Consider the following 57,671-nt stretch of genomic DNA (forward strand, 5'->3'; position numbering starts at 1 on the left):
GCTAACGTAGGAAACGCAACACGAAATACTGCTTTTATGAAAAAATGGATAGATACAGCGGATTCTAAAAATATAAAGATAACTACAAATGGGAAAAATAAATTAAGGTTTTGGAATAATGAATAGCGAAACACTCGAAATCTTTGTTGCTAAGGTTCCTAACTTTGCCAGTTTGTCTTCGGCTGTTAAAATGGATTTCTTTGTTTATTATCTAACAGTTGTTAAAGACGTGTCTGGCACCACAAATGCAGCAATTAAAGATTGCTTTTCTCAACTCAGATACGATCCTTATTCGAACATACCTGCATACCTGAAGAAACATGCAATTAAATCAAAGGGTGTTAAAAGAAAATTTATACTAAATAAGTCTGAGTACCATTTAGAACGCCAGTACCAAGACGAACTAGAAAAGCAGATAGGCATTCTTCCTTCTTCGCCTGCCACAAATGATTATTTTCCGCTTGCCATTTTTGACCAGACACGCGGTCATCTGGTTAAGATAGCCACACAGGCTTGTAAATGCTATGATAATGCTTTATATGATGCTTGTGCTGTAATGACTAGAAAACTGCTGGAGGTGCTGGTCATCGAGACCTTTGAACGTTATAAAATAGAGATGAAGATAAAAGATGGGAGAGGAAATTTCTTCTATTTAAGTGATCTGATAGATAAATTGCTTTCAGAAGACACCTGGACGATTGGACGAAATGCAAGGTCTGCAATTCCATCACTTAAAAAAATGGGAGATCAGAGTGCCCATAATAGACGCTATTTTATACAAAAAGCAGATATAGAAAAAATAAAAGACGATTTACGCATCGTACTTGATGAGCTGGTTCACCTGATTGATTACCCCACTTGGAATAAAGAGTTTTCGGCATGATTCTGAAGAGGTTACGGAGATAGTATCTCAGATATTAAATGTTGGTCTTCAGTTCGTATTCCTTAACCAAGGCTTCTGCCGGGATATGCAATAGTTTACTAAATTTTCGGATCATTGTCAAAGAAAGAGATTGCTTATAGTTTAATACCTTACTTATAGTCCCTTTATCACCATAAGCTACAGCCAAATCGGCTGATTTATAGCCAAAGTCTTCCATTTGGATTTTGATCATTTCTACCGGGCCAACTTCAGGAAGTTCACTTTTCTTATGCTCATATTCAGAAATCAGATGTGCCAAAAGAAGTTTTTCCTTATGCTTAGGTGTCCCTTTGGATACCCGCTTTATTTCTTCATATTGTACAATCGCACGATTGTACTCTTGCTCGGTTCCAATTAAAAACCAGTTGAGGATATTCATTTTGTCTATTTTTTAATTGCAAATCTACGTTTATTCGTGTGTGTTGATTAAATTTACTGAAAAGTAATTTATATTCTATGGCGACACCTAATTATTTAATAAGGGAAGAAAATTTATCAGATGATGGAGTTGAATACCTTTTTGTTAGTAAAGGTATAAGAGATGTGGTTAAAGCGGTACAATTTGATTATGTTATGAACTTTAGCGAAAGAAAAGTTTATAACCTGGGTTTTGGTGATTATGATATTTTCAGTGGAAAAATTAATGACAGCATTAATACGGTTAATGGGGATGTATATGCTGTGTTTAATACGGTGTTGAGCACAATTCCTAAATTTTTTGACAAATTTTCTGATGCAGTTATATTGGTGCAAGGCAGTGATAGCTCGGCAGAGTTTGTTGAAAGCTGTAGGGGTTCTTGTGTAAAGAAATGTAGAGCAACATGTAAAAAACAACACAGAAGAATTAATGTATATAGATATTATGTGAACAGAAATTTTAACGAACTTAGTATGACATATAAATTTTTTGGAAGCATAAGAGATGTCAATGATGAAGTAACTATAGACGATTATGCTCCTCACGTTCAGTATGATTCTGTATGGGTTATTAAAAAATAATTTTTAAATTTGTGATATGAAAAACAAGAAAAGCAGTAAAGATAATCTTGTAAAGGTCCCTGAATCAGCATTGCTGTCATTAGTAGCGTATCGGTTGAAGGGACAGGTTCTTTTCCCTGAACAGATTAAACGGGCTAAAGACTTAATTAAAAATATTAAAACTAGTGTACTTTAATTATAATATATTATAGTGTTATTGTATAGTAATAAAATCCCTGGATCATTGATTCAGGGATTTTTGTTTTTAGATCTGTTATTACTGTTATGCCTCGCATTGGTTTAACATGGGAAATAATGTCCTGTCTGTTTTTCATGATATATTTTCTATGCAATCAATGATGTTTAGGTAAGATTGTATCATGTTAATTCCATATTGGTTTATTTGAATTTGCCTGGGTTGCAGAAATTCGTGTTGTTGATCATTGGTGCTCTTTTAATTAAGCGTATGATTAACGTTTATTAAACTAACCTTATTATAAACATGAAACGACTATTGCTGATTTTATCATTAGCCCTTCCCTTATTTGTTACTGCTCAGAATTATATTGTTGACCTGAATACGGTTAAAGCCAAGATACAACCTACCATGTGGGGTTTGTTTTTTGAAGACATTAACCGTGGTGCCGATGGTGGTATGTATGCCGAGCTGGTGAAAAACCGGAGCTTTGATTTTCCTGATGCATTTATGGGCTGGAAAACGGTGCCCTCCAGGCAAAGTTATGGCCGGAATGAGGTGTTTCAGATCATTAACAATGCTGCTGTGAACCCGAATAATCCGAAATACCTGCAGGTTACGGCGGAAAGGCCGGAGAATGTATTGTTACAGAATGAGGGATTTGGCGGGGTAACGGTGAAGAAGGGGCTGGAGTATAAGGTTAGCTTGTTGGTTAGATTGCATGTTGAGGGCTTGAAGGTGAAGGTTGAAATTGTTAATAGTAAGGGTAGTGTTGTGGGGAGTGAGATCCTTCGCGGTGCTCTGGATGACAAAAACGGTGCTCGAGATGACGGGCGCGTTAGCGAGCGAACTAGTATCGGGCGCGTTAGCAGCGAGGGGGCTAGACACGGGTGGAAAATATTGGAAAGCACGATTACTCCATCTGATACTACCGTTAACGGCAAGTTGGTGCTGCGGTTTGAGGGTACAGGCAAGCTGGATATCGACCGGATCAGCCTGATGCCTACGGATACCTGGAAGGGTGCCGCAAAAAATATGCGGGCAGATCTGGTGCAGAAGCTGGCGGATATTAAGCCTGGCTTTATGCGTTTTCCGGGAGGTTGTATTGTAGAGGGTGATGATCTGACCACCCGTTATCAATGGAAAAAGACCATCGGGCCTTTGGAAGAGCGGAAACTGATTTCCAACCAATGGAAAGACGGTGGTGCATCGGGCAGGGCCATGCCGGATTATTATCAGAGCTATGGCCTGGGTTTTATGGAATACTTTCAGCTGTGTGCTGATATGAAGTGTGAGCCCATGCCGATTCTGAACTGCGGGTTGAGCTGTCAGTTTGGGGCCGGTGAAGTGGTGGCTGCTGATCAGATGGATGAATATGTGCAGGATGCACTGGACCTGATTGAGTTTGCAAACGGCCCTGCAGCTACCGGTTGGGGAAAGAAACGTGCGGAACTTGGACATCCTGAGCCTTTTAATATGAAATTACTGGGTATTGGTAACGAGAATTGGGGCCCGCAATATGTGGAGCGGCTGGAACTGTTTACTAAAGCGATTAAATCGCGTTATCCTTCTATTCAACTGATCACCAGCACTGGATACACGCCTAATCCACAGTTTAAGTATATGGATTCGGTATTGCGGAAAATGAAAGTAGACATTATTGATGAGCATTACTACCAAACCCCGAACTGGTTTTTGATGAATGCGGGTAAGTATGACAATTACGACCGGAAAGGGCCAAAGATCTTTATTGGAGAGTATGCCTGTCATAGCATCCGGATAGGAAATTCGGGCAATAAAAATACGATGCTATGCGCTTTGGCAGAGGCCGCCTGGATGACGGGTTTGGAACGGAACGCTGATATCGTAACGATGGCGGCCTATGCGCCACTGTTTGCCCATGTTAAGGACTGGCAATGGACACCGAACCTGATCTGGTTTGACAATAAATCATCATATGCTACCCCAAGTTATTATGTGCAGCAAATGTATGCTATGAATAAGGGAACAGATGTAGTGCCGATGACTTTGAACGGGGAAAGTATTGCCGGACAAGATAGTGTTTGGGCCAGTGCGGTTGTGGATAAGGTAAAAAGGGAATTGATTGTAAAGCTGGTGAACCCATCGGGCACGGCAAAGGTTAAAAGTATAGCGGGCTTAAAGGGTGGTAAGGCGAGCCTTACTGTATTGAAAGGTAAACCTGATGAAGTGAACAGCATAGAGATGCCGGAGCTGGTAAAACCTGTTACGGCTGCGGTAACGCTTAAAGGAAAGGAACTGAAGGTTGACCTGGCGCCGCATTCGTTTACGGTAGTAAGGTTGAAAATTTAAAAATATTAGCGGCTCTTGGTTTCATCAATAAGTTTAGTTAATAAATGGGGGAAGGTTGTGGAGACTCCTTCCCTTATTAAAGAAATTAGAAATGAATTTATGCTAACCGATGAAGAATTTGAGCGGCTTTATCAGCAAAATCTCAAAGACATTGAGTGGAAAGATAAGTTGATTGCGGAACTGGGACAGAAAGAGCAACGATTAAGGCAAGAGATTATGGAAAAGGAATTGGAGCTGCTGGAATGGGTTTTAAAATCAGAAGCAATGGACAAGTATTATAATGGTGAAAAACCAGTGGTTAAAAAAATTGTGAAGACTAGATGGAAATGGCTGAATTGGATGAGGGATTAACAACTCAAAATATGTACGATATCACTATCAGCCAAAAAATAAGAGCCCTGCGCAAAAAACGGCACTGGAGCCAGAAACATATGGCAGAGCTGCTGGGTATTTCTGTACCGGCATACAGTAAAATTGAATGTGCATTTACAGAGGTATCGGTAAGCAGGTTAAAGTTACTGGCAGGAATATTTGAAGTAAAGGCAAGCTGGTTGCTGGATGAAGAGGAGGCGGTAGTAAATCAGGAGAATGAAGTGTTAAAGGAAAAACTAAATGCGTGTACTGCTAAAGTTATGGTGCTGCAGCGGAAATTATTGGAGCGTTTCGAGCAAAAAATATAAAAACAAACCTATGAAAGAAACAAAATTTATCCCCTATGACGAGGAGCCAGTATTGGATACCAATACCCTCATGGCCGCGTTGGGCATTAGTAGAAAAGAAGCCAATACCATCCTCTGGGACTTATTCGAAAAGGAATACATTGATTTAATTCCCGTGCTGGATGAAGAAAAGCTAAACCTGTTGAAGCCCAGAGATTAATGAAAGCAGACAATCCGGAAGATATGACCTTGCTATACCGAAGGCTTTGGGATGTGGTACACTTTGAAGAACTGTTCCCAGTTCCTGCACACCATCATATCGATGAGTTTCTGCTTAGTCTGATCATCGAACTGCACAGGCTGTGCCTGGAAGAAGACAGGGGACTGGCAACGGTTAAATACTACCATAATAAGACGCAATTGCTGCAGCTGCAGGGAAGAACACTGGAATTACTGGCTGATGCCAATAAGAAGCAACGCCAACGGATTAAAAAAATAGATGCGGGCTTAACAGAACTACTGGATTTATTGGAGCTGGTAAAAACAGAGCGTATTGATACGCTTTTTTTTAATGTCAATTGAACCAATATTTTGATAAATGAGCAAGGAAAATGAGATCCTGAAATAAATTCAGGATGACGATGCAATAAAATTATGTGATAAAATAACCTTATTTAAATTAACATGATCTCTACTAACCTGTTACTGGCCCATTTCTGGGCTAACTCCAATAAAATTGCTACGCCTACCGGCGTTGAACTGGACCTGATTGATGATGAAACCATCAGCTTATCTGTTACGCTAAGAAACCAGGAAGAATATCCGGAACGGTACCAGCTAAAAGCCAGGTTTGGCTTAGCACAGTTTATCGATACGCTGGAACTGGAACAGTTGGAAGACCTTGATGAAATCAGTATAGAAACGATGTTTACCCTGATGGTGATTGGCAGTGCCGGTTACAAACTGTTTAGGGTGTAAGATAAAGATATAACAGATTAAATGCGGGGATGGCCCGGCGTAAAGCGTTCTTTGAAAAGATGGATTTAGTACAGGGCTTTGCCCCACGCGCCGTCATCCTGAGTTCATCTCAGGATCTCCGCCTATGCATACACATCCTGCAGTGTCAATATTTTGGAAGAAACGCCAGTATTTTGTGATTATAAAGATATTTAATTAATTATTGGTTTAATTAAGTCGTAATTGTTTATATTTGGCTACTAACTTAGTTATTATGACAGAAAAACAAATTGGGCTTCCCGACGAAGTGGTTTTGAGTAAAATATATATGATCAGAGATCAAAAGGTAATGTTGGATAAAGATCTATCAGAACTTTATGATGTTGAAGTAAAACGTTTGAATGAACAGGTCAATAGAAACATTGATCGGTTTCCGGATGATTTTATGTTTCAGCTAAACGAATCTGAGTGGTCGGTCTTGAAGTCGCAATTTGCGACTTCAAGTTGGGGAGGAACTAGAAAGTTGCCTTTTGCCTTTACTGAACACGGGGTTTTAATGCTTTCCAGTGTTTTGAATAGCAAGCAAGCTATTCAGGTTAATATTCACATAATGCGAATTTTTACAAAAGTAAGGCAGATGCTTTTTGATAACACGGATTTAAGGTTAGAAATAGAGAAGATAAAACAAAAGCTAAACAACCAGGGTAAGAATATGGAGATTGTTTTTCAGTATCTCGACGAACTGCAGCAGAAAACGGACAAGCTAGATCGCAAAATTGACTCTGGTAAAAAAAATATGGGGTTTCAAATCGGTAATAAATGATTTTATAGAATACAAAAATAACTTGATCCTGGTACTGAGCGCATGAAGAAATAAACACAGCAGGCTGCTATAATACTTATTATCGAATACCATTTGTGAGCCGCTGATAAGCGGCTTTTTCCGTTTCTTATGCCCCAGCATTGCTGGCGGCAAACCGGTACTAAATCCATTAAACATTTTCTGGCGATTAGGTGGAACAGGAAGAATTTTTCTTCTCCTGTTCCATGTTTCGCAAAAAATTACTGTACAAAAAACTATAAAACTGAACTAACCATTAATAATCATAAAAAACTAATAAAAACATCACCATGAAATAATTCTACATCAGCTCCTGTTTTCTGAACTGCCTGCAATTTTATGCCCCTGTAACTGCTGAAAAACGGCAAGGGAAATGCACTAAAATTGGAGGCTTTGCTGTGCCTTTTATTTCGGATTAACTATTTGATAATGAACAAAATAAATAAAAATATAATCCCTTAACGCAAAGCTGAACGTGTAAATCCGGTTTAATTTCGCTGCATCAAAAACAACGAGAAATTATGAAAGAAAACCAGAACCACGAAAATGCAAGCTTTAAAGATTACGAAAACCCGAAGGACAAAAACATTTACCAGAAGGCGGAACTGTTTGGGCAGTACATTGCCAACTGGCAAAGCCGCGGACACTGGAACTACCGGCAGGTTTGTTTAAGTGGCAGCACCGCAGAGGTAATACTGGAAGGGGAACCGGATAAGATATACGTGGCTACGGTATATAATGACTACCTGGGGTTGAGCCAGCACCCCGCCGTAAAAGCGGCTGCCATTGCCGGCATAGAAAAATACGGCGTGGGTGTTACGGCCAGCCCGGCCATTGGCGGGCAGATGGATTTTCATGTGGAAATAGAACAGAAGATTGCAGGATTTTTTAAGCGTGAAGCGGCCATGCTGTTTACCACCGGTTATACCGCCAATACGGCCACCATGCAGGCCTTGTTTAAAAAAGAAGACCTGGCCATTGCAGATGCAGGGGTGCATGCCAGCATGATAGAAGGGGTTAAATACACCACTAATGTGAAAACCTTTTTGCACAACAACATGGAACACCTGGAAAGGATACTGAAAGGGAACCAGGGCAAATACCGGAGCATGGTGGTGGTGATAGATGGGGTGTACAGCCAGCCTGCGGATCTGGCCCCGCTTGCGGACATTGTGTATTTGTGCAAAAAGTACGGTGCCTTTCTGGCTATGGACGATGCGCACGGGGTTGGGGTAATCGGTGAGACGGGCAGGGGCGTGATCGAACTGCATGATGCTTATCAGGATGTAGACATCATTACCGGCACCTTTAGCAAAACTTTTGGGCACCTGGGCGGCTACGTGGTAGCCGATCCGGAGCTGATTGAATACCTGAAGTACCAGGCTGCGCAGCATATCTTTTCTGTTGCACCCACACCGGCATCGCGCTGTGTGCTGAAAAGCATAGACCTGATAGATGAGGAACCCTGGCGTAAGGTTAAGCTCTGGGAAAACATCAATTACCTGAAAAAAGGACTGCATGATTTGCGGCTGAATACAGAGCACAGCGCCAGTGCGATAGTGCCGGTGATCATCGGCAGGCCGGGCTTAAATGCGGAGGTATGCAAGTTGCTGCTGGAAGCGGGTGTGTATGCCAACCAGATTGGCTACCCGGCAGTAAACCTGAAAAGTGCGCGGATCAGGATGAGCATTACGGCTGCCCATACCATAGACCATATGGACAGGATACTGGAGGCCTGGGAATGGGTTAAAGTGAAAATGAACATTAAAAACTTTGAATAAGTATACATTTTGAATATGACAAAACGAAAGGAATACAAAGAAAGAGATGCGGATGAGGCGATTAGAAAATTGCTGGAGGCTACTGGTAAAATTGTAAGGGAAGAAGGCTTTGAAGCCATTACTTCTACTAAGGTGGCCCGGATGATTGGCATGGACCCGGGTGTGGTAAACAAGCGCTTTGGCAATTTAAACGGCTTGAAAGAGGCTTACATCAAAACCAAAGACTATTGGGTGTTTTGCTTTGAACAATATATGCTGCCTGAGGGTGCAAGGGATGAGGAGATTTTGGAAATGTTTACCGGAATGATGCTGAGCAGCTATGATTTTTTTGCTGCCGACGGGGAAATGCAGAGCATCATCTGGAGCCAGACCGGAGTTGGGAACAATCCGCTGCTGCGCAGGTTATCGGAAGAAAGGGAAGCTGGCGGCGCGCCTTTGCTGGCTTTAACCGACCGGCATTTTGCAGATGGCCCTGTAGATTTCAGGTTTGTGGCCTGCGCCATAGTTGGTGCCAGCTATTATCCGGTATGGCATGCCCGCAACAATAAAAGTACGGTTGCAGGTATAGACATTAACCTGGAGCAGCACTATAAAGGTTACCGGAATATCCTGGCGTATCTGATGGAGCTGGCCTGGAATGATGCAGGCCGTAGTTATACGGAAAAGCCCTTTTATGGAAAATATTTACCGTTAACGTGATCAGGTATGTTAAACAACAAAAACGCTTTTGCAAGGCTGATGGCCTTGCTGTGCAGCATTGACCCGGCGGTGCCCTTGCCGGATGAACTGGAAGATTATTTATGGCAGCACATGATTGTGGAAGCGTTTTGTAGCAAAAGCAGGGTGCTGGAAAATGAAGGGGCCGTACCGGCAAAGGCTTACTATGTGGTAAGAGGCTTTGTAATGGTGTACGGCTTTGACATTAAGCTGGACAGGTATGTGATGCGGATTTATCGCGAGAACACGATTGTAGCATTGAACTGCTTTATGAAACAAACGGTTTCTGTTTTTACGATAGTGGCTTGTAAGGATACGCTGGTTTGGAGCATCAGCGATGCGAGGATGAAGGAGATTTACGAGGACATGCCAGGTATGGAAACGATGGCTTTATCTACTGCTTTGAAATATAGTGATGGAAAGGAGGCTGCGCGGGCAAAATTGCTGGCTATGGAGGTAGAGGAAAGGGTATTTCATTTTTATAACCGGTACATCGGTTTGCTGCCACCCAGGAAAAGCCCGATAAAGGATAAATGCGTTGCTTGTTTTTTAAATGTGAGTGTAGGCGTGTTGAGAAGGGTTAGAGAGAAATTAAAAACTCAAGGCCTGTTAAATTTCTAGGTTTTGTACTCAGGATGAGTACATCCGTGCAGCGAATCCTCTCTAATTTTACCATCGCTAAAGGAAGCAGAAATTTTTACAGGAAATAAAGAATGATCAATATGAATAGGAAAAGACTTAAGCCCATAATTATAGGAACCTGTACGGTTTTATTGGGGATGCTGTTTATGTATACGGCAGTAAGCAAAGTACTGGAATATGAAAAGTTTATTTTCCAGATGCGGCTTTCGCCGCTGGTGCTGATGCAGACTTTGGCGCCGGTGCTGGCGGTGCTGGTGCCCTTGGTGGAATTTGTGATTGTGGGCTGTTTGTTGTTGCCCGGGGGTTATAAAATTGGGTTTAAGGCGGCGTTTGTGTTGCTGGGTGTGTTTGAAGTGTACATAGGGGGCATGATGTTGTCGGGTTTGAAGCTGGGTTGTACCTGTGGGGGTGTGGTGAGTTTGCTTTCCTGGAAAGGGCACCTGTATTTTAACGCTGGGTTTATGGGAGTGGCATGGTTGGGGATGAGGGGGTTGGGTAATAAGTGGCCGTTGCGGGCCCGGGCATGCCCCTTCCCGTCATCTCGACGATAGGAGAGATCTCTTGGTTATGCATAGTTCAAGAGGTCTCTCGTCGCTGCGCTTGCCTCGAGATGACGGGGCGGGGCATGCACAATGACATTGGGCGGGGCATGCACAACAATGACGGGCGCTTTATTTAATGTGATATTCCAGATCTGAATATATAAACAACAAATTTTATTAATCATTTAAAAACAAAATCATGAAGAGAAACTTCAAAACAAGTATGATGGTGGCTGCGCTGACAGTAGCTACCCTGGGCGCTTTTGCCACAACGATTGCAAACATGCCAGCTGCCAATGATGAGGAATATACCTGGCACCGGACTGGTGGTGAAGCCCCACCAGAAGAAACCAATCCTTTTGTAGGCAGTAAAACTGACGCCGAGAATTACTATGGCTGCAGCGGCACAGTAAACGAGTGTGCTGTAGGTACACCGACCAACCTGAGCTTGCCGCCAGAGGTGATTTACCAGCAGTAAGCTGAATGTTAGGTAAGCCCCGAGTTTTGGCGGGGTTTATCGGTAGCCTTCCTTTTTTGGGAGGCTACTTTTTGTTTAATGTTACCTCTTATATTATGATAGCCGACGAATTGCGCTCTTGCATGCAAATGCTGCTGTTGCAGCAACAGGAATTGTTAACCTTAATGAAAGCAATAGATACAAAGCTGGCCTTGCCTGATCCGCTGCCGCAGGAAGAGGTATGGCTAACCAAGGCTGCGGTTATGGATCTGTTGTGCATTACCAGGAGCACTTTTTTTAGAAGAAGGCAGGAATGTAATTGGATTAAGAAGCGGATTGGCCGGAGCTGGTATTATCTGAAATCGTCGGTTTTTGATGAGGATTGAGTGGCTGGGGCAAATACTTTAAATGAATTTAAGCATGCTGAAGCAAGAAATCAGCATCGACATGGAGTTCATTATACACTGACTTTAGAAATTCAACATCAGGTTTTTGCTTACCGTTTAATATCAGCGAAAGTTTAGCATTGCTGATATGCAGTTTTTCGGCCAGATCTTTTTGCTTCAGCTTAAGCTCATACATTTTCATTTCAATCATACCAGCTAGCGTTGTAGGTGCTTCAATCACATATTTATTTTGCTCATATTGCTGCGCTGCCAATGCAAGTTCACGTATTTCTGCTAATTCTTTAGGAGTTACGTTTTTGCTTCCTTTAGCCATCAGACTATTTATTTTAGCCATCACGTTATTGTAATCAGCGTCCTTATTTATCTTATCCATAATTTTTATTATTCTAGAAGATTATGCCATTGAACAATCCTTAAGTTTATCATATTCAGCGTGTGACCCCACAAATCTTATATAAACAGTTCTCACATCGAAAAAGATTAAACAAATCAACCTGTATGAATTGCCTTTAACATTAAAAACATATCTGTCGTTTCCGATGGAATCAACCGATCCAAACATATCTTTCAATTCATGGAAATTAGACCAGTCAGCCTGTGAGGCTAATCTGTACCAATTGTTTAAAGCATCTTTGGATTGCGCATGCTTAATAATAAAAGCTCTTAAAGAACTATAACTAATAACTACCACAATTATTCTTTTATAAAGGTAAAACAAAAAACATAATTTCTAAAATTAATTTAGAAATTCTAAATTAAATTTGATATGTTGTTCCTGATCCGTTGAGTGACATCTATTGTGAACTTAGACAAGTCTGATATAAAAGACCACAAAATATCAGGAATTATTTTTTGAATGGTCTCTATCCGTTCCAAAATTTAATGGAACAGTCTCAATCCGTTCCATAATGATTTGATGGCTAGGATGACGATTAAAGGCTCTTTATGTTTGTTCTGAGCATCGGGCTAAATGTCTTGCCGGCCGGGAGATCATGCAGCTTTTAGGGATGCTTTTTATGAACCATAAAATTTAAGAAAATGGGATTTTTAACATGCGGTATCGACTATGATATGATTGGCAGAGTAGGCAATCACGTAGGCCGCAAAGTAAAAGGAAGAAATGTGCTGTCTATGCGGCCATCCAAATCAAACAAACCACCAACGCAGCTGCAACTGGACCAACGCGACAAGATGCGAGTAGTAGTGCAATGGCTTAGGCGCCTTAATGGTGTAATCAATGAAGGTTTTAAGGATTATGATGCAGCCATGTCTCAGATGAACGCAGCAGTATCACTAAACCTTAAAGAGGCGGTAACCGCTGTTGCACCTTTCGACATCGATTACCCAAAGGTAGCATTAAGTAAAGGTAAACTGGATACGCCCCCACAGGACCCGGCAATTGATACGGTTACTGCGGCCAAACTTGATTATTCATGGCTAATGAATACCGGAGCAACCAATGCCAAAGGAACGGATAAAGTAAACTTTGTGGTGTACAACAAAGTGAAAGACAAATTCGTGATTTTGCGTGCTGGGGCGGTCAGGTCTGCTTTGGCTTACAGCCTGCAGCTGCCTGCCAACTTTTCGGGCGACCATGTACAGTGCTACATCAGTTTTGTATCTGCCGATGGCAAACTGGTTAGTGACAGTTACTTTGTTGGCGATCATATTGTCGTTTAAGCTTATGGGGCTGTTTTACAGCAGCCCCTTTTTAAATATCGTCACCTCGAACCGCAGGGAGAGGACATGACGACGGATTCAGTTAATAATAAAATAGGAAATTATGAAAAATTTAAGTTTAAGAATACCGGCCTGGATGCCGGTTGTGAAAAATACGGAGCCTTACCTGGTTGCATTGATCATGCTGCTGTTGTGGTTTACGGCGCCGAAATTAATGATGTTAGGTGACGGTACAATGGGGCAGATTGACCAGAGCATTTGGCTACTGGTATTGCTGGCATTAATTAGCTTTCTGATCGTTACCGGTTTGTGCTGGTGGTTGCTGCAGCGCTTTTGGACAGTTATTGGTTTGCCTGGTTTGGGCATGATGGTTTTACAGTTTAATTCGCTTCAGTTATGGCAGCAGTTAGGATTTTATTTTGCATCATTTGGTTTGTTGCTATGGGCAGCAGTCGGATGCCTGAGCGCGATTTGTTAGCGCTTAATATAGCACGCGCAGAGGTAGGTGTACGCGAAGCTACCGGGCTTAACGATGGTAAGCGTGTTGAAGAATATCTGGCGGCTGTTGGCTTACCCAAAGGCCATCCGTATTGCGCAGCTTTTGTTTCCTGGGCTTTCAAAAAGGCCGGATACGATCAACCCAGAACGGCCTGGTCTCCGGTATTATTTCCGAATGAAAGAGTGGTTGGATATAGTTCAGGAGATCCCTCGTCGCTTCGCTTCGCTCGGCATGACGGGCAAGGTTTAGTGTTTGGCATCTATTTTCCAGCCTTAAAAAGAATAGCGCATTGTGGTTTCGTTTCGCAGGTAAAAGGCGATTGGATAGGCACGATCGAAGCAAATACCAGTTTGCCCGGAAACAGGGAAGGAGATGGTGTTTATACAAGGACCAGACATTTTAGAACCATTCGCTGTTATGCGGACTGGACAAGGAAAGGAGGTGTAAAGAACAGATAGCCATGACGAAGACCAATAAAGTAAAAACAGCTGAAAAAGTACAGGAGAAAACCAATATCACAACTAAACAAAGTAACCCCCTGGTGTTTTGGATTTTCGTTATCTCAGGACTCACATTCATGGCCTGTTATATTTTATTTAGAAAGTACTGAATATTTCTACTTCATCTTCAGCTAAACTAGCTGTTAATGTTTTTTTAAACATTTATTAATCCTGTGGAGTAAGTTTGGACTTCAAATAACCAAATAGAAAACAAAAATGGAACAACTTGTCCTAAGTGCTGATATCGGTGGCTCTCACATTACTGCAGCGCTTATCGATCTGAACAAAAAGGAAGAATTAAAGGATACCTGGTCAAGAACAAAACTCAATTCGGCAGGTGCGGCAATTGATATTATAAAAGCATGGGCTGAAACGCTGGAAAACTCCTGCAGAGGTTATGATATCACATCATTAAAAATCAACATTGCGATGCCTGGGCCGATGAACTATAAAAAGGGAATCAGCAAAATAAAGGGGCAGGGGAAATACGAACTCCTTTATGGTTTGAATATTAAGGAAATGCTGGCCCGTCGTTTAGGTGTCCAACCCTCTGCAATACATTTTATAAATGATGCGGCATGTTTTTTAAAAGGAGAAGTTTTTAGTGGCAGTTTGACTGGATATGACCACGCTATTGGTTTAACATTAGGTACCGGATTGGGAACCTCCTATCTGGTAAATGGTAAGGCTGTAGATTCCGGTTTATGGTGTATGCCATTCTTAAAAGGGATTGCAGAAGATTACATCTCTACAAGGTGGTTTGTTGCCAGGTTTTTCGAATTGAGTGGAATAGCCATAAAAGATGTAAAGGATCTGGTAGACAACCATAGGCAATCTCCTTATTTTAAAGAGGTATTTTCAGAGTTCAGTTTAAATCTTGCCAGTTTTATTCATAAATTCATTCGTAAAAAAATGCCACTGGCAGTGGTGTTGGGGGGTAATATAACCAATGCTGAAGCTTATTTTATTGAAGATACGAGAAGACACCTGGCATTGATTATGGGCTATAGTTTTCCTGTTAAAAAATCTATTCTTGGCGAAAAAGCTGCTTTATTAGGTGCCGGCTCGGGATGTTAATTTTACATAAATATGTTAATCTAAGCATATATGTATTATATTCGTAATCCTGATTATGAAAACCAATCTGCTAGCTGTTCTCTCCTTTTTTTTGATTTTTTGCTGTAATAAAAGCCTCGCGCAGTCATACGGCCTGGGGTTTTATAGCCATGAAGTTGTTCAGGACCAGCGTACAGGCTTAGATTTAAGTCCCGGAAAAACATTTTGCTTTAACTCAAGTTTTGAAGTCAGTTTTGATTTGAGTTTTATGCCTGCCAGGGCTGATTACTTTGGTTATATTGTCCGGTTTGTAGATAACAATAATGAAAATATTGATCTGATCTACGACAAGGACCCGAAAGAAAAAAATCATTTTAAATTAATTATCGGGGATAAATTCTCTAAGATTGCTTTTAACATTCCGGCAAATGTTTTATTTAGCTCCTGGAATGCCATTAAGTTTAAGTTTGATTATAAGCAGCAAATATTGCATTTATCTTATGCGAATTTTTCTTCTAAAACCAGCCTGAAACTTAAGAAAGGAGATTGTTTTAAAATTCTTTTCGGGGCAAATGAATATCTGGGGTTTAAAACCACGGATGTACCGCCAATGAAAATCAGAGCGGTAAATGTTGCTGAAGGCGGGGAGATCAAACATGTGTGGCCATTGGATGAGTACGATGGGGCTCTTGCCACTGAACAGATTGACCATAAGGATGCGGCTGTAGTTAATCCTTTATGGATAAAAAAACTGCACCACGAATGGCAGTTGCTTCAAAAGGTATCTTTAAAGGGAGCAGCGAGTATCGCTTTTGATGCAAAAAAAGAAGTCTTGAATATTGTAGGAATAGATTCCTTATTCAGGTATGACATTAAATCCGGAACCTTAACTGCTGTTGGCTATTTATCAGGAAATCAAAATCTGTTACGTGGTAATCAGTCTTTATTTGACGATAAGAACGGGCGTTTACTAAACTTTTACATTGACCAGAAAGCGGTGAGTATATTTGATACGGTAAATAAAAAATGGAACCGTAATTTTAGCCTTAACACGCCAATTACTGATTTTTGGCAATACAACAAATTTTATTCGGCGACAGATTCGTCCTTATACTTTGTTGGTGGTTATGGCCATTTTTTTTATAAGAATCAAATTCAGCGGTATCATTTTCCATCTGAAACCTGGCAGACAGTTCCGGTATCAGGAGATCGGTTTACCCCCAGGTATCTGGCTGCGCTTGGGCATACACAAGGAGGTGCATATATTTTCGGGGGCTATGGCAGTTCTACAGGACAGCAAATGTTAAATCCAAGAAATTTATATGATTTGCTCTATTTTGATGTCAAAAAACAGTCTGTAAAAAAGATCTATGAACTAAAAATCAGCGGTGAACATTTTGTATTTGCAAATTCTTTAATTATAAATGATAAATCTGATACGTATTATGCTTTAACATTTGCTAAACATAAGTATAAGTCACAACTGCAGTTGATACAAGGATCATTACGTAATCCGGAATATAAGCTTAGTGGCAGCCCAATACCTTATCTTTTTCATGATATCAATTCTTTTGCCGATCTTTTTTATTGCGAAGAAAGCAAAAGATTTATTGCTGTTACTTTGTTCAGAGATGAAAGTGATCATACAAATATCCAAATTTATTCGCTGTACAGCCCGCCGATTGATGCTGATCCAAGGCTGGCGACCGCGGCGAAAAAAAATGGGTATGTTCTTGTTTCGATCCTGCTCTTTGCATTAGTTGGAGGAATTTTAATTTATGTCTGGAAAAGGAGACGTCGCGAAGTGACAAGAGGTGCTGAAGCGGTGGCTGTTGCTAATGTCTCATTAGCAACTGTTCCTGTTGACATCAGTGCTGGGCATAATAAAAATGTGGTGCAAGGTGTTGCGCCGGTGAAAGCAATGACAGAAGGTGCTAAGTCCAGTATTTTTCTGTTTGGCGATATGCAGGTATTTGATAAAGAGGGACAGGAGATCACCAGGCAGTTTACGCCGCTGATCAAAGAACTTTTTTTGGTTATCCTATTGTATACCGTAAGGTGGGAACGCGGGATTAGTTCTGAAAAATTAAAAGAACTGCTTTGGTTTGATAAGTCAGAAGAAAGTGCGCGAAACAACAGGTCTGTTAACATCGCTAAACTAAAAAGTATACTGGAAAGATTAGACCATTGTATGGTTTCAAAAGAAACAGGGTACTGGAAGATCAATTGTGATTTTGATGCTGTTTTTATTGACTATCAGCAATATTATGCGATTATAAAAGATAAGAAAAAGCTGAATAAAGATAAGATCTCAGAATTAGCAAAAATAATTAAACGCGGGTCTTTTCTGCCAAACACCAGCTATGAATGGATGGACCAGTTTAAAGCGGAGATTTCTAATGAAATTATTGATACCTACCTTCATTTTGCACATTCAATTTCCATTGCAGATGACCCGGAACTACTGATCGAACTGGCGAATTATATCTTTTATTTTGATTCCATAAATGAAGAGGCGATGGTGATCAAGTGTAAAGCGCTGGCACATCTGGGTAAACATTCTCAATCTAAAAATACTTACGAAAACTTCTGTAAAGAGTACAAGCTTTTGTACGGTGATGATTTCGAAAAAAGTTTTAATGATATCTTGTCAGCATAGATTTTCCTGCTGATAATAAACTGAGCCCCAGTTCCCATTTTCTTATATAAAAAAATGAATAATTCCTGATAATGGTCAAAAAAGGCCTTTTATTAATGATTTATTATGTATTAATTAATCGCAGGCCTGTAATCTTGGTGATAATTTAACACTAACCAAATTGAACAATCGGGTATGAATAATCCAGCCATATCTTTCTGAACCAGCAGATTTTTTAACTGCGTAAAACGATTAATAAAAATGAGACGAAATAAAAAAATTGTATTAGGTATCCTGAGTTTGTCGCTGCTTATTTATACCTGTAAAGTATCTCAGCGCATGGTAAAGCGCGATGCCAATGGAAATATTGTAGTGAACACCAATCCTTCTCCTGTATACTTATCTCCACAGGAAAGCCTGAAAACGATATTTCTGCCAAAAGGATACCATTTGGAATTGGTGGCGAGTGAACCCATGATCCATGAGCCCGTGGCCATTACCTGGGACGGAAATGGCAGGATGTATGTAGCCGAGATGAACACCTATATGCAGGACGCAGAAGGAGCAGGTGAAATGAAGCCTGTATGTACCGTTAAACGACTGGAAGATACCAATGCTGATGGGAAAATGGATAAATCTGTAATTTTTATAGATAATTTACTTTTACCCCGAATGGTCCTTGCCCTCGATGACAGGATTTTAGTAAATGAAACCAATTCTAACAATATTTACAGTTACCGCGATACGAATGGTGATGGCAAAGCTGATGAGAAGAAACTGGTTTTTAAAAATGATGAGGTCAGTACCAGTAATCTGGAACATCAGAAAAGTGGTTTAATCTGGAACCTGGATAATAAAATTTATGTAACTGTTGAAAATAAACGGTATATATATGAAGATGGAATGCTTAAGGCCGAATATCTACATGAAGGACCGGGTGGACAATGGGGCTTAACCAGCGATAACTATGGAAGATTGTATTTTTCTGCTGCAGGATCGGAAACCCCTGCCCTTAACTTTCAGCAAAATCCCTCGTATGGTCGGTTTGATTTTAAAGATCAGTACGATAAAGACTTTCAAGCTGTATGGCCAATCATTTCTACTCCGGATGTTCAGGGTGGTTTAAATAGATTACGACCAGACAGCACACTGAATCATTTCACTGCATGTACAGGCCAATCGATATTTAGGGGTACTGCATTACCTGCAGATGCACAAGGTGATCTTTTTATATGTGAACCTGTAGGCCGATTGATCAGACGCGCCAAAGTGACCAATACCGACGGAAAAATAACTTTAAAGAACGCTTATGACAAAGAAGAATTCATTGCATCTACTGATATGAATTTCAGACCGGTAAATAGTGTTACTGGTCCTGATGGATGTTTATACATCGTAGATATGTACCGTGGAATTATTCAGGAAGGAAACTGGACAAAAAAAGGAAGTTATCTGCGCAAACAGATTGATGAGAAGAAGTTTGATAAAAATATTGGGCGTGGGCGGATTTATCGTGTGGTATACGATGGCATAAAGCCTGATAAAAATGCACCAAAGCTGTTAGATCTGACCAGTGGTAAGCTAGTGCCATATTTAGCACATGCCAATGGCTGGTGGAGAGACAATGCACAGAAATTAATTGTGCTGCGGGGTGATAAATCTGTTGTGCCGGCGTTAAAGGCTATGGCCTTGAATAAGACTGAAGGACAGCTGGGGCGTATTCACGCTTTGTGGACCCTTAACGGGCTTAAAGCGTTGGATCAGGAAACGCTTAAGGCAGCGTTGAATGATAAGGATGCAGAAGTTCGCAAAACAGCAGTCTGGATCAGTGATGACCTGATTAAAAGAGGGGATGAACACTTAGTTAATACTTTGGATTTTCTTAAAGACGACAGGAGTGCAGATGTTCGTTTTCAGCTGGCACTGACACTAAGATTTAGCAAGTCGGAAAAAGCACAGGGGATCATCAAATACATGTTGCTGAAGTATCCTGACAATCAGTTATTGGCTGAATCACAAAAAAGTTTTCAGAGCAATAACGACAAACGTACTTTGGCCGCAAAGAATGCTGCTACGCTTGCTGATGAAGATAAGAAACTGGTTCTGAAGGGGGCAACCATCTTTAAACAGCTTTGCGCAATTTGCCATGGCGCCGATGGCAAAGGGGTAACTATTGGTGGTAAAGATATGCCGGCGCCTCCGCTTTCCGGGGTAAAAGATGTGAACGGAGATCCTGTAAAACTAATAAAAATTCTGCTCCATGGTTTAACCGGTCCTGTTGATGGTAAAACTTATCCTGACGCAATGCCTGCACTGGGCAGCAACGATGACGAGTACATTGCTGCTGTACTGAGTTATATCAGAAATGATTTGGGCAACAAAGCTCCTGTAATAAAACCTGCCGATGTGAAAAAGGTTAGAGACCAGCACAAGGGAAGAGATAAGAACTGGACCATTGACGAACTGAAAAGCACCGCTGCAAAGTAAAATAAAATCAATCAATTGTATTCATATTAAGTCGTTATAATGCTAAAGAGTCTTTTTAAATTTAATATCAGAAATTCTTTAATTCCAATGCTGCTGATTGTTGCCAGTGGATTTGCAGTTGCCCAGGAAAAAACATATGCAGGTGCTGGAAATTTAAAATATGTTGACCCACAGATTGGTAACGTGGGGCATCTGTTGCAGCCAACCCGGCCAACAGTGCAATTGCCTAATCAAATGATCAGAATGTTTCCGCTGCGGAAAGATTATATGGATGATCAGATTTCGAGTTTTCCGTTAAATGTAGTTTCACATCGTTTAGGAGAGGTGTTTGCGCTAAAACCTTCCAGCCAAAAGCTGGAGCCTGCAAGTTGGAAAAAGAGGATGACTTATGACCATGACCTGGAAGTTACGCGTCCATGGTATTACAGTACCTACCTGGTTGATGAGGAAGTGAAGGTCGCTTTTACACCGGGAAAGAAAACAGGGTATTATCAGTTTCAGTTTCCTGCAAAAGGAGAAAAAGCCTTACTCTTTGAAAATTACAGCAAGGGTTTAAATGAGTTTAACTTTATTTCTGCTACCGAAATTACGGGTATGGAGGTTTACCATGAGAACGTTAAAGTTTACCTGTATGGCGTTTTTAGTGAGGCTGCTGTTGTGGGAACTTTGGATGGCAATAAATTTTCTCCAGGCACTAAAGTTAGCGGTAAAGATGCCCGGGCCTGGGTTCGTTTTCCGGAGAATACCACGGGAAATATAGAATTTAAATACGCCATATCTTACATTAGCCCGGAACAGGCTAAAAAGAACTATAATAATGAATTGAGCAAAATGACTTTTGACCAGCAGGTTCTTCTTGCGGAGGCAGCATGGGCAAAAGTAATCAATCAGATTAAAACTACCGGAGCTACGGAAGCGCAGCGACGCTCATTTTATACTGCTTTGTACCGTTGCTACGAACGTATGGTAGACATCACCGAAGATGGCCGGTATTTTAGTGGCTTTGACCATAAGATACACCAGAGCAACCGTCCTTTTTATGTGGACGACTGGGCATGGGATACCTACCTGGCGCAGCATCCGTTAAGGGTAATCCTTAATCCGGCCCAGGAAGAGGACATGTTACAATCTTATGTGCAGATGTACCAGCAGAGTGGCTGGATGCCAACTTTCCCTGTGTTGTTTGGTGACCATGCCTGTATGAACGGTTTTCATTCTACTGTAAGTTTTTTAGATGGATACAGAAAAGGCCTGAAAAACTTTGACCTGGAAAAAGCCTATGAAGGATTGGCAAAGAATGCCAATGAAGCGACCATGATCCCCTGGAGAAATGGACCTAAAACAGAACTGGATGATATTTATCACAGCAAGGGCTTTTTTCCTGCATTGCATATCGGTGAAAAGGAATATGTATCAACGGTAGATAAATTTGAAAAACGTCAGGCAGTGGCCGTAACCTTGGGCCACAGTTATGATGATTGGGCATTGGGACAGCTTGCCAGGGATCTTGGTAAAGACCAGGACTATAAAAAATTCAATCAGAGAGGATACAACTACAAAAATTTGTGGAGCACTGAAGTTCAATTGTTTATGCCTAAGGACAAGGATGGCAACTGGATTAAAATTGATCCGAAATTTGATGGTGGTATGGGTGGCCGGGATTATTATGATGAAAATAATGGCTGGACTTACATGTGGCAGGTACAGCATGATATAGCCGGATTAATGAGCCTCATGGGCGGTGGAAAAGGTTTTGAAAACAGACTTGATCAACTTTTCCGTGAACCTCTGGGCAGGAGTCAATATGAATTTCAGGGAACTTTTCCGGATGCCACCGGTTTGGTGGGGCAGTTTTCTATGGGGAATGAGCCGAGTTTCCATATTCCCTACCTCTATAACTATACTTCATCTCCATGGAAAACACAAAAACGTATCCGCTTTCTGCTGGATACCTGGTTTAAAGATAATGTATTTGGTATCCCAGGTGATGAAGATGGTGGGGGTATGACGGCATTTGTTGTTTTCTCTGCAATGGGATTTTATCCTGTAACCCCCGGAGTACCTGTGTACACGATTGGAAGCCCGGTATTTGAAAAGGTTACTATTGATTTGCCAAACGGTAAGATGTTCCAGGTGATCGCGAACAAAAGTTCAGTGCAGAATAAATACATTCAAAGTGCGAAGTTTGATGGTAAATCGTTAGATACTCCCTGGTTTACCCATCAGCAATTGGCGGCTGGTGGCAAGTTGGAGCTGGAGATGGGACCATTGCCTAATAAAACATGGGGAACAGGCCAGGATTTAAAAATGTCGAAGTAGGTGATGAAAAGAAAAATATATGTATTGTTGATGTGCTGCGGTATCACGTTTATGGGGTATGCCCAGAACAGACACGCTAAGCTATCCCGTTTTCCGGGTTACAAAGGATTGGTTATGGCTGGCTACCAGGGTTGGTTTAATGCCAAAGGGGATGGTGCCAATCGTGGCTGGAACCACTATGGTAATGTCGATAAAGAAAAGATAGGTGTTGAAATCTGGCCGGAGGTATCCGAATATGAAAAGACTTACAAAACACCCTTTAAACTGGCCAATGGAGACAATGCCTTGCTCTTCAGTTCTTACGATGAATCTTCGGTAAACCTTCATTTTAACTGGATGCAGCAGTATGGAATAGATGGTGTATTTGTACAGCGTTTTGTGGCGAATCTGAAATCTGCAACGGGTACTAATCACAACAACAAGGTACTTTATGCAGCGCTTAATGCGGCAGAAAGGTACAAAAGAGCGATTGCTGTGATGTATGATTTTTCGGGGATGAGGGATGGGGATGAAGCGTTGGTGATCAGTGATTTTAAAAAGCTGGTAGACAGCATAAAACTAACCAACCGCGGTAATGACCAGAGTTATTTATACCACAACAACAAACCCCTTGTAGCACTTTGGGGTGTAGGTTTTAACGACAATAGAAAATACAATCTTAAAAACGTGCGTGCCATCATTGACTTTCTTCAGAATGACCCGGTGTATGGTGGGTGTTCCATCTTGCTGGGGGTACCTACCCAGTGGCGTGAACTTGCTGGTGATACGGAATCTGATCCGCAGCTACTCGAAACTTTAAAAAAAATAGATATCATACATCCCTGGTTTGTGGGCCGGTTTACAGAGCCCAGAATTCCAAAAATGTTGGATAGGATCAGGGCAGATATTGCCTGGTGTAAAGCGCATAAAATAGATTATGTACCTGTTGTTTATCCGGGTTTTAGCTGGCATAATATGAGGCCGGAATCACCTTTGGATCAGATTCCAAGAAACGGCGGGCAATTTTTCTGGAAGCAATTATCAGGAGCCATACAAAATGGGGCTGAGATGATTTATGTAGCGATGTTTGATGAGGTTGATGAAGGTACTGCTATTTTTAAGATCAGTAAAAACCCACCGGTTGGCAGTACGGAATTTGTGAAGCCTGAAGATGATATTCCTTCTGATTATTACCTCTTCCTGACCGGGTATGCAGGTAAAATGCTGCGAAAGGAAATTCCCTTCCAGGTTAACATTCCCCTTCCAAAGAAATAAAAAGATGAGGAAAAGAATTTTATTTGCTGCTTTTTTTATCAGCGGCTCATTACATGCCCAGCAGCAGGAAATGAGGTTATGGTATGATAAACCTGCCGATAAGATCTGGGAAGCAGCATTGCCGATTGGTAACGGGAAAATTGCCGGTATGGTTTATGGCAATGCCTCAAGTGAACTGATCCGGCTCAATGAATGTACCGTATGGTCTGGTGGGCCAAACCGCAATGACAATCCAAATGCTTTATCGGCATTGCCGGAAGTAAGAAAGTTAATATTTGAAGGAAAATATGCGGAAGCCAGCGACCTGGCAACTGCAAAGATCAAACCGGAAAAAATCAATGGTATGAAGTATCAACCTGTGGGCGATCTTCACCTGGATTTTGCTGGTCATGAAAATTACAGCAATTATTACCGGGAGCTGGACATAGATAAAGCCGTTGCAAAAACGAGTTATATGGTTAATGGTGTCACTTTTACACGTGAAGTATTTACTTCCCTGCCAGATCAGGTAATGGTGTTGAAAATTACTGCCGATCAGCCGTCAAGAATTACTTTTAATGCATCCTTTTCCAGTCCGCAAATCTCAACGATTTCTACAAAAGGTAATCATGAATTGCTTTTGTCGGGCATATCTGGTGACAAGGATGGGGTGAAAGGCGCCGTTAAGTTTAGGGCATTGCTCCATGCAAAAACAGAAGGCGGCAATGTTTCTTCGACAAATTCGGCCATTGCTGTCGTTAATGCAAATGCGGCTACCCTTTATCTTTCCATAGGTACCAACTTCAACAGCTATAAAGACATCAGCGGGAATGAAATGGAACGGGCAGAAAATATTCTTGCTGCTGCATTAAAAAAGAGCGATGATGTTTTGCTGAAAAATCATCTCGCTGCTTATCAGCAACTGTTTCGCCGTGTTCAGCTCGACCTGGGAAAGACAACAGCGATGAACAAACCTACTGATGAAAGAATAATTAATTTTTCGAAAGTAAGCGATCCTCAACTGGCTGCATTGTATTTCCAGTTTGGCCGGTACCTGTTAATTTCTTCTTCACAACCCGGGGGGCAGCCCGCTAACCTCCAGGGAATATGGAACGATAAAATGAATCCACCCTGGGGAAGCAAGTATACCATAAATACCAATACAGAAATGAATTACTGGCCGGCAGAAGTCACAAACCTGCAGGAAATGCATGAGCCGCTGATACGGATGATAAAGGAACTCTCAATTACAGGCAGGGAAACGGCAAGACTGATGTATGGTGCCAGGGGTTGGGTAACACATCACAATACTGATATATGGCGGATTACTGGCCCTGTGGATGGTGTTTACTCGGGCATGTGGCCCATGGGCGGAGCCTGGTTAAGCAGGCACCTGTGGGACCGGTTTTTATATAACGGGGATAAAAAATACCTGGAATCTGTTTATCATGCGATGAAAGGATCAGCAGCGTTTTTTGCAGATTTTCTGATGGAAGAACCGGCGAATAAATGGCTGGTGGTTTCTCCTTCTATATCACCGGAGAATGCACCGGCAATTGCCAAAGGGAAATCAATAGCTGCAGGTGTAACGATGGATAACCAGATTGTACATGAGCTTTTTTCCAATGTAATCCGGGCTTCAGAATTACTTTCCAGAGACCGGGAATTTGCCGAAAAATTGAAGGGTTTAAGAAAACGCCTGCCACCTATGCAGATTGGTCAATATGGACAACTACAGGAATGGCTACAGGATTTTGATAGTCCGACAGACCGGCACAGGCATGTGTCGCACTTATTTGGTGTATATCCGGGTGGACAAATATCTCCATACCGGACACCGGAATTGTTTGACGCGGCGCGTACATCCCTGCTGCATCGGGGCGATGTTTCGACAGGCTGGTCTATGGGCTGGAAAATAAATCTTTGGGCGAGGTTTCTGGATGGAAACCATGCTTACAAATTGCTTAGTGATCAGTTGTCCCCGGTAAGGGAACGTGCAGAAGGCGGTGGTACCTATCCTAACTTATTTGATGCCCATCCTCCATTTCAGATTGACGGAAACTTCGGCTGTACTTCCGGAATTGCAGAAATGCTGGTTCAAAGTTATGATGGCTTCATACATCTGCTGCCTGCATTACCAGGGGTATGGAAAAATGGAAGCATTAAAGGCTTAAGGGTAAGGGGAGGCTTTGAAATTGTAAAACTGCAATGGAATAACGGAAAACTGCAACAGGTGGTCATCAGATCTTTATTAGGTGGCAATTGCCGTTTACGCGTATCTAATCCGTTAAAGGCAGTGACCAATATACCTCTTAAAATCGCTAAAGGTGTAAATCCAAACCGGTTTTACCAGGTTGATGAAACTGCAGTGCCCATTATTTCAGCTAAAGCAAAGTTGAATACCTTAAACCTGAATCATACCCTGCTTTATGATTTTGATACGAAAGCCGGGCGGTTGTATACGCTGGTGGCACGATAGGGGAGAAATAAATAAAATCAAAAATCATATGAACAACTTAACTCCTAAGGTTCCTTTTACCGACAAAAGATTCCTGATTACCCTGGTGTTTGTCACCTCTCTTTTCATGTTTTGGGGCATAGCCATTACCATGGCTGATGTATTGAACAAGCACTTTCAGCAAACCATGAGCCTTTCTAAATCACAATCGGCCTTTGTACAGTTTGCTGTTTTTGGTGCTTATGCCGTGATGGGTATCCCCGCAGGCTTGTTTATGAAGCGTTTTGGCTACAAGAGAGGTGTGCTTTTAGGCCTGTCACTTTTTGCCGTTGGGGCCTTTTTATTTATTCCGGCAGCAAATGTTTCTTCATTTGCTTTTTTTGGAGTTGCTTTATTTATTGTGGGCTGCGGATTGTCAACTCTCGAGACGGTTGCACATCCTTTTGTGGCTTCGCTGGGTGACCAGCGTACCAGCGATCAGCGCATTAACTTTGCACAGTCCTTTAACGCGGTTGGTGCCATGCTGGGCCCTGCAATTGGTAGTTACTTTTTATTTGGTAAACATGTAGAGGGCAGTACAGACCTCACGTCTGTTAAGGTGCTTTACGCTGTAATTGGCCTGGTAATTTTGCTGGTTGCCGTGTCTTTTTCGTTTGTAAAAGTTCCACCTACAACAGATCCGCATGTGGTTTCAGCAGCAGATGCGAATGCGGTAAATATCGATGTGGCCCCAGATAAAAAATTGTTTGATCATAGACATTTCGTCTGGGCAGTTGCCGCCCAGTTTTTTAACGTTGCTGCTCAAGCCGGAACATGGGCTTTTTTTATCAATTATGGACATGAAAAAATGGGTTTTAGTGATGAAAAAGCCGGCCATTTTATGGTGGTATTTATGGGGATGATGCTTGCTGGCCGTTTTATAGGTACTTTTTTGATGCGGATAATTGCGCCAAACAAGCTATTGGCAATATTTGCAATCGGAAATATCATCATGTGTATCATAGTTGCACAAGGACAGGGTTGGCTGTCTTTTATCGCTTTGCTGATGATCAATTTCTTTTTCAGTATTATGTTTCCAACCATATTTAGTTTGGGTTTAAAAAATCTGGGCGCACGTACCCAACAGGCGGCTTCATTCTTATCCATGGGTGTGGTTGGCGGAGCATTTTTCCCATTTATCATGGGGGCGCTTGCAGATCGCGTCGGAATTGCCAATGCATATTACGCACCGATTATCTGTTACCTGGTGATTTTCCTTTTTAGCTATAAATTCTATAAAGTAAAACACTGATGCAACCTGATCAGGATTGAAGGTGTAAATAATGTCATAACAGCCCAAAAAGGCTGTTTTTTCAATTTATAACAAATAAAACTATACAAATGATGATGAAAAAAAGATACCTGGCAATTCCTTTTATGTTTTTGCTTTCGGGTGTAAATCTGTTTGCTCAGGTTAAAGCCGGTGTGACAGAACACTTTGATAAGCCCGGCCACAAACAGGTGGTTACCGGACGTGGAATGGTTAAAATAGAACAGGGCGTTCTGAAAAGTAAAAATGCATATGCCTCATATGGTGATGCCGGTATGGAAAATTATGAGTTTAGCTTTAAAGCCCGTACACCTGCAAAAGAAAAGGAAGTACAAATATGGTCAGGATTCAGGGCTTCCAGCAGAAATGACAGGTATATTCTTGGCTTAAGAGGTGGCATTCAAAATGACTTGTATCTTGCCAGACTAGGGTATATGGGTACGGATGATCACCTGGCTTTAAGACACCTGGATTTTCCATTGGTGCCGGGTGAATGGTATGATATTAAGGTGCAGGTTGCAGGAAACCGCATCAAGGTTTTTTTAAATAATTCAGCGCTTCCCTGGATTGATGTGAAGGACCCATATACAGTATTTTCACCTAAAGGGAGAGTTACATTAGGTGGGAGCTGGATAGAAACTGAATTTGATGACCTGGTCATTAAATCGCTGAAAGCAAATGAATTTAGTGCTGATCCGGTTAAAGAATATATGGTAAAATCAGCAGATAAAGCGCAGAAAAGGATAAAGGAGAGAGCTGCTTATAAACCAGTTCAGGTTAAAAGAATTGCCGCTGCCAGGACAAAAATATCGCTGGATGGCACATGGCTTTTTAGTCCGGGTTACGAAAGTCCAAATACAGCCCAGGCCATACAACCCGGAACTTCAGACAAGGACTGGCATGTGATGGTGGTACCTCAGTTCTGGAACCCGAACCGGGAGTGGTTGCATGGTGAAAAATACAATACGGCCAGTAAAGGCGTTTCTGATAATTACTACCAAAAAGAGATCGAGCGCTGTGAAGGCTACACTTTTGATTATAAGAAAACAGATATAGGCTATTACAGACAATGGATCGAATTACCAGAAAATATCAGTGGAAAATATTTGGAACTAACTTTTGATGCGGTATCAAAAATCGGGGAAGTATTTATAAACGGGAAAAGAGCTTCGAATCCACACATAGGTATGTTTGGAGAATTTAAAGTAAATGCGACCCCATGGCTTAAGCCAGGAAAAAACCTGCTTGTGGTTAAGGTTTCAAGAGATTATGTAAAAGACATTAAGGATGCAGATAAGGTAACCGATGTTGCGGTTACAGTGCCGGTAACCAATAAAATGTTAAAAGATCTGGCTCATGGTTTTTACAATGATGATCCCGCCGGAATCTGGCAACCTGTGGCGCTGGTAATTACCGATCCGTTAAGAATTACAGATGTATTTATCAAGCCTAAACTTACGGGAGCAGATTTTGAAGTAACGGTTAAGAACAACAGTACCCAGCCCCAAAAATTTGATATCGGTACGGCAATAACTGAAGATAAAAATAAAAAAAAGTTATATGAATCAGCCGATCTGAAAGAACTGGACCTGAATGCTGGCGAAGAGAAAACCTTTATTTACAGCGTAGCAGATTTAAAGCCCTTATTGTGGACACCCGCTACACCAAATTTATATGATTTCAATTTTACTGTAAATACAGTGGGTAAGGAGGCCGACCGCCATACCATTCAATCCGGTTTCCGTACATTTGAAGCAAAAGGCGATTTCTTTTACCTAAACGGAAAGCAGTATTGGTTAAGAGGTGGTAACCACACGCCTATGTCGCTGGCACCAAATGATACCGCCCTGGCCAATCAGTTCAATAAGTTGATGCATGATGGAAATATTGCCATCACCCGGACACATACTGCGCCTTATAATGAATTGTGGCTGTCTTCTTCAGATAAAAATGGGGTTGGAGTAAGCTACGAAGGTGGCTGGCCATGGCTGATGATCAAAAGCAGCATGCCTGATCCGAAGCTGATAGAATTGTGGAAGAATGAATTTTATGACCTGCTGAAAAAATACAGAAACCATCCATCGCTGTTGTTCTGGACGGTGAACAACGAAATGAAGTTTTATGACAACGATCCCGATGTTGAACAGGCCAAACTAAAAATGGGTATTATTTCGGATGTGGTAAAACGCATGCGCCAGATAGATCCGACGAGGCCAGTTTGTTTTGATTCTAATTATACCAGAAATGAAAAGAAATTCGGTAAGTCGTTTTTTGATAAGATTGATGACGGAGATATAGACGATCATCATTGGTATATCAACTGGTATCATGGATCAATTTTCAATGAATTTAACGGAGAATGGCAACGGAATTTTAAAAATCAGGGCAGACCACTGATCAGTCAGGAGTTTTCGACCGGTTATGCCAGTGAAACGGGCCATCCAACACGGTTTTATACTTATGTTCACCAAAATCCGGCAAGTCTGGCAGGTAATTATGCATACGAATATGCTAACCCAGCGTACTTCCTGAAGGCGCAGACCTTTATTACCAAAGAATCTGCTGAAGCTGTGCGGAGAACAAATGAAAAAGCAGCCGGTATTTTACATTTTGCAGCATTAACCTGGTTCAAAAACATTTACCAGGTGGATAAGATTGTGCCGCACCCAGGTTATTATGCTATGAAAAAAGCACTTCAACCGGTTTTGGTATCTGCCGAATTGTGGGGAAGACATTTTTACGCGGGGACCAGATTGCCGGTAAGAGTTTATGTAGTAAATGACAGTGAACAGGGTACTGACCTGGCTGAAACAGAATTGATGTGGTCCGTACGGGGTACAAATGGTGAAACGATCGTTTCTGGTAAAGAAAAAATAGCTCCGGTAGCCTATTACGGGCGCAAATTTATTGAGCCTGAAATCAATATTCCGGCCACCTTACCAGTTTCAAGGGTAGCGGGCAGGCTGGTACTGAAACTGGTACAGCGGGGAAAGTTGATCTCTGAAAATGATTATGAACTATTGCTTTCTGAAAGGGAATGGCTGGGAACAGCTGCCCTGAAAGGAAAAAACATAGTGTTGGTCGACGGTTCTGGTCAGGTGGCTTCCGTTGCAGCCGATCTGGGTATCGGCTATAAAAAAATGGCAACTGTAGCTGGGGCTTTAAAAGAGCAGACTGATGTTTTAATCCTGGCAAATCTGGATTCGCCGCATACTTCTGAAAATGAGCTGAACCAGGTTAAAGCTTTTGTTGCCGGTGGTGGAAAGCTATTGCTGCTGAATTCGGGCAGTGTTGCTGTTGCTTTGTTCCCGGATCAGATACGCAATGTATTTAAGGAAAATGGCGAGATCATTTCAATTGAAGTGCCTGAATCGCCCGTGTTTAATGATATTGAACCCATGGATACCAGGTATTTCAATAACAACAAAAGAGAAGTCCCGCTGGTGATTAAGAATTCTTACAGGATTAACAGGGGAGAGCAGGTTGAGCCATTGGCTTCATTCCTTAAAATCCACGGATACCTGGAGGGTGATATTTATGAACGTAGTAAAAAGATGGATGCAATGAGGGGGTTCCCGATTGTTAAAATCAACAATAAGGGCGTGGCTATCTTATCTGAAATCATGTTTGAAAAAGCTACTACAGATCCTGTAGCAGGTAAATTATTGGTCAATATGATCCGTGATTTATTGCTGAATTAATCAGGATTCTTTAAGATGTAAAAGGGCTGTCCAGATTGATCGTCGGGACAGCCCTTTTTGCATTAACAGACCATTACTACGGCTTTTGTATTAGGGTAAACCGTTTTTAACTGATGGGAATTGCCGGATAATTTTTGTATTATGGACATTTTGTAAAGCCAAATCCTGCATTTTGCGGACAGGTGTTTGCGCTAACGTTCCATTTGCTAAAATTCGGATGACTTAAAAAATCTGCCGGTAAATTTCCGGTAAAATTGTTCAGTTTTAACTCTACAGAATTGAGATTAGGCATTTTGCCAAATACGCCAGATGGAATAGGTCCGATAAAGTTAGAGGTATGCATTTGTAGCAAAGTAAGCTTGGTTAGTCTTTCGAATTCGACTGGGATAGTTCCTGTCAGACCAGATCTGCTTAACGTTAAATTAAGTAAATTGGAAAGGTTGCCCATTGATGGCGGAATCATACCCGTTATCTGTTGGTTATTGTTGTTGAAATCAATAGTGGTTACCTCACTTAAAAAACCAATCGCTGATGGAATAGGGCCTTTAAGGTTTTTTCCGCCAAATTTTAATTCTCTTACACGGGCAACGCCATTTACATTGGCTACGGTTACTCCACTCCATTTCGTGGCGGCGTTGTCTACTGTTAATGGTGCAGTAATGTCCCACTTGGTACCAGTCCAGCCTGCACCACCCATAGTTTCATAAAGTGCGATTAATACCTGTCTGTCTAGCTCATTTCCAGTTTGAATACCATCCTGTTTTACACTAACAGCAACATTAAGAAGACCATAGGTAATGTTGATTGTTCCAGTGAGCGGCATGAAGTTGTTTTTAGGTGTTGTAATGGTCAGCTTACCGCCATCTCTCTGTAAGGTATACCATGGAGTTTTTTCAAGTACGGCATAGGTCCAATTCTGATTGGTTTGAATATCTAAGGTGAATGAACCTCCATCTTTGGTAAATTGAACATTTTTTGTGTTGATATCGAATTCAACTGTTCCCTTTTGTGTTACGGTAATGGCTTTGTTGAATATTGGGGATTCTGCATTAACTGTTATAACTGCGTTACGTTCACCGTCCAGAGGATTAGCAGTTGCCATAATTTTTACGTCCTTTCCATTGATCTCCCATGTTAGCCAATCGGCGTTAGAACTTAAGGACCATTGCATATTGCTGTTAATTGTCACGATCCCATTATCGGCTGGATTTAAGAGTTTTAGCAAGGTTTTATCCAGAATGATGGTAGGCGTGTTGCCATGTTGCTTAATTACAACAATTTTACTGAGTTGTTTATCAGCACTTACAACTTTTACTTTAGCAACTCTTTCATAAAGCGCACTGTTTTCTTCCATAGTAAATGATACCTGATTGTCCTTTTTTACTACCCCGAACCAGGGCGCCGTACTTAGTGTTTCTACTGTCCATTCGCTATTGTCAGATATGGATACCGCAAAATTCCCGGTGAGATCGGTATTCAGGTATTCATACACATCTCTTTCTATCGTAAGGGTAGGTTTGGATGGGGTCTCATTGTTATCTTTCGAACAGTTTGTCAAAACAATCACCATGATTGTCAGGCAAAATATTAACGTTCTTTTCATAATTTATAATAATTAAACTTGTTAATTAGTGATGTTTTAATCTGATCAAAGTATTTATTTTACTTTGAACTCATCGCGGACAATATCCAGGTACTTTGTGCCGTAACCTTCGCCATAATCTGCTACAGTTGGTTCTATTTGTGAATCCCATACCCAATTGTTAAAGGATTCAATAAGTACCATCCGATTATTTCCCAGGTTCATTTTTGCCACATTGCAACGCTCTCTGAAATCGCTTTCTTTTTTCCTGATGGCGGGATAGTTATAGTCATAGTTCGCATTGTTGATGTTTGCCGTATATGAAGGGGAGGCTGATGGAATAAAATCAATGCCGAAATTTTTAGATAAATAATCCTTATTCAGTTTGTAATTCTCATTGATTAAACGGTTTAGCAGATAGGTTCTATCCCAGCCTGTGATACCACTACCCACGTTACACATGTTATCCATTGTCACAGCATCTACTTTACCGCGTGTAAAGAAATATTCAAAACGTGCCGATGGTGTCCATTGTTGCTGCCTGGCAATGATGTAAACATCTTTTCCTGTTTCATCTTTAATCGCTTTACGGATATTGTCGTATACTTTTTTGGTGTCCGAACTGTATAACTTATCGGCACCTATCAAAACCAATACAGGGCGCTCTTGAAAATGATAATAAGTATTGTCTTTAAAATAAAGAGAAATGCGCTTTAAATAATTGTACAATCTATTTTCACGGCTTATAGTAATGATTTGTCCATTAACATTAAATGAAACATCGGGTGCATTCTCCAATAATAAATTATTCGTCAACCCGCTGCTAAAATTTTGGATGTCTACTGAAATAGCATATTTCATGTCTCCCATTTCTACTGATGGGAGCGTAAAATTATGCTCAGCAAACATGTTCACCATTAAGGAATCGGTACCGTTGAGGTTGTTAGGGTAAATGGCCGAATTTTCTTTAACAGCCGGGGTAATCAAAAAATCAATTTTAGCCATTTTGGCCCATTCCACAATTTTTTTCAAGTTAGCTGCACCAGCTAAAGTTGGTTTTAATTCGTAGCGCCCCAGTTCCGGCTTAATATAAGGGCCAAGTTTTCCGGCAGCCACGTTGTATGGATCTGAAATTCTTCCCCATTTGATTTCGTCTCCGACCAGGGCCGAAGCAGGATCATATACGTAGGCCCCAACAGGTATATCAGTGGTAACCGGAACGTTCTGGATCTCATAATTTAATGGATAGTCGTCTATCGACGGACCATTGTCTTTCTTACAGGACACAGCCATTGATCCTGCCAACAACCCCATTAATAAAATATTTATATTTCTTTTCATCATGATTATTTCTATATAGATAATCTTTGTTATTTTCTATTTCGGTATGTATGTGATAATTAAATTTCTGAACTCATAGTCAAAGGCTTTTGTTAAAGCAGTCTTCTCATCAGTTTCGCCAGTCATACTTTTTGCTGTAGCCACAACTTCTTCATAAGTTTTGCCATATTTTTTGTTGTAGTATTCGCAATTTGGAGCTATAATTTTATTACCACCATACATTCGGTCTGCAAATATCAGATCAGGGTTCAGTTTTGCAAACCCTAGCGTCGTATAAACGTTATCTCCCCATCTGTCGCCCCTGTAATAAGGACTTACAGCTTTTAAGTTCTCAATTCCCTTATAGTAGGAATTTCCATTTTTGCTTTGTTCTGCAAGCGGGTAGATGAAGCGTTCAGTCCAGTAATTATATTGTGAATTATAACCTTCCACATCGCTGGCACCACCGTTGGCAAAATAAGGAGGGAAACGAAGTGCACGCGTCCTGCGTTCCAGATTCCAGCCTTCCAGGCAATTTAAGTAGTCGGCAATATAGCGTTGCTTGTAAATCTGCTCCAGGTGGTTTTGCTTTCCTCCTTTACCGTTGATATTTGCGCGATACAATAACCTTCTATCGGCATAACCTTTGCCATCTGTATTCCATTTTACACCATTTTGTGCCAGATAAATGTCTGCACCACCTAATCCGTATTGGGTAAAGGAAGCTTTTACACCCAATTCATAGTTTTGTTGCGCTTTGGTCTCCGATCCGAAAAGCATTTCTGCTTCTGCTCTAAGGAAGTAGCTGTCTGCCCAGTTCAATAATACCATAGCAGCGTTCTCTTTCACAAAATCTGTATGTACAAATGAGAAATTGTAAACACTATTTTTACTACCTAAGGGATCACTGTACCTGTAATTTTGTCCTGGTACAAAAGCCCATTCCCAGCCTGCAGCTAAGCTGTTCAATTCAGGAAGTGGTACATAAGGCATTGAATAAGCAACTAAAATCGAATCTCTCCTCAAAGGATTTAATCCGTCTGCCTGATGCTTTGTAAAATCTTTACACTCTACAGTATTACAGTGTTCAGGATGACTCCTGGTTAAAGTATCTGCATAAAGCATAGGCTTTACTTTGGATGGAGAAAGTGCGTTGGCTTTCATACTGTAGGCGCCAAGACGCGGATCTTTATAAGAAAATAAATAAACTGCAAAATATTCACCAAGTGCAGGATAAGTCATTTCACTGAAAGCCGTGTTGTTTTTGATAAATCTGGTATAATAATAAGAAGCACTGAATGATTCATCAGAACCGAAGCGCAGCATAACCATATCATCAATAGAAGAGATCAACTTAGACTCGTCTGCCAATACAGCAGTAGCATGTTCCTGAGCTAAAGGCATTGATAAGTTTTGCACATGAAGTGCGATATTTAAACGTAAGGTATTGCTGAATTTCTGCCATTTTGAAAGATCTGATTTCGAAAAATTGGGTCCGCCAAATACCGGGTCACGTAATAAAAGGTCATTAGGAACGGTACTGGAAAGGTTATATAAATTGCCTGCATCTTTCAGATCTTTTAGGATTTGAGTATACATTTCCAGTTCAGTATCATATTTATATTCACGCTTGGGGTTGTCTACATCAGCTAAAGCACTGCTCATTGGAGAACTACCATAAATGGAGGCGATCATATAAAATACATAAGATTTCCAGGTTTTAACCATCGCTAAACGGTTCACATATTCTGGTTTGCCTTCATAATCTTTTTCCATTTTCAAAAGGTCCCGGAGGATGCCAATATAAAATTGGTTGTAATAATTATCTCCTGTTTCCTGTGATGGATTTGTAGCAAAACCAACTACGGCATAGCGGGAAAAATTCATTAACTTGTTAAAGTTGATTTCCTGAATAAGCCTCATGGTACGGACTACCGAGCCGGAGAAAATGTCGTTGACATCTACTTCATAGATCTTATTCTTGTTCGTATTTATCTCTTCAAAATCTTTCTTACAGCCTATAAAGATACTGCCCAGTAGAAGGAAAGAAAGTATATAAGTTATTTTGTTCATCTTAGTATTTATTAGAATGATAATTTAACGTCAAATCCCCAGGTAGCCATTGGTAAACTGAATCCGCGCTCAAAGCCTTGTGCGTTACCAGTTGTTGATGTTGCCTGTGGATCCAAGCCTCTTGGTGTGTTTTGGTATAAAATGGCCAGGTTACGCCCAACAACAGATGCCTTGGCCCCTTTAATAGGTGTTCCTTTAAACCACTCGTTTTTTAAATTATATCCAACGTTTACCTCTCTTAACTTAATATATGACGCATCATAAATATACCTGGCGGCACTTGAGGCATTATTGTGGGTCCAGTGGTCCATAGGAGATACCCATGCCATGGAAGTTTTGTCGGCCCAGAAGGCACCTACTGAAGGATCATAGACTGTATTACCCAGCTGGACTCCTTTTGGACGGAAACCATCCGGATAGGCTACGAAATTCTGATCGTAATTGGCCCCGGCTTTTACAGTGTTTCCTGGCTGTAGGAACCCACGCCTTTCATCGCCATTCTCGCCCAAAATCAGTTCAGATATTAATGCGTCATAACGACCATTTAAGGATTGTACAGTACTACCATCAATTCCCCCCCTAAATGCCGTGTACGACCATACTTTTCCTCCTGATTGGAAATCGAACATGAAACCGAAATCTATACGTCCAATTCTGAAGGAGTTTTGCCAACCACCAAACCAGTCGGGGAGGATAGGGCCTAAATATTGATCAGGTAAAAATTTAGGTTTGCCATCTACACCCACGTAAATTGCCCCGTCAGCATTTCTTTTATAGTCGTTGCCATAAAAAACACCATAAGGTTTGCCAACTTCAGCGTAAAGTTTGATGTTATCTCCACTTGCCATTTCGTACCTGTTCACACCATCAATAAGTGAAATTACTTTAGAGACATTTTTTGACCAATTGATGGTAGAACTCCAGGTAAAATTATTCGTTCTGACAGGATTCACATTTAGACTTAATTCCACCCCCTGGTTTTTGATTTCACCGGCATTTAATATTTCTCTCCGGTAACCGCCTGCCGCTATGGCATCACTTTCAACAATTTGGTTTTTAGTCCGTTTGGTATAATAAGTAATGTCTGTGTTGATACGACCATTGAAAAACTTCATTTCCGTGCCAAACTCCCATGATAGGGTGGTTTCAGGTTTCAGGTATGGATTCTTTAAGATTTCTTCTCCTGTAAAAAAAGGTATACCGTTGAATGAACCAGTTTCACTTCTGAGATATCCGCTGTTCAATCTATCAAAACCGGTATCGTTACCTACCTGGGCAAAAGATCCCCGTATTTTCCAATAGGAAAGTACTTTTTTGTCAATTTTGAAAGCATCTGTTAACACCAAACTGCTACCTAATGAGTAATAGAAATAAGATGCATTATTTATTGGGAGTGTACTGGACCATTCATTACGCGCAGTTCCCTCCAAAAAGGCCCAGTTTTTATAGCCTAAGTTGGCCATGGCAAAAACTGCTTGTTTCAATTTCTTTTCTGGTTCTTCTACAGAACCAATAATTCCTTTTGCATTTGCTAAACTCGCCAGATTCTGAGTGATTAGCATTGAGGCTCTGGATGACATCCTGTCTCCCGAAATTTTTTGAATGGAGGCCCCAACGTTTGAATTGAGATTAAAATCTTTATTTAACCTTTTGTTAAAGGAAAGTAAACCGTCAAAGTTGTTATTGGTATACAAACGGTTCCATTTATAGTATTCGCCATCCACATCAAATGGGGTATATAGATTGGTGAAATCCCAGCCTTTAGATTGTTGTAAATCAGTTGCCGCTCTAAGTCTGAACCTGAATAGGTTATTTATTCTGATGTTGGCCGTAAGGTTGGCATTGAACAAATTTTTGCTATCCTGATTCTTCGTTTCATTTAACAACCAGTACGGATTGTTAAAACCATTGAAGTTGAAAGGCATTCCGTCTGGTTTCTTCCAGGGTACAAGCTCGTCATAAGAGGCATCCCGGGGTAAATTAGCCATAACATATAGTGGATTTCTATTGGAACTGTTACGGAATCCCCGGTTGTCCATGTTTTCGTAGGTGTACCTGATGCCGGCATCTATGTCCAGATAATCTGTAATTTTAGCTGTTCCCCTGAGGTTAAAGTTATGCCTGTCCATTAAATTAAAATTCTCCAGGATGTCATTCGCTTTTTGCCCGGTATAAGAGAACCTGAAACTCATTGCATCTGTTAGCTTGTCGATAGCAAAGCTGTTTGTGATGGTATTGGAAGTTTTGAACATACTTTCAATGGTCCCGGGCTGAGGGATATATTTTTTTACCTCTCCGTTTCTGCCCACTACCTCAAAGCCCAGCATCGGCATACCCCAGGACCGCTGGTCCTGGTTTCCCATATTTGGGCTCCAGATTCCATAAGGCAAATTTGGGTCGAAAACCACACCATTACCAGAATTTCCATAATAGTTAATTCCTTCTCTTTTAAATTGGTTACCCTGACCAGCACCATAGATGTTTTGATAAGTAGGGAAATTGTACAAATTCCCAATCATGGTATTAAAACCATAACTAATTCCCAATCCTTGTTTACGGCCGGCTTTTTTAGTGGTGATTAAGATTACACCATTGGCAGCATCTGATCCATAAAGTGCCGAAGCATTTGCTCCTTTTAGAATTTCGATATTTTCAATTTCATCAGGATTAATGCTGTTTACAGGGCTTCCGTAATCCAGATCTCCGTTTTCTCCTGACGGGTTCAGGATGGGGATACCATCAATTACATATAGCGGTTGGTTGTTGCCGGTAAGAGAGTTGTTCCCCCTTAACACGACCCTGGTTGAAGCACCCGGACCTCCTCCGGAGATCACCTGCATTCCCGCGGCCTTACCAGATAACATATCTAATAAACTTCCTCCTCTGGCTTCGGTTAAAGAGGATACATCAATACTCTGACGGGCGTAAGCCAGTGATTTGGCTTCTTGTTTAATGCCCATTGCGGTAACAACTACTTCAGTCAGATTTTTTAAATCGTCCAGCAGGACGATCTTTAACTCTGCATCTGATTTGATAACGATCTGCTGGGTCATAAAGCCCATATAGCTTATTCTTAATGTAGCATTGGCTGTTGCGGCAATTTTGAATTTTCCGTTCTGATCTGTTATGGTACCCTTAGCATTGGTGGCACCTACTACATTTACTGAGGCACCCACAATAGGTTGGTTGGTATTGTCCAGTACGGTACCTTTAATATTGAGTTGTTTGTTCTGACCATGAGCTATTCCGAAGAAAAGGGTCAGGATAAATATCAGGTGATATTTTAATCGTTTAATAATACTCATGAAATTTTGGTTTATACTTGGTTAAAAACAGGATAAGGTGAAGGTTTCAATCTACCAATGTCCTGCTGTAATTGGTCTAGGCTATTTATCAGCTATCAGCTATAAGTTAGCCTGGTAATAAATAGATGAATTGGTTAAGTGAAATAAGTAATGGTTTCTCATCATACAACGTTTTGGTTTAGTGAATTTGTAGTTTGGTTGTTTAGTCTGACTATTGCATAGCATGCTTTAATCTTTTATAAATTACGCTGTGACCAATTAATAAAACACTAATAAAGCATTAATTTATCCAGTTTATTTTGCAAAATGAAAGATTAATATTTTATTCTTGATTTATTCAGCTCCTGCTGAAGTTCTCCTTAAAACGGACGACTGAGAATAGAAACCCAATCACTGTTAGCAAGAGTAGGTTATTTGTTTTTTCCGAGTGCGTATTTAATGCCGCCAAGTAAATGCTGAAGAAACAAAGATTCAGTAAAGGATTCTTCTGTATGTCCAAGTCCGGTATAAAAAGCACGTCCGCCATCATATTCGTGATACCATGCCATAGGGTGATTTTCTCCCATTTTGTTTTTACCGGCGTCATAGCTTTTCTCATCGATAGCAATCAATATGTTTAAGTTGCTAGCTACTGACCTGAAATTATACCACTCATCTTTTCTTTTCCATTGTGCAGGCAAATGCTTTGTGGCGATATGTTTCCGGTCCATTACGTATAAAACTGCTTCCTGCTGGTTGGGATGACCTGCAAAATAAGCCCCTACAAGATTGCCATACCAGGGCCATTGGTATTCACAATCTGTAGCACTGTGTATCCCTACAAATCCACCTCCAGCTCTTATGTATTTTTCAAATGCAATTTGCTGATCCCCGTTCAGTACATCTCCTGTGGTACTTAAAAATATTACCGCGGCATATTGTTTGAGATTTTCCGAATTAAAGTTTGAAGCATTTGTTGTGCTGTCAACCTCAAATTTATTTTCTGAACCTAGTTTTTGGATAGCCGCAACACCTTGTTTAATGGAGTTGTGATGAAAGCCGGCTGTTTTAGAAAAGATGAGGACCTTTTGTTTCCTTGCCTGAGTCTGGAGATTGGCCATTAGCAGGGCAACAATTACTGATAACTGTGTTAAATGAATTACGCTTTTCATACATTAATCTATTTGGTTTTTCGCTAATGTATAAGGGCCTGCTTAAAAAAGGCTTAATAATTAGTTAATGACTATTCATTTTTCAGTTTTGTCTGGATTTATAGTAGCCGGGATTTTATTGTTAATCTTTTGTTATGCTTTTGTTAACTGGAAAAATGAAATTAGTGGAGCAGGTGGTCAAAATCTAAATGAATCAGCTGCATTAACCCAATCAAATATAAACCAGTTATGAAAAAAATGATTACTTCAGTATTGTTGTTGGCAGTATGTTTCTATGCAAATGCCCAGAAAGTTCAAGTATTAGATCGTTGCGAATCTTTAGGTGAGAAACCTTATCAATGGTTTAGCAACGGGAGCCCCACTAAATTAAGTGACGATCACAAAGAAGGAGGTTATTCGATTAGCTCAAACACTTCCAAAGCAGAGCGATTAAGAAAGATCTATGGTCAGGTATTTGATACAGGAGTGACCAGGGAGAACGGTTATATCGCTTTCTCGCTTTTTGTGGAAAAACCGGAGTTATTAAACGGAAATGGACAGCTCGCCATTTCAAGCAGCGCATCGGCTGATAAAGATTCTTATGGCTATGCATTTGGCGGTTTGAAGATCGGTTCAACTAAGTTAGTTGCAGGTTGGAATAATGTAGTTGTTCCATTAAGTTCATTTAAAGATGTCCATGATAACCCAAATTTAGCTGCGATCAATTACTTTAGGGTTTTGCTGTATAATCAAAAAGACGATACGACTACCCAGGAAGTAAAAATAGATAACATTCGTTTTAGTACTGAAAAAACGCAGTTAGAAGCGGTCTCGAAATAGCCCAGTGGAAAGTCCGGATTACTTAAAAAGCCTTTAAAAAAACATCTCACACGGGCCTGTTTTTCTTATTAAGTTGTTTAACTTAAGGGCCTAAATATTAAAGTAATAATGGTCAGGATGCCATAATCCAAATCAAATTAAAATTTACAATTATTAAAAATGAGTACAAAAGGATTTTCAAGACGACATTTTTTAAAGCAAACGGTAATGTTATCTGCTGCTGCAGCCATTACACCTGGTGTATTAATGGGAATGAATAAAGGAGATATCAGATTGGCCAGCCCTAATGAACGGGTAAACCTGGCTTGCATTGGTATTGGGAACAGGGGGGCTGATATTATCCGGGATTTGTATAAAACCGGTCTTGTTAATATTGTAGCCCTATGTGATGTGGATATGGGCGCAGCTCATACAGCAGCCATTTTAAAGGATTTTCCAGATGTGCCGCGTTTTCAGGATTTCAGGAAAATGTTTGATAAAATGAGCAATCAGATCGACGCCGTCACTGTTGGAGTACCTGATTTTTCCCATTTTCCGATTACCATGATGGCCATGGGTTTGGGAAAACATGTTTATGTAGAAAAACCGATGGCCCGTACCTTTAATGAGGTAGAGCTGATGATGAAAGCGGCGAAGAAATACAAAAAGGTGGTTACGCAAATGGGTAATCAGGGCCACTCTGAGGCTAATTATTTCCAGTTTAAAGCATGGAAAGAAGCTGGTATCATTAAAGATGTGACTGCTATAACCGCGCATATGAATGCACCAAGGCGCTGGCATGGCTGGGATACCCATATCAAGGCTTTCCCGGCTGCAGAAACTTTACCAAATACCTTGGATTGGGACATCTGGCAGATGGCCACAAGCGGGCACAGTTACAATAAAGATTTTGTAAACGGGCAATGGCGTTGCTGGTTCGATTTTGGTATGGGGGCCCTTGGAGATTGGGGGGCACATATCCTGGATACTGCACATGAATTTCTTGACCTGGGTTTACCCTACCAGATTAACCCGGTATTAACGGGGCATAATGATTTCTTTTATCCTACAGCTACTACTTTAACTTTTAAATTTCCAAAAAGGGGTAAAATGCCAGCTTTAGATATCAATTGGTATGATGGCGTAGATAATTTACCGCCCATTCCAAAAGGGTACGGTGTTTCTGGTCTGGATCCGAATATACCGCCGCCAAGTACGGGGGCTATTGCGCCGGCAAAACTAAATCCGGGAAAAATCATTTACAGTAAAGAACTTACTTTTAAAGGTGGCTCTCATGGTAGCACGCTATCGATTATTCCTGAAGTTAAAGCCCTGGCTATGGCCAGCTCACTTCCGGAGGTGCCATTGAGTCCTTCAAATCATTTTAAGAATTTTCTTCAGGCCTGTAAAGGTGAAGAAAAAACCAGGTCGCCATTTGCAATAGCCGGACCGCTTAGCCAGGTATTCTGTCTGGGGGTACTTGCTCAGAAATTAAATACGAATCTGGAGTTTGACCGTAAAAAGAAAGTAATTACGAATCATAAAATTGCCAATGATTTATTGATTGGCGCACCACCCCGTAAGGGCTGGGAACAATACTACAAAGTATAAGGACTTGATGGTGAAACGGGGATAAAAAGGCCCGAAAATAGAAAATCCCGACATTATTTGCCGGGATTTTTTTATTAAATAATGATGCTATGAATTAAAAGGCATAGCGCAATGTAGCCCCATAAGTTCTTGGATCACCAAGTACGCCTGCATATAAGCCAGAGTTACCAGCAGCAGCCTGTAATTGTTCGAAGTATTCGGTATCTGTAATATTTCTGCCCCAAACAAATATGGAGACCTTATCTGATTTGAAGCCTAATCTGGCATTTATTAATGAATAGCCCTCAACATTTAACACTTTTGAAGGGGTCGGGTTTGAGGAATATTCCGAACGATAGCTGGCATCTCCGGCAATGAAGAATCTACCGTCTCTGGTACCTACCTTACCAGGAAGGCTGAATTCTGCACCACCAGAAACATTCCATTTAGATATGCCTGGTATCCTTCCCCCTGACGCATCTTTAAATGCCACCTGAGTTGCTACACCGTTAACAAGTTCCGTATGTCCGGTTTCTTCCAAAGGTAGTGGCGCATTTGTGAATTTTTCGTATTTACCATCAAGGTAAGCTACGGCAGCATTTACAGTTAAAAACCTTTCTAACTGATAGCTTCCATCAATTTCCAGACCTTTTACTTTAACTTTTTCAGCATTAGCCAAATAACCTCTGTTTACACCCAATTGAGGAGATTGCACATTGGTTTGATAGTCTTTGATATCCGTGTTAAATGCAGTTACGTTTACTATTGCACCTTTAACAGGTTTTGTTTTAACACCTAGCTCATAATGTTGTACATATTCTGGTTTTACTACAGCCACAGACAAATCAGCTTCGCCGGTAGCAGTAGTTGGCAAGCCCCCTACGTTAACACCAACCGGTTTATAGGCGGTAGAAAAATTTCCATAGGCGTTTAATTTAGAATTTGGCCGGTACGACAAGGTGATGTTACCAGACAAATTGTTGTTGTCTGTACTGGTGTTGAATTGTTGATTGCTATAAACAGCAGCTTTAAGGGCGAGTAGGGCAGGATCTGAAGTTTGGAGGCCTCCGTATGTTACCCTGTCATAATCAACATCTTTCTTGTCGTAGGTAAACCTTAAACCAGGTAACACATGCAGGTGTTCTATAAACTCCCAATCTGCCTGTGCAAAAACAGCTGCACTTAATGATTTAATAGTGGAATTGGTTTTGATGCCGAAGCCATCTAACAAGCCTGGTGTTGTGTATCCTGCCTGGGCACCTGTAGCAGCTGTTTGCACAAATCTCCACTGGTCTTTACCCACCTCTTCTGTCTGGGATAGTCCTTTCAGGTTCTGTGCAAGTGCAAATACGCCGATCACTCCACTTACTTTTTCGCTAATGTTACCGGCATACCTAACCTCTTGCGAGTACTGGTCATGGCGGGAATTACCCTGAGATTTTGTGAGTGCAGAAAATTCAGTGAAATCTCTGTCGTTTGTAGGGTCCCAGTTCCAGAATCTCCAGGCTGTAGTAGAAGTCAGGGTTCCGTTACCGATCTTATAATCTACATTTGCGGATATACCACCGATTGATTGGTTTTGTTTCCATGGGGTATTGGTATAGATCTCTCTGGAAAACGGATCTACTTTAGGCAGCTCTTTGCCCAGGCCAGCAACGATTGCAGCATACTGGCGGTAAGCGCTTCTTTCAGTTGTGGTTATTCCGGCAACTACCAATGGGTAGCCAGCAGGGTGCTGGATGCTTACATCGCTGCTCAGCAATATTTGTAGTTTATCTGAGGGAGTATAATACAGCTGACCTTTAAAACCAAGGTTATTTTGTCCGCTGTATTTGCGCTCTTCATTCACATTCCAGATGGTACCATCCCGTTGGGTGCCTGAGATAGCTAATTTTGCTGCCAGATTTTTTGCTACAGCGCCTGATACTGATGTTTTTGCCTGTATGAAATTATAATTTCCAAAATTCAATTCTACTTTTGCAGTTGGGGTTAAAGTTGGTTTTGTTGTGGTGATGTTGAATGCACCTGCAGTAGTGTTTTTACCAAACAAGGTGCCCTGTGGTCCACGAAGAATCTCTATTTGCTCGATATCAAGAAAATCTGTAGAAGTAGCAGCCGGACGGGCCTGATAAACGCCGTCTACGTAAAATCCTACTCCAGGATCAATCCCGTCGTTGGTTAAGCCAAAGGTTGAACCCAGACCCCTGATATTAAGGGTGGTGTTCCTGGCATTGGAAGCGTATAACTGCACAGAAGGAACCAGCTCCTTTAAACGGTTAACGTTAAAAGCACCCGCATTTTCTGCCGCTTGTCCACCGATAACGGTAATTGCAATAGGCACATCCTGCAGCACTTCAGAACGTCTTCTTGATGTTACAACAATTTCAGCCAATTCCGAATTTTCAACCAGGGTTAATTCCAAAGGTGTGGACTGCAGCTTTAAAACCTGAAAATCCTGTGGTTTATAGCCCACTGAACTGATACGGATATAAAATGGAGGCTCCTGGTTTGAGCTGATACTGAACGCGCCCTTGTCATCCGCGATTACCGCAGTTTTAGTGCCTCTGATCACTACGGATGCATTTGGTACGGGAGTGCCATTGGGACTCTTTATAATACCTGTTATGATACTTTGGGCAGATACATAGCTTGCCGAAAGCAAAAGTGTGAAGATGAAAAGTAATGCTTTTTTCATGATTTAATATTCAATTTTTGTTTTGTTTGTTTAGTTAAAAAATTCCATAAAAAATCCATTAGGATCATTTATATCCTTTAGCCGATACTTAAATTTTGTTAATTGGATCTGTATGCTAAGCTATTGCCTGTAACCGATTGCCATGTTGATGATTAGCAACAACAACAGTACGGGAAGAATTTATTTAAATCTACTTTCATTTATGTTTCGTTTTGTGAGCGTTACAGCTAGCAATGAGGCAAATGTAATAACATTTTTTATTAATACAAATAAAATCTATAGAAATAGTAGTTTATTGTTGTTTAATTAATTTTTTGCCATTTATATCTTTATTAAATTTACATCCATGGAACACCAAATATTAATTGGCAAGCACGTTAAACTTGAACCTATGGCCTATACTCATGTTGAAGGGCTCGTAGAGGCGGCAGCACATCATCCTTCTTTATTTAAATGGACATTTGTTCCACAGGGAATTGGGGCAATGAACAAATATGTGGAAATTGCACTTGCTGGAAGGGAAGCTGGAGTAATGTTGCCTTATGCTATTGTAGATATTCATGATGGTACGGTAAAAGGATCAACAAGATATTGGAATATACAGCATTGGGCCTGGCCAGAAGGTCATTTGTTTTATGACAAAGAAACACCTGACGTTTGCGAGATCGGACATACCTGGTTAACCGAATCTGCTATACGAACACCTGTAAATACTGAATGTAAGTTGCTGTTGCTAACAAATGCTTTTGAAAACTGGAAGGCACTGCGCGTTTGTTTCCAGACGGATGTACGCAACGAGCAATCCCGTGCGGCTATTGAGCGCATAGGGGGAAAGTTTGAGGGCATTATCAGGGCAGAAAGACTGGCCATAGATAATACCGTTCGGGATACTGCACGTTTCTCTATCGTTTCTTCAGAATGGAGCGCAGTTAAAGAAAAATTGATGCAGAGATTGGACTGATTATTTTTGTTGACTCATTTCAGCATTTAAATAAAATGGTACAGAAACAACACATCCCCGGTATAAGCTGATTTTTGTTGATCTTTAATTACAAGATTGGCCTCAATGACCACTTTGGTGATCCCTCTCAAATTTACTATCGATTTAAGTTTAGCTTTTAACTGTACCTCATCATTAACCAAAACCGGTTGGCCGAACTTAAAACTTTCTATGCCATAGTTGATCTCCATTTTTATGTTGCGGACATCTGCGATCTGCTTCCATAAGTAAGGGATTAAGGATAAGGTTAAATAGCCGTGTGCAATGGTGGTTTTAAAAGGACTTTCAATCGCAGCTTTTTCCTGGTCTACATGTATCCATTGGTGATCCAATGTTGCATCAGCAAATTTATTGATTTGTTCCTGGTCTATTTTATGCCATCTGGAAACACCTAATTCTTTAGCCAAATGCGATTGATACTCTTCGAAATTATTGATTATTAACATATATCCTAAATATATCAAACAAACCTGTTAAACAAGTACCATACTTGTACAGTTTATTTTGGCAATGAAATTAGCTATTATAACTGCATTAACAAATTTCAACCCAAATTTAGTATGATATTTTTCTGTGCTGGTGCTTTTTATCCGGCATAAACAACTTCAAATCCGCCATATAAAGCCATTTCTGCCGAATGGTGAACGGTTAATTTCAGTTTCATCCTTTCAATTAATTCTTTGGCGAAGGTGATGCTGCGGTGCAGGTCATTGTTTCCCCTGATCTCGATTCCTCTTGCCAGCATCTTAAATTTGCTGGGCTCAAATTTGTCTATGAACTTTTGAAGATCTGCGCTCATGTTAGTCTGTGTTTTTTGCATAAAATCTAGTTTGATTGTTATATTAAAGAAAAAACTACCGGAATGTTTAAAATAGATTTTAACATTTCCTACTTTATGCACATTTGAGCTGCTGAAAATTGGTAATGTCTTGTTAGTCAGGTTTGTTTATCTTTATGCCTGAAAAGCCATTATGAGTTAACGCTCACAAACAAAAATTATATACTGATGAAAAGTGAAAAAGACCTGAAGCTTGCTGTACTGATAGATGCGGACAACGTACCCTATGCCAATGTGAAAGAGATGTTCGAAGAAATAGCCAAATATGGTACACCAACCTTCAAAAGAATTTATGCGGATTGGACCAAACCAACGGTTTCCGGCTGGAAAAAAGTACTGCTCGAAAATGCCATCACCCCGATTCAGCAGTACAGCTATTCCAGTGGCAAAAATGCGAGCGACAGCGCATTGATCATCGATGCCATGGATATCTTATATACAGGAAAAGTGGATGGATTCTGTATTGTATCCAGCGACAGTGATTTTACACGACTGGCCACCAGGCTTCGGGAAGCAGGAATGAAGGTAATCGGAATTGGTGAAAAGAAGACGCTTGCACCTTTTATTACTGCCTGTGATAAATTCATCTATATTGAAATCCTTAAGCCAAAATTGCTGCCAGCAGAAGATAACCCTACAGTGCAAACGTCCGCAAACGTTAAATCTCCTGAAATGCAGCCTTTGAACAAAGTTGACCCTGGGATCATCAGGCTCTTTGCAGATAGTATTACAGATCTGGCGGATGAAGATGGATGGGCTTACCTTGGAGATTTGGGTAGTTTGATGATGAAGAAAAAACCAGATTTTGACTCCAGAAATTATGGGTTTTCTAAATTATTGCCTTTAATAAAAAGTACTAACCGCTTTGAAGTGGACGAAAGGGAAAGTGGAAAAGCTAATGTCAAACACATCTATATCCGGAAAATTGCCCGGCAGTAAAATTGATGTTCACCTAAGCTTTCGGGCTGTTGGCGTAATATATTGGGATGTTGGTGTAATAGAATTGTACTAACCCTTTCTTTTAGATAGGTTTATAATATTATTAGTTTGGTGTTACGATATAGTTAGGTATGTAGGTTATCCCCAATAAAGACTAGGAAACGGAGGTTTTCTAGCAATCCCCCCTACATGAGGTAATTCCCTTAAATTAATCTCTATGCCCTGCATACGCGGGGCATTCTTTTTTTGCAGAAAGCCTGCTATACTTAAATTTTCACTGGATGTGCTGGCCAGGTAAGACTTATTGTTCCAGAAATTTTTTCAGGTTTGTACCTATGATCTGTGTCCAGCCAGCGGCAAAGCTTTCCTTTGCAAAGGCAGGATTATCTTTAGGGAAAGTGTCCAGGCCAGAATGTGTTAAAGTTAAACGGGTATTTGTTCCAGCCTCAAACAGTTCAAATTTAACACACGATTTACCCGGATAGTTATCGTAAATCCAGGTGTAAGCTAGTTTTTTGCCAGCTTCAACTTCTTTAACTTCACAAATGTGCAGGTACTTTTTCTTATCGTCGCCTGCCAGAAACTGGAATTTAAAACCAGGTTCAGGGTTAAAGCTCTCCAGGTTAAAATACCATTGCTGCATTTTATCAATATCGGTTATGGCTTCCCAAACGCTGTTTGGCGAGGCATTAAATGTTCTTTCTATAAAAAATGAATCTTGTTTCATAGGAATATATTTTTGATAGTAAAGGATGACTTAGAGTAAAACGCCTGTATGGCAAAAGGGTTTTAATTTTTTACGATGAGGTGTGGCATTTGAAGTTGCCATAAGGTAGCATAGGCGGAACCACTTTTATAGAGCAATTCCGTATGTGTGCCTTCCTCGATCACTTTACCTTTGTCCAGTACTATGATTTTATCGGCATGGTTTAACGTGCTTAAACGATGAGCGATTACGATAACCGTTTTTTGATTGGCTTTTAGCAGGTCGATTGTCCGCTGTACATATTGTTCTGAAGCCGAATCGAGGGAGGATGTAGCTTCATCGAGAATCAGGATTTCGGGCTTTCGGTATAATGCCCTGGCAATGGCAATGCGCTGCCTTTGCCCACCCGATAGGGTTGTGCCGTTTTCACCCAGATAAGTTTGAAATCCCCTTGGCAGGGTTTCAATAAAATCAAGGATGCCGAGTTGTTCGGCAATATCCAGTATTTGCTGCATACTGGGCTCCTGGTCGCCTATGGCAATATTGTCGATCACATTGCCGGCAAAAAGATCTATTTTTTGAGGTACCACAGCAATGGTTTGGCGCAAGGATACCGTACTGATGTACTTCAGGTCATATTTTCCAATGCTGATGTTTCCTTTTTGAATGGGATAGATGTTTTGAAGGATGGCCATCAGTGTCGATTTACCTGAACCACTTTCGCCCACAATTGCAGTAAATTTGCCCTTTGGGATGCTTAAATTCAAATCTTCAAATACATTCGTCCTTGTTCCATAACGGAAGGAGACTTGTTCAAAACGGATATCACCGATTTGTTCGGGGTTCAGTTCTATCTGGTTTTCGTCATTCTCGCGCTCCAGGTCCATGATCTCGAACAGCCTGTCGGATGCAATCATGGCGTCTTGCAGTGTTTTGTTTATGCCTATTAAAGCGGATATGGGGCCTGTAAAATAACTGATCAGGGTGTAGAATGACAGCAACTCGCCCGGTGTAAGCATGTTGTCGAGTACAAAGCCGGCACCTGTCCATAATAATACGATGGTGAGCAGGCGGGATATCAATTCTGATGAGGTACCTGAGAACACTGCATTGATATTGGAGTTGTAGCCGGTTTGCAGGAGCTTTACAAAGCGGTGCTCTGTTTTTTCATTGGCATGCTGTTCCAACCCAAAACGCTTTATGGTACCCACGGCATTTAAGCTTTCTACCAGTTGTGATTCCAGCTCAGCGGAATCCTCCATCAGCTTTCTCTGTGCCTTTTTATTGAGCTTATTAGTTACCATGTAAATGAGCAGGTATACCGGAATTACAGAAAGCATAAGGAGTGCAAGCTTCCAGTAATAGCTGAACATCATGACAAAAGAAAAGAATACAATAAAGATGTTGACCAGGAAATTGATGCTTACATCGTTTAAAAAGGTACGGATTTTTACGGCATCGCTAATGCGTGAAATGATCTCGCCCACACGCATGGTGTCAAAAAACTGCTGTGGTAGTTTAAGCAGGTGTTTGTAATAGCCCAGTATCAGTTGGGCATCGATCATTTGCCCGGTTTTTAGGGTAAAAATAGTTTTGGCTGTGCCGATAAACAGCTGTATAACCAGGGTGATGAGCATAGCGATACCCATCAGGTTAAGCAGGTTGCGGTTACCGTCTACCAGGACAAAATCGACCAGTTTTTGCACAAAAATAGAAGTGGAAAGACCTAATATAGTATAGACGATGGCCCCAAACAGGGCCTGTATTAAAATGCTTTTATGTGGTTTGATGAGCTTCCAGAAACGAACTTGTACGGAGATTTTTTGGTTTCCGGGCTGAAATTCTTCGGCAGGGAGGAGGAGCACCAATGCACCTGTCCATTCTGTTTTAAATTCTTCATGGGTTTTGCGCTGCATCTCCCCATCTATAGGGTCCATAACGGTTATGAACTTTTTGTTCAGTTTATAGATGACGACATAATGCTGAAGGATGTTTTCAACAAGGATGTGGGCAATGGCTGGTCTGGGTACTTTGAAAAGGCTTTCGAAAGGGCCTTTAACACCTTTGGCCTCAAAGCCCAGCTTCTGTGCAGCGGCTACAATGCCCAAAACGGTAGTGCCCTTTTTGTCGGTGCCTGCCAGTTGCCGGATACGGGCCACTGGCAGGTCTAATTTATAATGTGCGGCCACAGAGGCCAGGCAGGCTGCGCCGCAGTCTGTAATGTCGCGTTGTTTTACTTTTATGCTCATTGCCTTATGCGCTCTTTATATCTTTCCTTCCAGGTTGGGATTTACCCAATCGTCTACCTTATCATACAACAATTGGTATAAGCTGCGCTCGGTTACTGTAAAGCGGGCGGTAAAGCTCATTCCTTTTTTTAGGTACCCTTTATACCCATTTTTTAACAGGAGATAGTTTTGATTGAGGCCACATTTCACCTTAAATACAGGCTGGCCGTTGTTGATGACAATGATGTCGTCGGAGATATCCAGGACATTGCCGATGGCCAATCCCCATTGATTGTAATTATAGGCATCGACCTGGAAGCGTACTTCCTGCCCTTTTTTAATTAAGCCGATATCTGATGGTTTAACATAACAAAATGCGGTAAGACCACCGTCTGGCGAGATTTCGCCTATTTTTTGATTGGCAAATACATAAGCGCCTTCTTTTATGCCACTCAGGTTTTGGATAGATCCGTCGATGGGTGCTTTTAAGGTATACTGTTTTTTTTGTTCGTTTAACTCTACTTGCTGGCCACTTAGCTGCTGCAGTTCGTTGCGCAGGGTGCTGGCTTCGGTTTGCCATTGCGATTTGTATTTACTGACGATCATTTTAAAAGCCGATTCGGCCTGCTGCTGCTCAAACTTATAGCGCTCGTATTCAGATTCGGTAATGGCTTTATTCTGGAAAAGCCTGTTGTATCGGCTAAAGGTATTTTCGGCCTGGGTTTTTGCTATTCTGGCACTTTCCAGCTCCTGGGCAAATTGCTGCCATGAAGCGGTGTATTGTCCGGTTTGCAGGGGTGGATAACTGTATCCGTTTCTGTTGAGGTAAACGAGTAGCAGCTGAATGTCTTGCAGGAATGCCGATAACTGGCCCTGGCGATTTTGTACGATGGCACCTTGTTGTTTTGCCAGGGCTGCGTCAATAATCAGAAGGGTTTCGCCTTGTTTAACTTTTTGGTTGTCTTGTAACTTGAGGCTAACCAGACGGCCGTTTGCAGGTACGCTAAGTTCTGTTTTTTCAATAGCTGACTGCAGGAGCCCCGCACTTTTTACGCTGATGGATGCCTTTATAAAAGGCAGCGCTGCGAGGGTAAGAAGAATGGTAATAACGGTAACCAGGTAAATGATTTGGGTTGAGCTTTTAATCCGGGAACGGTAAACTAATGCGGTATTGGAAATGTTTGCTGTGGTGTAGGTAGGTATGGACATATGCTGGCTCATAAAACGTAACCGTTATCCCTGATCAGGATAACGGTTATGATTCATTCTTACAGACCGTTAACTAAGCCCAGAACAGTACCTAATTGTTTGGTAAGGAACAGGAAAGTATCGTTAAGTACGGTTTTAACTGCTCCGGTTACAGGTGTTAAACCGCCGGTTAAATTGCCTAAGCCCAAGCCATTTAGTAAGCCCAGACCATCCAATAAACCGCCGCCTTCAACTTTTGACATTTCTGCTGTGTTCATTTCCTGAACACCAAGGTTGTTCAATTCTAATTTTTTCATAATAGGGAATATGTTTTAGATTTCAATCCTTACTCGTCTAAGGCTTTTCAGGATACGCCTATGTTTGGCCAAACATGGTAACGAAATTAATAAAAGCAGGCCCAGCAGGGCTTATTCAGTTTGTTCATTTCATGGTGCTTTTATTTTTATTTGAAATTTTTGCCGGGTATGGAATGAATGCTCTGTTTTAAACGATAATGATTGTTAAGGAACGGGGTGTGAATACGGCGATATAAGGGGTTGATTGCGACAGTATTAAACTTTAACTTTGGATATGAAGCACATTTCGATTCTTGTACCCAGGGGGGAAGCTGTTTTAAGCAGTATTGTTGGCCCCTATAAAGTGTTTAGCCATGTCAACGAATATTTGATTGGTATGGGTAAACACCCTTTGTTTAAAATTCAGCTGGTTGGCATTGATGCCGAGACTGAATTGTATGATGGTTTGTTTACAGTTAAACCGCACGCATTGCTGACAGAGGTGGATAAAACTGATCTGGTGATTATTCCTGCGCCTAGCGGTGATATGACGAAATCGCTGGCCCTGAACCAGGAGTTTTTGCCCTGGATTACCAGGCAGTATAAAGATGGGGCGGAAGTGGCAAGTTTATGTGTTGGGGCATTTTTGCTGGCTTCGACAGGCTTGCTGAAAGGGAGGAAATGTGCCACACACTGGATGGCATCCAATAGTTTCAGGACAATGTTTCCTGATGTGAACCTGGTGGCAGATAAGATCATTACGGACGAGAATGGCATTTATTCGAGCGGGGGTGCTTACTCTTTCCTAAACCTGATGCTATACCTGGTTGAGAAATACGCTGGCAGGGCTATGGCCATTTTGTGTTCAAAGGTATTGGAAATAGAATTCGACAGGGGTAGCCAATCACCCTTTATTATTTTTGAAGGACAGAAAGAACACGATGACGAACCAGTAAGATTAGCACAAAGCTATATTGAGAAGAATTTCCATGAAAGGATTACAGTAGACCAGCTGGCGCTCATGCTTGCTGTAGGACGGCGCAACCTGGAACGGAGATTTAAAAAGGCAACGGCTAATACTATTGCCGAGTACATGCAGCGGGTTAAGATAGAAGCAGCGAAAATGAGCCTGGAAACTTCCAGAGAGAACGTGAATGAAGTGATGTATAAGGTTGGGTATACGGATACCAAGGCTTTTCGTACTACTTTCAGAAAAGTTACCGGGCTTTCACCGGTTCAGTACAGGAATAAATACAGCCGTGAAGTCCTGTAGTTTGCCATGCTGTAATTTGGGTTTAAATGATAAAATTTCAACGAAATTCAATAAGATAATACGCAGAATTATGGTTTTTTAATGTTTTCTTTGTTTAGAATTTAATAATGCTGAAAAAAGGCCTGCAGGCCTGATTAAATATTGTTGTTTTAAATGGATATAGGGAAGCTTTTACTAGACATTTTACCTGAAGAAAGAATAAAAGTACGTTTGATAGACCTGGTTGCCTATGCATCTGATGCAGGTTTTTACTATTTGCGGCCAAAGGCGGTGGTTCAGCCTGTAGCCGAATCCGAGATCATCGACTTGTTTAAGTTCTCTCATCAGCAACAGATTCCTTTAACTTTCCGAACTGGTGGTACCAGCTTATCAGGCCAGGCGATTACCGATGGGATCCTGATAGACCTGAGCCAGTACTGGAATAAGATGGGGATTGAATTGGAGGGAGAACTGGTAAGGGTACAGCCTGGAATTACAGGAAGCATGGTAAATGCCTATTTAAAGAAATACAGGCGGAAGATAGGTCCCGATCCATCGAGTATTGATGCGGCCATGATTGGTGGCATCCTTTCCAATAATTCGAGCGGGATGTGCTGCGGGGTAAAACTGAACTCTTACCATACCACCAGACATATCCGTTTCATTTTGCCTGATGGCAATACGTTTACAACAGAAAAAAGTGATGATTACCTCAGGTTTGAACAGGAATGTACCCGGATCTATACTGCTATTAAGGCTTTGCAGGACCAAATTACAAGTAATGCAGCCTTGTATGAGCTGATCCGTAAAAAATACCTGACCAAAAACACGGTTGGCTATTCGCTGAATGCCTTTATTGATCACGAGCATCCACTGGACGTTTTTGCGCACCTGTTGATCGGTGCGGAAGGTACACTGGGTTTCATTGCCGAAGCGGTGATGGAAACGGTTCCTGATTATCCTTACAAAACCACTGCTTTTTTATATTTTCCGGATATTTTTGCAGCGTGCCAGGCCATTATCCCCTTAACTGTTGCAGGGGCCGAGGCTGTTGAACTGATGGACCGGGCTTCATTGAGGTCTATTGACAGCCTGAAAGGTGTACCGGAAAGGTTGAAAACTTTGCCGGAAGCAGCTGCTGCGCTGCTGGTAGAATTCCAGGCAAACAGCCTGGAAGAACTGCATGCCAAGACGAATGTTTTTTTGCTTTCTGCCGGCGTTTTATCTATGCTGGAAGCGCCTTTATTTACAGAAGATGTACAGCAACAAGCCTTTTACTGGAAACTGCGTAAAGGTATGTTCCCCGCGGTTGGTGCAGTTAGGGCCAGTGGCACCACGGTGATTTTGGAAGACATTGCTTTTCCGGTTGCACAATTGGGGGATGCCATTCTCGACCTGCAGCAATTGTTTAAAAAATATGCCTATGATGAGGCTATTATCTTTGGTCATGCCAAAGATGGAAACATCCACTTTGTGGTAACCCAGGCCTTCCATACTGCTGCCGAAATCGAGCGTTATGATTTGTTTATGCAGGATGTGGTGAAACTGGTGGTGGAAACTTATGCTGGTACATTAAAAGCAGAACATGGAACGGGCCGGAACATGGCCCCTTTTATAGAAACAGAATGGGGTGCAGATGCATACCAGATCATGAAAACGCTGAAGCAGGTGGTCGATCCGCAAAATCTGCTGAATCCCGGGGTGATCATCAATGAAAACAAAAAGGCCCATATTACTCATTTAAAACCCCTGCCTTCGGTAGAGCAGGAAGTAGACAAATGTATAGAATGCGGGTATTGTGAACATAAATGTCCGAGCCGTAACATCACGCTCACGCCAAGGCAAAGGATTGTGGTGAGAAGAGAGCTTGCCGGATTAAAGGCAAAAGGGGATAAAACCACCTTTGATGAACTGGTTAAGGAATATCAATATGACGGACTGGATACTTGTGCAGTAGATGGTTTGTGTGCTACGGCCTGTCCGGTAGATATTAATACAGGTGACCTGGTCAAAAGATTGAGACGGGAAAGCCATAGTGCTACGGCCAACAAGCTGGCTTTAACGGTAGCCAGAAATTTTGGGGCTACTGCTTTTACGGTAGGTCTGGCTGTTAAGGTTGGAGATGGAATGAACCGCATTTTTGGTGCTTCTACCATGCACAATATTACCGGAGGGCTAAAAAAAATCATTCCTGCTATGCCGCTATGGAGCAATCAGCTGCAGGCTACCAAGGGCAGTATCCGGGGCGATCAGGATGGCTCTGTGGTTTATTTCCCTACCTGCATCAACCGGATGATGGGTGGGGCAATGGAAGATAAACAAGGTGTATCAGAAACTTTTATGCGCGTATCTGCCAAGGCAGGAATCAAGGTGCTGGTGCCTGATGACATCGGGGGGATGTGCTGTGGACAGCTGTTTTCTTCTAAAGGATATAGCGATGCTTATGTGTATACCGTTAATGAAACGGTTAAGAAATTATGGAAATGGACTGCCCAGGGTAAATTGCCGGTAGTGCTGGATGTGAGTTCCTGTACACATACTTTACACAGTTGCCGCACTGCACTTACGGAAGATAATCAGGCATACTTTGATCAGCTGAACATTATTGACAGCATAGATTATTTACACGATTATGTAATGGCAAACTTAAGCCCGGTAAGTAAAAAGGACCGGATTGTTTTGCACCCGGTGTGTACGTTGAAAAAAATGGGACTTGAGGGCAAACTGTTCCGGCTTGCAGATCATTTTGCGGATAAAGTGGAAGTACCTTTACATGTGGGTTGCTGTGGAATGGCGGGTGACAGAGGCTTTTTGTTTCCTGAACTTACGGCTTCGGCTACTGCTCCTGAAGCTGGTGAAGTGAAGCAGGTAAGCTATTCAGGCTATTATTCTACTGCTAAAACCTGTGAAATGGCAATGTCCGATGCAGTAGGTAAAAATTATGAGTCTATTTTATACCTGGTTGACGAATGTTCGTAAGTCATCGTTTGTGCCAATAATCCGTAAGTTCGCGCATGCAGTATTTCAAGGATCAGCTGAAATCACTTAAAATTGAGCGGGATGAGGACCTGCAATCTTATATTAAACAAATGGAAACGCTCTCTGTTGCCGACCGGAGAGCAAACGGCCTGAGCTGGTATCCCATTGCAATAAGGGGTACAGAAATGAGCAGGAGCGATTACCTGACTGTGGAGCTGGAACGCACCACGCATCAGGAAGTCAATCATCAGCTCCGCTTCGGGATGCCGGCGGTATTGTTTTCGAATCACGACCCAAAGCACGACAGGGTAGAAGGTGTAATCGCTTACCAGGGAGGCAGTCGTTTGAAACTCACCTTGCGTACAGATGAATTACCCGATTGGGCAAAAAATGGAAAATTGGGTGTGGATGTGCTGTTTGA

Annotated in this window: 50 protein-coding genes (1 of these 50 running past the window's edge); 35 read left to right on the forward strand and 15 right to left on the reverse strand. The window is 41.4% G+C overall.

Translation table 11 applies throughout. The annotated features are described in order from the left end of the window. Positions 1-118: 118 nt before the first annotated feature. Positions 119-883 carry a DUF4145 domain-containing protein gene (locus R2Q85_RS21405; protein ID WP_316813843.1) on the forward strand — a complete coding sequence of 255 codons (765 nt, stop codon included), beginning with the start codon at positions 119-121 and terminating at the stop codon, positions 881-883. A gap of 34 nt (positions 884-917) precedes the next feature. On the opposite strand, the gene R2Q85_RS21410 is transcribed toward R2Q85_RS21405, so the two are convergent. Continuing rightward, a complete protein-coding gene (locus tag R2Q85_RS21410) occupies positions 918-1,301 on the reverse strand; it encodes an XRE family transcriptional regulator (RefSeq protein ID WP_316813844.1) in 384 nt (127 codons plus the stop codon). A gap of 77 nt (positions 1,302-1,378) precedes the next feature. On the opposite strand from R2Q85_RS21410, the gene R2Q85_RS21415 reads away from it, so the two are divergent. From R2Q85_RS21415 to R2Q85_RS21485, 15 genes are all read left to right on the forward strand, one after another. After that, positions 1,379-1,921, forward strand: a complete 543-nt coding sequence (locus tag R2Q85_RS21415) for a DUF6934 family protein (RefSeq protein ID WP_316813845.1) — start codon at positions 1,379-1,381, stop codon at positions 1,919-1,921. 16 nt (positions 1,922-1,937) lie between these two features. After that, positions 1,938-2,096, forward strand: coding sequence for a hypothetical protein (locus R2Q85_RS21420; RefSeq protein WP_316813846.1), 159 nt, complete (start codon positions 1,938-1,940; stop codon positions 2,094-2,096). A 306-nt stretch (positions 2,097-2,402) separates the two neighbouring features. Further along, positions 2,403-4,427, forward strand: a complete 2,025-nt coding sequence (locus R2Q85_RS21425; RefSeq protein ID WP_316813847.1) for an alpha-L-arabinofuranosidase C-terminal domain-containing protein — start codon at positions 2,403-2,405, stop codon at positions 4,425-4,427. Between the two features lie 15 nt (positions 4,428-4,442). After that, positions 4,443-4,778, forward strand: a complete 336-nt coding sequence (locus tag R2Q85_RS21430; RefSeq protein ID WP_316813848.1) for a hypothetical protein — start codon at positions 4,443-4,445, stop codon at positions 4,776-4,778. Positions 4,779-4,789: 11 nt separating this feature from the next. Continuing rightward, positions 4,790-5,107 carry a helix-turn-helix transcriptional regulator gene (locus tag R2Q85_RS21435; RefSeq protein ID WP_316813849.1) on the forward strand — a complete coding sequence of 106 codons (318 nt, stop codon included), beginning with the start codon at positions 4,790-4,792 and terminating at the stop codon, positions 5,105-5,107. A 10-nt stretch (positions 5,108-5,117) separates the two neighbouring features. Further along, a complete protein-coding gene (locus R2Q85_RS21440) occupies positions 5,118-5,306 on the forward strand; it encodes a hypothetical protein (protein WP_316813850.1) in 189 nt (62 codons plus the stop codon). Then, positions 5,306-5,668, forward strand: a complete 363-nt coding sequence (locus R2Q85_RS21445) for a hypothetical protein (RefSeq protein WP_316813851.1) — start codon at positions 5,306-5,308, stop codon at positions 5,666-5,668. The genes R2Q85_RS21440 and R2Q85_RS21445 overlap by 1 nt, the downstream gene beginning before the upstream one ends. A gap of 102 nt (positions 5,669-5,770) precedes the next feature. Beyond that, positions 5,771-6,064 carry a hypothetical protein gene (locus tag R2Q85_RS21450; protein ID WP_316813852.1) on the forward strand — a complete coding sequence of 98 codons (294 nt, stop codon included), beginning with the start codon at positions 5,771-5,773 and terminating at the stop codon, positions 6,062-6,064. Positions 6,065-6,317: 253 nt separating this feature from the next. Continuing rightward, positions 6,318-6,866 (forward strand): ORF6N domain-containing protein, encoded by a 549-nt coding sequence (locus tag R2Q85_RS21455; RefSeq protein ID WP_316813853.1) that lies wholly within the window; start codon positions 6,318-6,320, stop codon positions 6,864-6,866. A gap of 539 nt (positions 6,867-7,405) precedes the next feature. After that, positions 7,406-8,665, forward strand: coding sequence for an aminotransferase class I/II-fold pyridoxal phosphate-dependent enzyme (locus R2Q85_RS21460; RefSeq protein WP_316813854.1), 1,260 nt, complete (start codon positions 7,406-7,408; stop codon positions 8,663-8,665). A 15-nt stretch (positions 8,666-8,680) separates the two neighbouring features. Continuing rightward, positions 8,681-9,364 (forward strand): TetR/AcrR family transcriptional regulator, encoded by a 684-nt coding sequence (locus tag R2Q85_RS21465; protein WP_316813855.1) that lies wholly within the window; start codon positions 8,681-8,683, stop codon positions 9,362-9,364. A gap of 6 nt (positions 9,365-9,370) precedes the next feature. Further along, positions 9,371-10,003, forward strand: coding sequence for a Crp/Fnr family transcriptional regulator (locus R2Q85_RS21470; RefSeq protein WP_316813856.1), 633 nt, complete (start codon positions 9,371-9,373; stop codon positions 10,001-10,003). Positions 10,004-10,104: 101 nt separating this feature from the next. Then, positions 10,105-10,575: a MauE/DoxX family redox-associated membrane protein gene (locus R2Q85_RS21475; RefSeq protein WP_316813857.1), complete on the forward strand. Its 471-nt coding sequence runs from the start codon at positions 10,105-10,107 to the stop codon at positions 10,573-10,575. 190 nt (positions 10,576-10,765) lie between these two features. Continuing rightward, the gene (locus R2Q85_RS21480) at positions 10,766-11,044 is read left to right on the forward strand and encodes a hypothetical protein (RefSeq protein ID WP_316813858.1); all 279 of its coding nucleotides are present in this window, start codon (positions 10,766-10,768) and stop codon (positions 11,042-11,044) included. A gap of 95 nt (positions 11,045-11,139) precedes the next feature. Beyond that, positions 11,140-11,409 carry a hypothetical protein gene (locus tag R2Q85_RS21485; RefSeq protein WP_316813859.1) on the forward strand — a complete coding sequence of 90 codons (270 nt, stop codon included), beginning with the start codon at positions 11,140-11,142 and terminating at the stop codon, positions 11,407-11,409. Between the two features lie 28 nt (positions 11,410-11,437). On the opposite strand, the gene R2Q85_RS21490 is transcribed toward R2Q85_RS21485, so the two are convergent. Together R2Q85_RS21490 and R2Q85_RS21495 are read right to left on the reverse strand one after the other, a co-directional pair. Beyond that, a complete protein-coding gene (locus R2Q85_RS21490) occupies positions 11,438-11,803 on the reverse strand; it encodes a helix-turn-helix domain-containing protein (RefSeq protein WP_316813860.1) in 366 nt (121 codons plus the stop codon). Positions 11,804-11,824: 21 nt separating this feature from the next. After that, a complete protein-coding gene (locus R2Q85_RS21495; RefSeq protein WP_316813861.1) occupies positions 11,825-12,121 on the reverse strand; it encodes a type II toxin-antitoxin system HigB family toxin in 297 nt (98 codons plus the stop codon). Positions 12,122-12,468: 347 nt separating this feature from the next. Between R2Q85_RS21495 and R2Q85_RS21500 the strand changes: the two genes are divergently transcribed. The 11 genes from R2Q85_RS21500 (at position 12,469) to R2Q85_RS21550 (ending at position 31,310) form a co-directional block, all read left to right on the forward strand. Beyond that, positions 12,469-13,110, forward strand: coding sequence for a DUF6266 family protein (locus R2Q85_RS21500; protein ID WP_316813862.1), 642 nt, complete (start codon positions 12,469-12,471; stop codon positions 13,108-13,110). Between the two features lie 103 nt (positions 13,111-13,213). Continuing rightward, positions 13,214-13,588, forward strand: a complete 375-nt coding sequence (locus R2Q85_RS21505) for a hypothetical protein (RefSeq protein WP_316813863.1) — start codon at positions 13,214-13,216, stop codon at positions 13,586-13,588. After that, entirely contained in the window at positions 13,552-14,067 is a 516-nt protein-coding gene (locus tag R2Q85_RS21510; RefSeq protein WP_316813864.1) for a peptidoglycan-binding protein, read from the forward strand. Before R2Q85_RS21505 ends, R2Q85_RS21510 begins: the two co-directional genes overlap by 37 nt. 258 nt (positions 14,068-14,325) lie before the next feature. Then, positions 14,326-15,186 (forward strand): ROK family protein, encoded by an 861-nt coding sequence (locus R2Q85_RS21515; RefSeq protein WP_316813865.1) that lies wholly within the window; start codon positions 14,326-14,328, stop codon positions 15,184-15,186. A gap of 55 nt (positions 15,187-15,241) precedes the next feature. Further along, complete coding sequence (locus R2Q85_RS21520; RefSeq protein WP_316813866.1) at positions 15,242-17,824, forward strand: galactose oxidase; 2,583 nt, start codon at positions 15,242-15,244, stop codon at positions 17,822-17,824. 240 nt (positions 17,825-18,064) lie between these two features. Then, the gene (locus R2Q85_RS21525) at positions 18,065-20,290 is read left to right on the forward strand and encodes a PVC-type heme-binding CxxCH protein (RefSeq protein ID WP_316813867.1); all 2,226 of its coding nucleotides are present in this window, start codon (positions 18,065-18,067) and stop codon (positions 20,288-20,290) included. 39 nt (positions 20,291-20,329) lie between these two features. Further along, positions 20,330-22,609 (forward strand): GH92 family glycosyl hydrolase, encoded by a 2,280-nt coding sequence (locus tag R2Q85_RS21530; protein WP_316813868.1) that lies wholly within the window; start codon positions 20,330-20,332, stop codon positions 22,607-22,609. A gap of 3 nt (positions 22,610-22,612) precedes the next feature. Beyond that, the gene (locus R2Q85_RS21535; RefSeq protein WP_316813869.1) at positions 22,613-23,863 is read left to right on the forward strand and encodes a glycoside hydrolase family 71/99-like protein; all 1,251 of its coding nucleotides are present in this window, start codon (positions 22,613-22,615) and stop codon (positions 23,861-23,863) included. 4 nt (positions 23,864-23,867) lie between these two features. Then, on the forward strand, positions 23,868-26,321 hold the full coding sequence (locus R2Q85_RS21540) for a glycoside hydrolase family 95 protein (protein WP_316813870.1): 2,454 nt from the start codon (positions 23,868-23,870) through the stop codon (positions 26,319-26,321). Positions 26,322-26,349: 28 nt separating this feature from the next. After that, positions 26,350-27,591 (forward strand): L-fucose:H+ symporter permease, encoded by a 1,242-nt coding sequence (gene fucP, locus R2Q85_RS21545; protein WP_316813871.1) that lies wholly within the window; start codon positions 26,350-26,352, stop codon positions 27,589-27,591. 89 nt (positions 27,592-27,680) lie between these two features. After that, complete coding sequence (locus R2Q85_RS21550; protein WP_316813872.1) at positions 27,681-31,310, forward strand: glycoside hydrolase family 2 protein; 3,630 nt, start codon at positions 27,681-27,683, stop codon at positions 31,308-31,310. A gap of 139 nt (positions 31,311-31,449) precedes the next feature. On the opposite strand, the gene R2Q85_RS21555 is transcribed toward R2Q85_RS21550, so the two are convergent. From R2Q85_RS21555 to R2Q85_RS21575, 5 genes are all read right to left on the reverse strand, one after another. Continuing rightward, positions 31,450-32,913: a BACON domain-containing protein gene (locus R2Q85_RS21555; RefSeq protein WP_316813873.1), complete on the reverse strand. Its 1,464-nt coding sequence runs from the start codon at positions 32,911-32,913 to the stop codon at positions 31,450-31,452. Between the two features lie 54 nt (positions 32,914-32,967). Beyond that, positions 32,968-34,236 (reverse strand): glycoside hydrolase family 99-like domain-containing protein, encoded by a 1,269-nt coding sequence (locus R2Q85_RS21560; RefSeq protein ID WP_316813874.1) that lies wholly within the window; start codon positions 34,234-34,236, stop codon positions 32,968-32,970. 33 nt (positions 34,237-34,269) lie between these two features. After that, on the reverse strand, positions 34,270-36,285 hold the full coding sequence (locus tag R2Q85_RS21565; protein ID WP_316813875.1) for a SusD/RagB family nutrient-binding outer membrane lipoprotein: 2,016 nt from the start codon (positions 36,283-36,285) through the stop codon (positions 34,270-34,272). Between the two features lie 11 nt (positions 36,286-36,296). Next, positions 36,297-39,590, reverse strand: coding sequence for a SusC/RagA family TonB-linked outer membrane protein (locus tag R2Q85_RS21570; protein WP_316813876.1), 3,294 nt, complete (start codon positions 39,588-39,590; stop codon positions 36,297-36,299). 410 nt (positions 39,591-40,000) lie between these two features. Continuing rightward, positions 40,001-40,741 (reverse strand): ThuA domain-containing protein, encoded by a 741-nt coding sequence (locus R2Q85_RS21575; protein ID WP_316813877.1) that lies wholly within the window; start codon positions 40,739-40,741, stop codon positions 40,001-40,003. 67 nt (positions 40,742-40,808) lie between these two features. On the opposite strand from R2Q85_RS21575, the gene R2Q85_RS21580 reads away from it, so the two are divergent. From R2Q85_RS21580 to R2Q85_RS21590, 3 genes are all read left to right on the forward strand, one after another. After that, positions 40,809-40,973 carry a hypothetical protein gene (locus tag R2Q85_RS21580; protein ID WP_316813878.1) on the forward strand — a complete coding sequence of 55 codons (165 nt, stop codon included), beginning with the start codon at positions 40,809-40,811 and terminating at the stop codon, positions 40,971-40,973. A 5-nt stretch (positions 40,974-40,978) separates the two neighbouring features. Continuing rightward, entirely contained in the window at positions 40,979-41,560 is a 582-nt protein-coding gene (locus R2Q85_RS21585; protein WP_316813879.1) for a hypothetical protein, read from the forward strand. 159 nt (positions 41,561-41,719) lie between these two features. After that, the gene (locus R2Q85_RS21590) at positions 41,720-43,150 is read left to right on the forward strand and encodes a Gfo/Idh/MocA family oxidoreductase (RefSeq protein ID WP_316813880.1); all 1,431 of its coding nucleotides are present in this window, start codon (positions 41,720-41,722) and stop codon (positions 43,148-43,150) included. A 94-nt stretch (positions 43,151-43,244) separates the two neighbouring features. Here R2Q85_RS21590 and R2Q85_RS21595 read toward each other — a convergent pair whose 3' ends face one another. Then, complete coding sequence (locus R2Q85_RS21595) at positions 43,245-45,824, reverse strand: TonB-dependent receptor (protein WP_316813881.1); 2,580 nt, start codon at positions 45,822-45,824, stop codon at positions 43,245-43,247. Between the two features lie 346 nt (positions 45,825-46,170). Between R2Q85_RS21595 and R2Q85_RS21600 the strand changes: the two genes are divergently transcribed. Continuing rightward, positions 46,171-46,785 carry a GNAT family protein gene (locus R2Q85_RS21600; protein ID WP_316813882.1) on the forward strand — a complete coding sequence of 205 codons (615 nt, stop codon included), beginning with the start codon at positions 46,171-46,173 and terminating at the stop codon, positions 46,783-46,785. Positions 46,786-46,811: 26 nt separating this feature from the next. On the opposite strand, the gene R2Q85_RS21605 is transcribed toward R2Q85_RS21600, so the two are convergent. Both R2Q85_RS21605 and R2Q85_RS21610 read right to left on the reverse strand, forming a co-directional pair. Continuing rightward, positions 46,812-47,270, reverse strand: a complete 459-nt coding sequence (locus R2Q85_RS21605; RefSeq protein ID WP_316813883.1) for a MaoC family dehydratase — start codon at positions 47,268-47,270, stop codon at positions 46,812-46,814. A gap of 140 nt (positions 47,271-47,410) precedes the next feature. Beyond that, positions 47,411-47,644, reverse strand: coding sequence for a hypothetical protein (locus tag R2Q85_RS21610; RefSeq protein ID WP_316813884.1), 234 nt, complete (start codon positions 47,642-47,644; stop codon positions 47,411-47,413). 186 nt (positions 47,645-47,830) lie between these two features. On the opposite strand from R2Q85_RS21610, the gene R2Q85_RS21615 reads away from it, so the two are divergent. Continuing rightward, complete coding sequence (locus R2Q85_RS21615; protein WP_316813885.1) at positions 47,831-48,601, forward strand: NYN domain-containing protein; 771 nt, start codon at positions 47,831-47,833, stop codon at positions 48,599-48,601. A 301-nt stretch (positions 48,602-48,902) separates the two neighbouring features. Here the strand turns inward: R2Q85_RS21615 and R2Q85_RS21620 are convergent, their stop codons facing one another. The 4 genes from R2Q85_RS21620 to R2Q85_RS21635 form a co-directional block, all read right to left on the reverse strand. Further along, positions 48,903-49,328 carry an SRPBCC domain-containing protein gene (locus R2Q85_RS21620; RefSeq protein ID WP_316813886.1) on the reverse strand — a complete coding sequence of 142 codons (426 nt, stop codon included), beginning with the start codon at positions 49,326-49,328 and terminating at the stop codon, positions 48,903-48,905. A 62-nt stretch (positions 49,329-49,390) separates the two neighbouring features. Further along, positions 49,391-51,556 carry a peptidase domain-containing ABC transporter gene (locus R2Q85_RS21625; RefSeq protein ID WP_316813887.1) on the reverse strand — a complete coding sequence of 722 codons (2,166 nt, stop codon included), beginning with the start codon at positions 51,554-51,556 and terminating at the stop codon, positions 49,391-49,393. Positions 51,557-51,571: 15 nt separating this feature from the next. After that, positions 51,572-52,756 carry an HlyD family secretion protein gene (locus R2Q85_RS21630; protein WP_316813888.1) on the reverse strand — a complete coding sequence of 395 codons (1,185 nt, stop codon included), beginning with the start codon at positions 52,754-52,756 and terminating at the stop codon, positions 51,572-51,574. A 47-nt stretch (positions 52,757-52,803) separates the two neighbouring features. Then, a complete protein-coding gene (locus R2Q85_RS21635; RefSeq protein ID WP_316813889.1) occupies positions 52,804-53,040 on the reverse strand; it encodes a hypothetical protein in 237 nt (78 codons plus the stop codon). A 274-nt stretch (positions 53,041-53,314) separates the two neighbouring features. On the opposite strand from R2Q85_RS21635, the gene R2Q85_RS21640 reads away from it, so the two are divergent. The 3 genes from R2Q85_RS21640 to R2Q85_RS21650 all read left to right on the forward strand — a co-directional run. After that, positions 53,315-54,292 carry a GlxA family transcriptional regulator gene (locus R2Q85_RS21640; protein WP_316813890.1) on the forward strand — a complete coding sequence of 326 codons (978 nt, stop codon included), beginning with the start codon at positions 53,315-53,317 and terminating at the stop codon, positions 54,290-54,292. Between the two features lie 153 nt (positions 54,293-54,445). Then, positions 54,446-57,250: an FAD-binding and (Fe-S)-binding domain-containing protein gene (locus R2Q85_RS21645; RefSeq protein ID WP_316813891.1), complete on the forward strand. Its 2,805-nt coding sequence runs from the start codon at positions 54,446-54,448 to the stop codon at positions 57,248-57,250. A 35-nt stretch (positions 57,251-57,285) separates the two neighbouring features. Next, positions 57,286-57,671, forward strand: partial view of an AAA domain-containing protein gene (locus R2Q85_RS21650; RefSeq protein ID WP_316813892.1) — the start only. 1,525 nt of this gene lie beyond the right edge of the window; only the first 386 of its 1,911 coding nucleotides appear in the window; the start codon lies at positions 57,286-57,288; its stop codon lies off the right edge, out of view.

The organism is Pedobacter heparinus, assembly GCF_032678725.1.
GTDB lineage: Bacteria > Bacteroidota > Bacteroidia > Sphingobacteriales > Sphingobacteriaceae > Pedobacter > Pedobacter heparinus_A.

Bases quoted from the DNA above. Each gene is read 5' to 3' on its own strand.
- R2Q85_RS21455 (WP_316813853.1), top strand. From the start codon at position 6,318: ATGACAGAAAAACAAATTGGGCTTCCCGACGAAGTGGTTTTGAGTAAA.
- R2Q85_RS21425 (WP_316813847.1), top strand. From the start codon at position 2,403: ATGAAACGACTATTGCTGATTTTATCATTAGCCCTTCCCTTATTTGTT.
- R2Q85_RS21485 (WP_316813859.1), top strand. From the start codon at position 11,140: ATGATAGCCGACGAATTGCGCTCTTGCATGCAAATGCTGCTGTTGCAG.
- R2Q85_RS21445 (WP_316813851.1), top strand. From the start codon at position 5,306: ATGAAAGCAGACAATCCGGAAGATATGACCTTGCTATACCGAAGGCTT.
- R2Q85_RS21630 (WP_316813888.1), bottom strand. From the start codon at position 52,756: ATGAGCCAGCATATGTCCATACCTACCTACACCACAGCAAACATTTCC.
- R2Q85_RS21555 (WP_316813873.1), bottom strand. From the start codon at position 32,913: ATGAAAAGAACGTTAATATTTTGCCTGACAATCATGGTGATTGTTTTG.
- R2Q85_RS21520 (WP_316813866.1), top strand. From the start codon at position 15,242: ATGAAAACCAATCTGCTAGCTGTTCTCTCCTTTTTTTTGATTTTTTGC.
- R2Q85_RS21640 (WP_316813890.1), top strand. From the start codon at position 53,315: ATGAAGCACATTTCGATTCTTGTACCCAGGGGGGAAGCTGTTTTAAGC.
- R2Q85_RS21465 (WP_316813855.1), top strand. From the start codon at position 8,681: ATGACAAAACGAAAGGAATACAAAGAAAGAGATGCGGATGAGGCGATT.
- R2Q85_RS21510 (WP_316813864.1), top strand. From the start codon at position 13,552: ATGGGCAGCAGTCGGATGCCTGAGCGCGATTTGTTAGCGCTTAATATA.
- R2Q85_RS21625 (WP_316813887.1), bottom strand. From the start codon at position 51,556: ATGAGCATAAAAGTAAAACAACGCGACATTACAGACTGCGGCGCAGCC.
- R2Q85_RS21590 (WP_316813880.1), top strand. From the start codon at position 41,720: ATGAGTACAAAAGGATTTTCAAGACGACATTTTTTAAAGCAAACGGTA.
- R2Q85_RS21435 (WP_316813849.1), top strand. From the start codon at position 4,790: ATGTACGATATCACTATCAGCCAAAAAATAAGAGCCCTGCGCAAAAAA.
- R2Q85_RS21585 (WP_316813879.1), top strand. From the start codon at position 40,979: ATGATTACTTCAGTATTGTTGTTGGCAGTATGTTTCTATGCAAATGCC.
- R2Q85_RS21530 (WP_316813868.1), top strand. From the start codon at position 20,330: ATGCTAAAGAGTCTTTTTAAATTTAATATCAGAAATTCTTTAATTCCA.
- R2Q85_RS21490 (WP_316813860.1), bottom strand. From the start codon at position 11,803: ATGGATAAGATAAATAAGGACGCTGATTACAATAACGTGATGGCTAAA.
- R2Q85_RS21550 (WP_316813872.1), top strand. From the start codon at position 27,681: ATGATGATGAAAAAAAGATACCTGGCAATTCCTTTTATGTTTTTGCTT.
- R2Q85_RS21635 (WP_316813889.1), bottom strand. From the start codon at position 53,040: ATGAAAAAATTAGAATTGAACAACCTTGGTGTTCAGGAAATGAACACA.
- R2Q85_RS21500 (WP_316813862.1), top strand. From the start codon at position 12,469: ATGGGATTTTTAACATGCGGTATCGACTATGATATGATTGGCAGAGTA.
- R2Q85_RS21475 (WP_316813857.1), top strand. From the start codon at position 10,105: ATGAATAGGAAAAGACTTAAGCCCATAATTATAGGAACCTGTACGGTT.
- R2Q85_RS21470 (WP_316813856.1), top strand. From the start codon at position 9,371: ATGTTAAACAACAAAAACGCTTTTGCAAGGCTGATGGCCTTGCTGTGC.
- R2Q85_RS21405 (WP_316813843.1), top strand. From the start codon at position 119: ATGAATAGCGAAACACTCGAAATCTTTGTTGCTAAGGTTCCTAACTTT.
- R2Q85_RS21480 (WP_316813858.1), top strand. From the start codon at position 10,766: ATGAAGAGAAACTTCAAAACAAGTATGATGGTGGCTGCGCTGACAGTA.
- R2Q85_RS21605 (WP_316813883.1), bottom strand. From the start codon at position 47,270: ATGTTAATAATCAATAATTTCGAAGAGTATCAATCGCATTTGGCTAAA.
- R2Q85_RS21610 (WP_316813884.1), bottom strand. From the start codon at position 47,644: ATGCAAAAAACACAGACTAACATGAGCGCAGATCTTCAAAAGTTCATA.
- R2Q85_RS21535 (WP_316813869.1), top strand. From the start codon at position 22,613: ATGAAAAGAAAAATATATGTATTGTTGATGTGCTGCGGTATCACGTTT.
- fucP (WP_316813871.1), top strand. From the start codon at position 26,350: ATGAACAACTTAACTCCTAAGGTTCCTTTTACCGACAAAAGATTCCTG.
- R2Q85_RS21525 (WP_316813867.1), top strand. From the start codon at position 18,065: ATGAGACGAAATAAAAAAATTGTATTAGGTATCCTGAGTTTGTCGCTG.
- R2Q85_RS21460 (WP_316813854.1), top strand. From the start codon at position 7,406: ATGAAAGAAAACCAGAACCACGAAAATGCAAGCTTTAAAGATTACGAA.
- R2Q85_RS21505 (WP_316813863.1), top strand. From the start codon at position 13,214: ATGAAAAATTTAAGTTTAAGAATACCGGCCTGGATGCCGGTTGTGAAA.
- R2Q85_RS21440 (WP_316813850.1), top strand. From the start codon at position 5,118: ATGAAAGAAACAAAATTTATCCCCTATGACGAGGAGCCAGTATTGGAT.
- R2Q85_RS21560 (WP_316813874.1), bottom strand. From the start codon at position 34,236: ATGATGAAAAGAAATATAAATATTTTATTAATGGGGTTGTTGGCAGGA.
- R2Q85_RS21565 (WP_316813875.1), bottom strand. From the start codon at position 36,285: ATGAACAAAATAACTTATATACTTTCTTTCCTTCTACTGGGCAGTATC.
- R2Q85_RS21600 (WP_316813882.1), top strand. From the start codon at position 46,171: ATGGAACACCAAATATTAATTGGCAAGCACGTTAAACTTGAACCTATG.
- R2Q85_RS21540 (WP_316813870.1), top strand. From the start codon at position 23,868: ATGAGGAAAAGAATTTTATTTGCTGCTTTTTTTATCAGCGGCTCATTA.
- R2Q85_RS21515 (WP_316813865.1), top strand. From the start codon at position 14,326: ATGGAACAACTTGTCCTAAGTGCTGATATCGGTGGCTCTCACATTACT.
- R2Q85_RS21595 (WP_316813881.1), bottom strand. From the start codon at position 45,824: ATGAAAAAAGCATTACTTTTCATCTTCACACTTTTGCTTTCGGCAAGC.
- R2Q85_RS21450 (WP_316813852.1), top strand. From the start codon at position 5,771: ATGATCTCTACTAACCTGTTACTGGCCCATTTCTGGGCTAACTCCAAT.
- R2Q85_RS21570 (WP_316813876.1), bottom strand. From the start codon at position 39,590: ATGAGTATTATTAAACGATTAAAATATCACCTGATATTTATCCTGACC.
- R2Q85_RS21415 (WP_316813845.1), top strand. From the start codon at position 1,379: ATGGCGACACCTAATTATTTAATAAGGGAAGAAAATTTATCAGATGAT.
- R2Q85_RS21620 (WP_316813886.1), bottom strand. From the start codon at position 49,328: ATGAAACAAGATTCATTTTTTATAGAAAGAACATTTAATGCCTCGCCA.
- R2Q85_RS21615 (WP_316813885.1), top strand. From the start codon at position 47,831: ATGAAAAGTGAAAAAGACCTGAAGCTTGCTGTACTGATAGATGCGGAC.
- R2Q85_RS21420 (WP_316813846.1), top strand. From the start codon at position 1,938: ATGAAAAACAAGAAAAGCAGTAAAGATAATCTTGTAAAGGTCCCTGAA.
- R2Q85_RS21645 (WP_316813891.1), top strand. From the start codon at position 54,446: ATGGATATAGGGAAGCTTTTACTAGACATTTTACCTGAAGAAAGAATA.
- R2Q85_RS21410 (WP_316813844.1), bottom strand. From the start codon at position 1,301: ATGAATATCCTCAACTGGTTTTTAATTGGAACCGAGCAAGAGTACAAT.
- R2Q85_RS21580 (WP_316813878.1), top strand. From the start codon at position 40,809: ATGACTATTCATTTTTCAGTTTTGTCTGGATTTATAGTAGCCGGGATT.
- R2Q85_RS21575 (WP_316813877.1), bottom strand. From the start codon at position 40,741: ATGAAAAGCGTAATTCATTTAACACAGTTATCAGTAATTGTTGCCCTG.